Origin of the sequence: Pontibacter virosus, from assembly GCF_003096355.1 — a bacterium.
GTDB classification, from domain to species: Bacteria; Bacteroidota; Bacteroidia; order Cytophagales; family Hymenobacteraceae; genus Pontibacter; species Pontibacter virosus.
This window is the reverse complement of the sequence record NZ_QEKI01000022.1, coordinates 1-57,671: the sequence shown is the minus strand read 5'-3', so window position 1 is coordinate 57,671 and position 57,671 is coordinate 1. Positions and strand designations below refer to the sequence as shown.

The 57,671-nt window shown below is 51.1% G+C and carries 41 protein-coding genes (1 of these 41 running past the window's edge); 26 read left to right on the top strand and 15 right to left on the bottom strand.

What is annotated here, in order from left to right; all coding sequences use genetic code 11:
• The 4 genes from C8E01_RS20595 to C8E01_RS20580 all read right to left on the bottom strand — a co-directional run.
• Positions 1-405: the 5' portion of an OmpA family protein gene (locus tag C8E01_RS20595; RefSeq protein ID WP_116545340.1), read on the bottom strand. It extends 261 nt beyond the left edge of the window; 405 of the gene's 666 nt are visible here — the first part of the coding sequence; the start codon lies at positions 403-405; the stop codon falls past the left edge of the window.
• Between the two features lie 312 nt (positions 406-717).
• Positions 718-1,479, bottom strand: a complete 762-nt coding sequence (locus C8E01_RS20590; protein ID WP_243409739.1) for an OmpA family protein — start codon at positions 1,477-1,479, stop codon at positions 718-720.
• A gap of 257 nt (positions 1,480-1,736) precedes the next feature.
• Positions 1,737-2,636, bottom strand: coding sequence for an acetyl-CoA carboxylase, carboxyltransferase subunit beta (accD, locus tag C8E01_RS20585; RefSeq protein ID WP_165820702.1), 900 nt, complete (start codon positions 2,634-2,636; stop codon positions 1,737-1,739).
• A gap of 172 nt (positions 2,637-2,808) precedes the next feature.
• Complete coding sequence (locus C8E01_RS20580) at positions 2,809-3,867, bottom strand: class I fructose-bisphosphate aldolase (RefSeq protein WP_116545337.1); 1,059 nt, start codon at positions 3,865-3,867, stop codon at positions 2,809-2,811.
• A gap of 277 nt (positions 3,868-4,144) precedes the next feature.
• Between C8E01_RS20580 and C8E01_RS20575 the strand changes: the two genes are divergently transcribed.
• Positions 4,145-4,810 (top strand): hypothetical protein, encoded by a 666-nt coding sequence (locus C8E01_RS20575; RefSeq protein ID WP_116545336.1) that lies wholly within the window; start codon positions 4,145-4,147, stop codon positions 4,808-4,810.
• A 48-nt stretch (positions 4,811-4,858) separates the two neighbouring features.
• On the opposite strand, the gene C8E01_RS20570 is transcribed toward C8E01_RS20575, so the two are convergent.
• The 3 genes from C8E01_RS20570 to C8E01_RS20560 form a co-directional block, all read right to left on the bottom strand.
• Entirely contained in the window at positions 4,859-5,872 is a 1,014-nt protein-coding gene (locus C8E01_RS20570) for a M28 family peptidase (protein WP_243409738.1), read from the bottom strand.
• A complete protein-coding gene (gene cysS, locus C8E01_RS20565) occupies positions 5,862-7,355 on the bottom strand; it encodes a cysteine--tRNA ligase (protein WP_116545351.1) in 1,494 nt (497 codons plus the stop codon). Before cysS ends, C8E01_RS20570 begins: the two co-directional genes overlap by 11 nt.
• Positions 7,356-7,471: 116 nt before the next feature.
• Complete coding sequence (locus C8E01_RS20560; protein WP_116545350.1) at positions 7,472-8,602, bottom strand: endonuclease/exonuclease/phosphatase family protein; 1,131 nt, start codon at positions 8,600-8,602, stop codon at positions 7,472-7,474.
• 213 nt (positions 8,603-8,815) lie between these two features.
• Here C8E01_RS20560 and C8E01_RS20555 point away from each other — a divergent pair, with 213 nt between their 5' ends.
• The 3 genes from C8E01_RS20555 to infB all read left to right on the top strand — a co-directional run bounded on the left by C8E01_RS20555 (position 8,816) and on the right by infB (position 13,739).
• Positions 8,816-9,289, top strand: coding sequence for a ribosome maturation factor RimP (locus tag C8E01_RS20555; protein ID WP_243409737.1), 474 nt, complete (start codon positions 8,816-8,818; stop codon positions 9,287-9,289).
• A 7-nt stretch (positions 9,290-9,296) separates the two neighbouring features.
• Positions 9,297-10,550: a transcription termination factor NusA gene (gene nusA / locus C8E01_RS20550; RefSeq protein WP_116545333.1), complete on the top strand. Its 1,254-nt coding sequence runs from the start codon at positions 9,297-9,299 to the stop codon at positions 10,548-10,550.
• Positions 10,551-10,667: 117 nt separating this feature from the next.
• Positions 10,668-13,739 carry a translation initiation factor IF-2 gene (infB, locus tag C8E01_RS20545; RefSeq protein ID WP_116545332.1) on the top strand — a complete coding sequence of 1,024 codons (3,072 nt, stop codon included), beginning with the start codon at positions 10,668-10,670 and terminating at the stop codon, positions 13,737-13,739.
• 212 nt (positions 13,740-13,951) lie between these two features.
• Here infB and C8E01_RS20540 read toward each other — a convergent pair whose 3' ends face one another.
• Both C8E01_RS20540 and C8E01_RS20535 read right to left on the bottom strand, forming a co-directional pair.
• Positions 13,952-14,296 (bottom strand): hypothetical protein, encoded by a 345-nt coding sequence (locus C8E01_RS20540; protein ID WP_116545331.1) that lies wholly within the window; start codon positions 14,294-14,296, stop codon positions 13,952-13,954.
• A gap of 93 nt (positions 14,297-14,389) precedes the next feature.
• Positions 14,390-15,349 carry a DUF3078 domain-containing protein gene (locus C8E01_RS20535; protein ID WP_116545330.1) on the bottom strand — a complete coding sequence of 320 codons (960 nt, stop codon included), beginning with the start codon at positions 15,347-15,349 and terminating at the stop codon, positions 14,390-14,392.
• A 199-nt stretch (positions 15,350-15,548) separates the two neighbouring features.
• On the opposite strand from C8E01_RS20535, the gene C8E01_RS20530 reads away from it, so the two are divergent.
• From C8E01_RS20530 to C8E01_RS20500, 7 genes are all read left to right on the top strand, one after another.
• Entirely contained in the window at positions 15,549-16,331 is a 783-nt protein-coding gene (locus C8E01_RS20530; protein WP_116545329.1) for an enoyl-CoA hydratase/isomerase family protein, read from the top strand.
• A 103-nt stretch (positions 16,332-16,434) separates the two neighbouring features.
• Positions 16,435-17,934 (top strand): lipopolysaccharide biosynthesis protein, encoded by a 1,500-nt coding sequence (locus tag C8E01_RS20525; protein WP_116545328.1) that lies wholly within the window; start codon positions 16,435-16,437, stop codon positions 17,932-17,934.
• Between the two features lie 16 nt (positions 17,935-17,950).
• Positions 17,951-18,400, top strand: coding sequence for a dUTP diphosphatase (gene dut, locus C8E01_RS20520; RefSeq protein WP_116545327.1), 450 nt, complete (start codon positions 17,951-17,953; stop codon positions 18,398-18,400).
• Between the two features lie 155 nt (positions 18,401-18,555).
• Entirely contained in the window at positions 18,556-19,563 is a 1,008-nt protein-coding gene (locus C8E01_RS20515; protein ID WP_116545326.1) for a sugar phosphate nucleotidyltransferase, read from the top strand.
• Between the two features lie 12 nt (positions 19,564-19,575).
• Positions 19,576-21,348, top strand: a complete 1,773-nt coding sequence (locus C8E01_RS20510; RefSeq protein WP_243409736.1) for a tetratricopeptide repeat protein — start codon at positions 19,576-19,578, stop codon at positions 21,346-21,348.
• Positions 21,341-22,084, top strand: a complete 744-nt coding sequence (locus tag C8E01_RS20505; protein WP_116545325.1) for a DUF4292 domain-containing protein — start codon at positions 21,341-21,343, stop codon at positions 22,082-22,084. The genes C8E01_RS20510 and C8E01_RS20505 overlap by 8 nt, the downstream gene beginning before the upstream one ends.
• Positions 22,085-22,167: 83 nt before the next feature.
• A complete protein-coding gene (locus C8E01_RS20500) occupies positions 22,168-23,403 on the top strand; it encodes a murein hydrolase activator EnvC family protein (protein ID WP_116545324.1) in 1,236 nt (411 codons plus the stop codon).
• A 279-nt stretch (positions 23,404-23,682) separates the two neighbouring features.
• On the opposite strand, the gene C8E01_RS20495 is transcribed toward C8E01_RS20500, so the two are convergent.
• Positions 23,683-23,964 carry a hypothetical protein gene (locus tag C8E01_RS20495; protein ID WP_116545323.1) on the bottom strand — a complete coding sequence of 94 codons (282 nt, stop codon included), beginning with the start codon at positions 23,962-23,964 and terminating at the stop codon, positions 23,683-23,685.
• Positions 23,965-24,141: 177 nt separating this feature from the next.
• Here C8E01_RS20495 and C8E01_RS20490 point away from each other — a divergent pair, with 177 nt between their 5' ends.
• From C8E01_RS20490 to C8E01_RS20445, 10 genes are all read left to right on the top strand, one after another.
• On the top strand, positions 24,142-24,351 hold the full coding sequence (locus C8E01_RS20490) for a Sec-independent protein translocase subunit TatA/TatB (RefSeq protein WP_101446552.1): 210 nt from the start codon (positions 24,142-24,144) through the stop codon (positions 24,349-24,351).
• A gap of 18 nt (positions 24,352-24,369) precedes the next feature.
• A complete protein-coding gene (locus tag C8E01_RS20485) occupies positions 24,370-24,582 on the top strand; it encodes a twin-arginine translocase TatA/TatE family subunit (protein WP_007654420.1) in 213 nt (70 codons plus the stop codon).
• 1 nt (position 24,583) lies between these two features.
• Complete coding sequence (gatA, locus tag C8E01_RS20480) at positions 24,584-26,020, top strand: Asp-tRNA(Asn)/Glu-tRNA(Gln) amidotransferase subunit GatA (RefSeq protein WP_116545322.1); 1,437 nt, start codon at positions 24,584-24,586, stop codon at positions 26,018-26,020.
• A gap of 6 nt (positions 26,021-26,026) precedes the next feature.
• Positions 26,027-27,532: a lytic transglycosylase domain-containing protein gene (locus tag C8E01_RS20475; RefSeq protein WP_116545321.1), complete on the top strand. Its 1,506-nt coding sequence runs from the start codon at positions 26,027-26,029 to the stop codon at positions 27,530-27,532.
• Positions 27,533-27,829: 297 nt separating this feature from the next.
• Positions 27,830-30,103, top strand: a complete 2,274-nt coding sequence (locus tag C8E01_RS20470) for an NADP-dependent malic enzyme (RefSeq protein WP_207774928.1) — start codon at positions 27,830-27,832, stop codon at positions 30,101-30,103.
• A complete protein-coding gene (gene ruvA, locus C8E01_RS20465; protein ID WP_116545320.1) occupies positions 30,104-30,697 on the top strand; it encodes a Holliday junction branch migration protein RuvA in 594 nt (197 codons plus the stop codon).
• Between the two features lie 72 nt (positions 30,698-30,769).
• Entirely contained in the window at positions 30,770-37,900 is a 7,131-nt protein-coding gene (sov, locus tag C8E01_RS20460) for a T9SS outer membrane translocon Sov/SprA (RefSeq protein ID WP_116545347.1), read from the top strand.
• A 59-nt stretch (positions 37,901-37,959) separates the two neighbouring features.
• Positions 37,960-38,340, top strand: coding sequence for a glycine cleavage system protein GcvH (gcvH, locus tag C8E01_RS20455; RefSeq protein WP_116545319.1), 381 nt, complete (start codon positions 37,960-37,962; stop codon positions 38,338-38,340).
• A gap of 22 nt (positions 38,341-38,362) precedes the next feature.
• Positions 38,363-38,737 carry a VanZ family protein gene (locus C8E01_RS20450; RefSeq protein WP_243409735.1) on the top strand — a complete coding sequence of 125 codons (375 nt, stop codon included), beginning with the start codon at positions 38,363-38,365 and terminating at the stop codon, positions 38,735-38,737.
• Between the two features lie 165 nt (positions 38,738-38,902).
• Complete coding sequence (locus C8E01_RS20445; RefSeq protein WP_165820701.1) at positions 38,903-41,545, top strand: S8 family serine peptidase; 2,643 nt, start codon at positions 38,903-38,905, stop codon at positions 41,543-41,545.
• Between the two features lie 183 nt (positions 41,546-41,728).
• Here the strand turns inward: C8E01_RS20445 and C8E01_RS20440 are convergent, their stop codons facing one another.
• The 5 genes from C8E01_RS20440 to C8E01_RS20420 all read right to left on the bottom strand — a co-directional run bounded on the left by C8E01_RS20440 (position 41,729) and on the right by C8E01_RS20420 (position 49,409).
• Positions 41,729-42,532: a M57 family metalloprotease gene (locus C8E01_RS20440; protein WP_116545317.1), complete on the bottom strand. Its 804-nt coding sequence runs from the start codon at positions 42,530-42,532 to the stop codon at positions 41,729-41,731.
• A 372-nt stretch (positions 42,533-42,904) separates the two neighbouring features.
• On the bottom strand, positions 42,905-43,786 hold the full coding sequence (locus tag C8E01_RS20435; RefSeq protein ID WP_116545316.1) for a YicC/YloC family endoribonuclease: 882 nt from the start codon (positions 43,784-43,786) through the stop codon (positions 42,905-42,907).
• A 161-nt stretch (positions 43,787-43,947) separates the two neighbouring features.
• Entirely contained in the window at positions 43,948-45,099 is a 1,152-nt protein-coding gene (locus C8E01_RS20430) for a serine hydrolase domain-containing protein (RefSeq protein ID WP_116545315.1), read from the bottom strand.
• Between the two features lie 7 nt (positions 45,100-45,106).
• A complete protein-coding gene (locus tag C8E01_RS20425; protein WP_116545314.1) occupies positions 45,107-48,313 on the bottom strand; it encodes a TolB-like translocation protein in 3,207 nt (1,068 codons plus the stop codon).
• A 4-nt stretch (positions 48,314-48,317) separates the two neighbouring features.
• Positions 48,318-49,409 (bottom strand): NAD(P)/FAD-dependent oxidoreductase, encoded by a 1,092-nt coding sequence (locus C8E01_RS20420; RefSeq protein WP_116545313.1) that lies wholly within the window; start codon positions 49,407-49,409, stop codon positions 48,318-48,320.
• Between the two features lie 81 nt (positions 49,410-49,490).
• On the opposite strand from C8E01_RS20420, the gene C8E01_RS20415 reads away from it, so the two are divergent.
• The 5 genes from C8E01_RS20415 to C8E01_RS20395 all read left to right on the top strand — a co-directional run bounded on the left by C8E01_RS20415 (position 49,491) and on the right by C8E01_RS20395 (position 57,109).
• The gene (locus C8E01_RS20415) at positions 49,491-50,129 is read left to right on the top strand and encodes an MBL fold metallo-hydrolase (RefSeq protein ID WP_116545312.1); all 639 of its coding nucleotides are present in this window, start codon (positions 49,491-49,493) and stop codon (positions 50,127-50,129) included.
• A gap of 9 nt (positions 50,130-50,138) precedes the next feature.
• Complete coding sequence (gene pssA, locus C8E01_RS20410; protein WP_116545311.1) at positions 50,139-50,861, top strand: CDP-diacylglycerol--serine O-phosphatidyltransferase; 723 nt, start codon at positions 50,139-50,141, stop codon at positions 50,859-50,861.
• Positions 50,862-51,070: 209 nt separating this feature from the next.
• Positions 51,071-54,640 carry a type IX secretion system sortase PorU gene (gene porU, locus C8E01_RS20405; RefSeq protein WP_116545310.1) on the top strand — a complete coding sequence of 1,190 codons (3,570 nt, stop codon included), beginning with the start codon at positions 51,071-51,073 and terminating at the stop codon, positions 54,638-54,640.
• A gap of 88 nt (positions 54,641-54,728) precedes the next feature.
• Positions 54,729-55,814 (top strand): type IX secretion system outer membrane channel protein PorV, encoded by a 1,086-nt coding sequence (porV, locus tag C8E01_RS20400; protein ID WP_243409734.1) that lies wholly within the window; start codon positions 54,729-54,731, stop codon positions 55,812-55,814.
• 14 nt (positions 55,815-55,828) lie between these two features.
• Positions 55,829-57,109, top strand: coding sequence for a M16 family metallopeptidase (locus tag C8E01_RS20395; protein ID WP_116545308.1), 1,281 nt, complete (start codon positions 55,829-55,831; stop codon positions 57,107-57,109).
• Positions 57,110-57,671 lie beyond the last annotated feature (562 nt).

Genomic DNA, 57,671 nt, shown 5'->3' with positions numbered 1-57,671 from the left:
GTTCGTGTCTTCGTACTTCTTCAGCGTAGTGGCCAGTTGCTGGATGTCAGTCTGTGCGTTCGAACGCAGTTGAGCGGAGTTCACATCGAACAGGATGCCCGAGTCGAAAGTAATTTTGATACCCTCTCCTACACGCTCTACTTTAGCGTTTTCGAGGTCACGGCGCAGTTCTTCAGCCTGCTTGTCCATGTGACGACCGATCAGGGCACCAGCTGTACCACCAACAGCGGCACCAATAATGGCACCCGCCGCTGTGTTACCAGCCACTTTACCAATTACACCACCCACTACGGCTCCACCACCGGCACCTATAGCACCACCTTTGGCCGTGCGACTGGCATTACAGGAAGTAAACAATAGACCGAATACGGCCAACACTGCTAAATAAATTCTGATATGTTTCATTGTTTTCGTTTTTTAATTTTCAATTATAGTTGTCAGATTAAGCCCTTAATACTCCTAATGGGTTAAAATGTTGTATTTGCATATAGCACTTATACTGCTTACTACGCACAAGCCACTATTAATCAACACATTAATCGCTCTTGCTGATAACTTACATTAGACAAAGTATATACGTAAACTAACCGGAGAATATTCAAAAGGAGTTTATGGATAGCTTTTTCAGGCCGTAGAGGGGGTTTTCAGCTAAAGTATGATGCACAAAAAGCGCCTGCCAGGTATACCTGACAGGCGCTTCAGTACAGGTGTTATACCTTATTTTATCTCTCCGCTTTCGGCAGCTTTCTTCAGCTCCTCGCTTGCGATGATGATGATCTCTACACGACGGTTCTGCGAACGGCCTTCAGCTGTGGTGTTGTCAGCAATTGGCTGGTCAAACGCGTAACCTTTCGCTTGCATGCGCGATGCATCTACTCCACGTGTGCGGGCATAGTTGGCAACAGCCTGCGCACGACGCTCCGACAGACCCTGGTTTAGCTCGCGGCTACCGGTGTTGTCCGTGTGGCCCTCAATAATGATGTTTGTGCCTTCGTACTTCTGCAGTGTTGTTACCAGGCCATCGATGTCTTTTTTGGCGTTGGCGCTCAGCTCAGCAGAGTTCACGGCAAACAGGATACCTGAGTCGAAGTTGATACGGATAGCCTCGCCTACACGCTCAATCTTGGCATTCTCCATGCTCTTCTCAAGCTCCTCGGCCTGCTTGTCCATACGGCGACCGATCACGGCACCTGTTGCACCACCTACTGCCGCACCAATAATGGCACCTGCCGCTGTGTTACCCATGCGGTTACCGATGATACCACCTACTACAGCGCCGGAGCCTGCTCCGATGATACCGCCTTTGGTAGTTTTATTCATGCCTGGCTTTTCTTCGCCGGTAGTGCTGGTATCGGTTCTGTTACCTGTTGTGGTAGACGTATCGCCAGTACCAGAAGTGGTAGGTGCCGTAGTCTGGCACGAAGTGAACAGCATGGTCACGGCCAGCATAGATGTCAACGATAGTTTTACTAATTTCATAGTCTTGTGATAAATTAAAAATTGGTTTTTGGTTAATAGTAGTATTAGTTAATACAAATTGCGTTGCTTTTGTGCTTTCGCAATACTAATGCCAAAATTAGGCACAATATTGTGCTCTACCCAAACTATTACTTTCACGAGCCAAAAAGGTTCGTTTACCCCCGATCAGGTTAAATTTTGTCATGTTTGAGTACTAGCAGAAGAGCCTGTCAGCAACACTAACAGGCTCTTTACGTCTAAATATTTATACAATCTGCTTATGACGACTTGTCGGCCTTCTGCGTTTTGGCAGTGCCGTTAGTTTCTTCCGTAGCAGGCATGATCATACCCAGCAGGTCAACCAGGCGCTGCTTCAGCTCTTTGCGGTCCACAATAAAGTCCAGGAAGCCGTGCTCCAACACAAACTCTGCGCTTTGGAAGCCTTTTGGCAGGTCTTTCCCGATCGTTTCTTTAATAACACGAGGTCCGGCAAAACCGATCAGAGAACCCGGCTCAGCAATATTGAAATCGCCCAGCATAGCGTATGATGCAGTCACACCTCCGGTGGTCGGGTCGGTGAGCAGAGAGACATAAGGTAGTTTTTCTTCAGAAAGCAGCGCTAGTTTGGCAGAGGTTTTGGCCATCTGCATCAGCGAGAAGCCAGCCTCCATCATGCGGGCACCACCTGATTTGGAGATCATCATGAAAGGCGTGCGCGTCTTGCGGGCATGGTCGATGGCACGGGCAATCTTTTCGCCTACCACAGATCCCATAGAGCCGCCGATGTAGGCAAAGTCCATACAGGCAATGGTGATGTCCCTGCCGCCTGACTTACCATAAGCAGTGCGCACGGCATCTTTCAAACCAGTCTTGCGCTGGGTCTCGGCTGTACGCTGCGGGTATGGCTTGGAGTCGATGAAGTTCAACGGGTCTCCCGAGCTCATGTCCTCATCCATTTCCGTGAACTTGTTATCGTCGAACAGAATGGCGAAATACTCCTTGGAACCAATACGGTCGTGGTAGTTGCACTTCACGCAGGTCTTCAGGTTTTTGCGATGCTCGGTCATGCTCGTCACTGTCTTGCAATCCGGGCACTTATACCACAAACCGTCCGGGGTTTCCTTCTTCTCCTCTGTCGGAGTGATAATTCCTTTTTCTACTCGTTTAAACCAAGGCATCATAATCGTATCGGTCGTGCATGCTGCACATTAAATGGTTGTTCCGCCATACCCCTCTTCTCCGGCTTCGGGCAGATTTGGGCACAAATATAGCCTGCTCCGGAATACTCACAAAAGAGCAATTCCAAAGCAGGCTGTAAAATTAGGTAATAATCAGCAGTTCTGCTACAGATTACGCAAGTGTAATGTCGTTGGCCAGGTATACGTCCTGAATCGCGTTCAGCAACTCCACACCAACTTTCATGTCTTTCTGGAAAGCCTTGCGGCCAGAGATCAAGCCCATACCGCCTGCACGCTTGTTAATAACGGCCGTGCGTACGGCATCCGCCAGATCCGACTCGCCCTTCGACTCACCACCGGAGTTGATCAGACCGGCGCGGCCCATATAGCAGTTGGCCACCTGGTAGCGGGCCAAGTCAATCGGGTTGTCAGAAGAAAGCTCGGAATACATTTTTTCGTGCGTCTTACCGAAGCCGATCGCCTTGAAGCCGCCGTTGTTCTCAGGCAGTTTCTGCTTGATGATGTCGGCCTGAATCGTTACGCCCAAGTGGTTGGCCTGTGCTGTCAGGTCAGCCGCCACGTGGTAGTCCGTGCCGTCTTTCTTGAAGGCGTTGTTGCGGGTATAGCACCACAGGATCGTGGCCATGCCCAGCTGGTGTGCTCTTTCGAAAGCCTCAGCTACCTCAATGATCTGACGGGAAGACTCCTCGGAACCGAAGTAGATAGTAGCGCCTACTGCTGTCGCTCCCAGGTTCCAGGCCTCGTCCACGGAACCGAACATGATTTGGTCATACTTGTTCGGATAGGTCATCAGTTCGTTGTGATTTATCTTCACCACAAACGGAATACGATGCGCATACTTTCTGGACATCATGGCCAGGTTACCGAACGTGGTCGCCACCGCGTTACAGCCACCCTCGATCGCCAGTTTAATGATGTTCTCAGGGTCGAAGTAAATCGGGTTTGGGGCAAAAGAGGCACCCGCTGTGTGCTCTATACCCTGGTCAACGGGCAGGATGGACAGGTAGCCTGTGCCAGCCAGACGCCCCGTGTTGAAAAGCTGTTGCAGGCTGCGCAATACCTGCGGGTTGCGGTTAGACAGTGAGAACACACGGTCCACAAAGTCAGGACCCGGTGCATGGATCAGGTCCTTGGAGATTGTTTTGCTTTCATACTGAAGCAGATTTTCCGCTTCAGAACCAAGTAAGGAAACGATGTTATCGTACGACATTTTTTAAAGTTTTATAAAGGGACGTATTGAATTGCAGAACAAATATATAATGCTTTTTGAATACTCAGAAATTCACATGACTTCTGTTGCCAGCATGGGTGCGCTGCCCCAACATACCGAATACCTCTCTAAAATGTTTCCCTCTACCTGGCACTAAATGTCACTGCCTTATCACCTGCCTATACCAGGCATGGCTGTACCTTGCTCTCTTAAATCTAATTCAACCCCTCACTCGTTATATAAAGTGTTATCTGCAAGCATTTTAAGCATTGAAAACATGGCACATAAACCACTTGTAAATTCCTGGCTGCCGCTCTTGCTACTCCTGACAGGTATAGTTGGCTGTTCCTCATCTACACAGATCTTAGGCTCCTGGAAAAGTCCTGAGATTGAGGCGCAGAACTACCAGCGGGTTGTGGTGGCTGCTCTGACCGACAATGTGCTGGCCCGGCAGGAGGTAGAGAACGACCTGCAGGCTCAATTGAAAATGCGCGGCATACAGGCGACTCGCAGCATTGACTTGTTCCCGCCCTCTGCTACTGCTAAAGCCGGACCTGACGTCAACGTGCTCATCGAGCGCATGAAGGATGGCGGGCATGATGCCATCCTGACGGCCGCGCTGGTAGACGAGCAAACCGAAACCCGTTACGTGCCAGGCAATATGGGGTATCGCCCCATGACGCGGTTTATCTGGTATGGCAGTTTCAGAGGCTACTACAACTTCTGGCACCCCACGCTGTACGATCCCGGCTACTACACCGAAGACAAGGTATACTACCTTGAAACTAACCTCTACGATGTCAATACTGACCAGCTGGTTTGGTCAGCCCAATCCAAGTCGCATAGCCCTCGCAGCCTGCGCAAGGCAGCCAGCCAGTTTGCTGAACTCACCGTGCAAAAAATGACGGAAGACAATGTGCTGCCCTCCGTTGTAAGACAATAAAAAAGGCGCTCCATGGAGCGCCTTTTTTATTGCTGACTAGGTATAGCCCTACTCGTTATACAGCACGTGAAGCACGGTTTGGCCTACTGCCTTCAGAGTGTTCTTGCTGATGATATCCATCGTGTCGGTATGGCGGTGATGGTAGTGTCCAAAGTAGTCGTCCTGGTTCGCCATGTTGTACTCGATGATGTCGATCATGCGGATGCCTGCCACTGTGTTCACGTAATAGTGGTCGTCGGTAATGGCCGGGGCGTTCACATACTTAAAGTAGTCAGAGTAGCCAATGCGGTTACCAGCACGCCATACCTTGTCCACAATGTTGCGAGCATACTGCATAGACGTCCCCTCACGGGCAAACTTGGCATTCTCGGCTCCTACCATGTCGAGCAGGATGCCGTAGTTCGCTTTGTAATTCGACTTGTGCTTGTTCTTGCTCCAGTACTGCGAACCCAGACACCAATCGTCCTGCATGTAGGGATGCTCACTGTTGTCCGGACGGCCGTAGTCTTCCCCATCAAAGAAAATGATGTCGATGCCTATACCTGGTTTCTGCTCAGCAGCCTGTATGGTGCGGGCAATTTCGAGTAGCACGCCCACGCCACTGGCACCGTCGTTAGCGCCGTCGATGGGTTTGTTCTGGTCCTTATCGTCTTTGTCAGCAAAGGGGCGTGTATCCCAATGCGCGGCCAGCAGTACCCGTTTGGTTGCGTTCGGGTTGATGGTGCCGATAATGTTGCGCAGGTTCAGCATGGTGCCATCAAAAGCCTTTGCCTGGAAGGTCTGTACCTGTACTTCGGCACCGTAACCGCGCAGCGTTTCGATCAGCCACTCCCCTGTTTTGTAATGCTCTGCCGTGTTGGGCACGCGGGGCCCGAAAGCCACCTGCCGGTCCACAAAGTGATAAGCCGAGTCGGCATTGAACTCAGGCGCCTGCACCACAGCTTCTTCCACCTCTGTAGTCGCCACACGTTCGTTGCTGCTTCCGTTCTCAGAAGAGTCGCAGCTGTTAAGTCCCATCGCTCCAAACAGCAGCATAGCCAGTAGCTTCATATTATTCTTCATAAGCCCAGTCAATTCCGGTTTTCAGGTCCTTGATCACGATGCCTTGCTTTTTCAGTTCAGCACGGATAGCATCTACCTTGTCATACGCTTTATTCTCCTTTGCTTCTTTGTAAAAGCCGAGTACCAATTCCAGCATATTTTCCATGTCAGCAGTCGGCTCATCTTTCAGTCCCAGCACATTGCTTACCAGTTCGGTATAGGTTGTGCGGATAGTATCGAAAGTGCCGCGCGTTAGCGCCCCAATCTGCAGCTGCCCCAGGTATAGGCTGTTAATCTTCTTGAGCAGGTTGAAAAGCGAAGCGATTGCGCGGGCCGTGTTCAGGTCATCGTTCAAGCCGCGGAAGCAGTCCTCTGTCAGCTTCAGCAGATCATCATTCAGCTTCTCATCCGGCGTATCTACGCCTTCCTCCGGGTAGTTCAACTTCTCAAGTACGCGCATACCGTTCATCAGCTTTCTATACCCTTTTTGAGCAGCCTGCAGCGCCTCGTTGCTAAAGTCGAGGGGGCTGCGGTAATGCGCCTGCAGGATAAAGAAGCGAATGGTCATCGGACTGTAGGCCTGCTCCAACATTTGGTGATTACCACTAAAGAGCTCGCTCAGGTTGATGAAGTTGCCCAGCGACTTGCCCATCTTCTGCCCGTTCACCGTGATCATGTTGTTGTGCACCCAGTAGCGGGCGGCATCACTATGACTGTGGCTCGCTTGGCTCTGCGCGATCTCGCATTCGTGGTGCGGGAACATCAGATCAAGTCCACCACCATGGATGTCGAAGGTTTCGCCCAGGTACTTGCGGCTCATGGCCGAGCACTCGAGGTGCCAGCCCGGGAAGCCGTCGCTCCAAGGAGAAGGCCAGCGCATGATGTGCTGCGGCGAGGCTTTTTTCCAGAGCGCGAAGTCCAGCGGCGAACGCTTTTCGCCCTGCCCCTCTGTGTCACGGGTGTTGCTCAGCAAATCCTCAATAATGCGACCGGACAGCTTGCCGTAGTTGTTATTCTTATGGTAGGTTGGCACATCAAAGTATACCGAACCGTTCACCTCGTAAGCCATGCCATTCTCGAGTATCTCCTGTATCATCTGAATCTGCTCGATGATGTGGCCGGAAGCACGCGGTTCTATGTCAGGTGACTTTGCATTCAGCGTGGCCATGTCCTGCTGGTACACATTGGTATAATGTTGTACCACTTCCATCGGTTCGAGGTGCTCCAGCTTCGCTCTCTTCTGGATCTTGTCCTCGCCTTCATCGGCATCGTTTTCAAGGTGCCCTACGTCGGTGATGTTGCGCACGTAGCGCACCTTGTAGCCCAGGTATTTGAGGTAACGGTACAGCACATCGAAGGTAACGGCACTGCGTGCATGGCCTAGGTGCGGCTCACCGTACACCGTCGGTCCGCAAACGTACATACCCACAAAGGGTGCGTGCAGCGGTTCGAACAGTTCTTTTTTGCGCGTGAGCGTGTTGTACAGGTTCAGTTTGTGTTGCATGGTATCGATAAAGCACAGCATGCGCAAGGAGCATGCCTTCTGTTTATACTTAATTATTCCGGTTAACTCAACTGGCCAACCAATGTTCAAAACTAAAAAATTATACCGGCAGTACCTTACTCCTCCTTCGGTTTGATGACGTAGGTCGCCGAAATGGGGAAGTGGTCGGAGAGCGGCATTTCGTAGTGTGTTTTAAAATCGTGCGCCTCCAGTCCTTCGCTGTAGAACTGGTTATCAATACGCAGGAATGGCAAAGGTCCGTTGTACGTAGCCCCTACACCATTGCCAGCCTTCTCAAAAGAGTTGTTCAACTCGCTTACCAGCTGACTGTAGGTATAGCTAAACGGGATGTCGTTAAAGTCGCCCGTCACGATAACCGGATAAGGTGAAGTTTTCACATGGTCGAGCAACTCCTGCACCTGCATAGCCCGGGCGCGAAAGCCCATGCGCAGACGGCGGGCCAGGTTGCGGCTCTCTTTTTTAAAGCTTGCCTCGTCGCCTATTGCAGTGTAAGTATTCTCGATATCTTCTGCCCTGATGCTCATTGACTGCAGGTGCACGGCGTATACCCTGACCGTATCCCCTTTCACGTTAATGTCAACCCAGGCGGCCCGGTTGGCGCTACGTTTTGTTGTATTTGAGAAGTGCAGTGTATTCCCACTTACGATAGGATATTTTGAGAAAATTACAACGCCAACATCAGAAACAATACGGTCACTCTGGTAAGTAGAGGCGAACACATACCGGTTATACCTTTTCCCGATCCGGTTGAAATTATTAAACTCAGTGGAGTTGACGCGGCTGTAAAACTCCTGCAGGCAGAACACATCGGCAGGATGCGTAGCTACCCAGTCGACCATCTCTTCCGACACACGCGGCACACCTTCCACAATCTTTTCGTAGGCGTTGAAAATATGCACGTTGAAGCTGAGCACCTCCAGCGTTTTGGTTCCTGTTGGCAACTCCTTATCCCATGAAATGGACACCAGCCGACCGTAATGGTTCCAGCCAAGACCGATAACGGCAAGGGGCAGAAACACATACCAGGAGCGCTTCAAAAGCCAGTAAATAAAGAATAGAAAATTGAGGACCAGCGCACCTGGAAGTGAGAAAGCCATGAAGCCGGCAGGCCAGAATTCGTAGGGGGGCACGCGCATGCTTAACACCCCGAGCAGCAGCCAAAGCACCACCAGGATATTGAGGATCAGCCAGATTTTCCGGCGTATTTGTTTGAATGTACCTGCCACGGTGGCAAACTTACAAATTATGCCTGTAGGAATGTCAAACCTAGCTTCAGAATAATTGCCCAAATGCCCCTCGAAATATCCAGAAACCATATAATTACAGCGCACTTCAACACATATTGTTGTTTATATAATGTTTTTATAGTAAATTTGTGACATTATTTCCAAGGAGATGAGGGGACGCGAGGTCCCCTTCTTTATTTTCTTTAATTGACTATGGCAATAACGGCACAAAATATTCGCGTCATGGCTGAGGCCAGTCTACCTGAAAACGACCTTTTCATCGTAGATGTAACGGTGTCTGATTCGGCAGTGCGCCCTAAGATAACTGTGCTGGCTGATGGCGAGCAGGGCATCACAATAGACCAGTGCGCCAGCATTAGCCGCCGCGTCAATGCAAAGATCGTAGAGGAGTATGGCGAGGAAATGTCTTATGTGCTGGAGGTGAGCTCACCGGGTGTGGACTTTCCACTCTCGCAGCCGCAGCAGTACAAGCGAAACATCGGTCGTAGCCTGAAACTGAAAATGCAGGACGGCACCGAGAAAACCGGCAAGCTGGAGGAAGTAACAGAAACAGGTATAAACCTGACACAAGAAATCAAACAAAAAGGCAAAAAGGCAACGTATGAGCCTGTGCAAATACCTTTCGGGGAGATTGTAAAAGCAAATGTTGTAATATCTTTTAAATGATAAAATAATGAACAGTTCAGTCCTGATCGAGTCGTTCGCTGAATTTGCGAAATTCAAGAACATAGACCGCCCGACGATGATGCGCATCCTGGAGGATGTATTCCGTACCATGATCCGCAAAAAGTGGGGTACCGACGAGAACTTTGACATCATCCTGAACGTGGAAAAGGGTGACCTCGAAATCTGGCGCAACCGCGAAATCGTGGACGACAACTCGGAGGACATCTGGGATCATGACAAGATCGCCCTATCGGAGGCGCAGAAGATTGAACCTGACTTTGAGGTGGGTGAAGAGGTATCGGAAGAGATACAGTTGGAAGACTTCGGTCGACGCGCTGTATTGACTGCCCGTCAGACCCTGATCCAGCGCATCAAGGACATGGAGAAAGAGCTCCTCTTCCAGAAGTATAAGGACCTGGTGGGTGAGATCATCTCGGGTGAGGTATACCAGGTATGGAACCGCGAAGTGTTGCTGCTCGACCAGGAAGAAAACGAACTGCTGATCCCGAAAGGCGAGCAGATCCCGAAGGACCGCTATCGCAAAGGCGACGTGGTGCGCGCTGTAGTACAGCGTGTTGAGATCGTGAACGGCAACCCGAAGATCATTCTTTCCCGTACATCCCCAGCATTTTTGGAGCGCCTGTTTGAGAACGAGGTACCAGAGATTTACGACGGCCTGATCGCGATCAAAAAAATTGTGCGTGAGCCCGGCGAGCGTGCCAAAGTAGCCGTAGAATCGTTTGACGACCGTATTGACCCGGTTGGTGCCTGTGTGGGCATGAAGGGTTCCCGTATTCACAGCATCGTGCGCGAGCTGGAGAACGAGAACATCGACGTGATCAATTACACCGACAACCTGGAACTCTACATTCAGCGTGCCCTTAGCCCGGCTAAGATCACCAGCATGAAAATAGACAACGAGAGTGGCCGCGTATCGGTGTTTCTGAAGCCAGACCAGGTTTCCCTGGCCATTGGTAAAGGCGGACAGAACATTAAGCTGGCCAGCAAACTGGTGGACATGGAGATCGATGTGTTCCGCGAGTCCGAGGTGTACGAAGAAGACATCAGCCTGGAGGAATTCACAGACGAAATCGAGGACTGGGTGATTGCAGAACTGCGTCGCATCGGTTTGGACACAGCCAAGAGCGTACTGGCCGTTTCGAAAGAAGACCTGCTTCGCAGAACAGAATTGGAAGAAGAAACGATTGAAAGCGTGCTCTCTATCCTGCGCGAAGAGTTGGAAGAAGAAGACAATCAATAGTTGTGAGTTGCGCTCCGTTACTGTAATTTTGAAAAATATTCAGAACGGGGCTCAGTTCTATACCTTGCAAGGCAGCTATAGTATATTAACAGAATAATAAAGACAGCATATCAGAACATGGCAGAAGACAAAATCAGGAGGCTCAAACAGGTTGCAACTACTTTAAACATTGGTACAGCTACCATTGTGGATTACCTCTCTGCTAAAGGCTTTGACGTGGAAAACAAACCCACCACCAAAATCACGGCAGAGCAGTTCGGTATGCTGGCTAAGGAGTTCGCCTCTTCAATGCAAGACAAGATTGAAGCAGAAGAACTGAATATCGGCAAGAAACCACAAAGCAACCAGATTGTGGAATCGGAGCCTCATCATGAGCCAAAGAAAACATCAGAGCCTGAGCAAGAGATTCTGATCAAGAACGCGCAGCAGCCGAAAAGCGAAGCCGCAGAGGCGAAGCCAAGAGCAGAACCAGCGCCAGCGCCAGTTGAATCAAAACTCCCGGGTATAAAAGTACTCGGCAAAATAGAGCTTGACGCCAAAGGCCGTCCAGTGCCGAAGGCTGCTCCTAAGCCTGAAGAGCCAAAGGCGCCTGCAGCGGAGCAGCCAAAAGCCCCGGAAGCGAAAGCGCCTGAGCAGCCAGTTGCTGCTCCTCAGGAAGAGAAGCCTGTGGAGAAGCCGGCAGCGCCTGTGCAGGAAACACCTGCCGCACCTGCAGCCGAAACACCTAAAGCCGAAACCCCTCAGGTGGAAGCTCCAAAAGCTGAAACGCCACAGCAATCGGCAACGCCTCCTGCCCCTGCTGCGGAACAGAAACCAGCTGACAAACCAGTTGAAAAAGAACAGGCTCCTGCGCAAGCAGCGGCACCACAGGCACCGGAAAAGCCGGCACCTGCCACTCCTGAAGAAAAAGGACCAGAACAAATAGAAACAATTACAGCAAAAGCCGACCAGCTGAAAGGCCTTACGGTGCTAGGCAAGATTGAATTGCCAGACAGCTCCCGTAGAAAAGGAACCAAGCCGGTAGCGTCTTCTGATGACAAGAAGGCCGGTAAGAAGAAAAAGCGCAAGCGCATTATTGTGGCTGGCCCGGAACAGGGTGGCAGCCAGAGCCAGGGACAAAGTGTTTCTAATCCACAGGCTCGGCCTATCCAGCATACGGGTGGCGGAGGCGGAGGCTATCAGGGCAATCGTCCGGGACAACGTCCTGGTGGCGGACCTGGAGGCCCAGGCGGACGTGGACCACGCAATGCCTCGGGACCACGTGTAGAAAAAGCAGAAGTAACGGATAAGGAAATCCAGGAGCAGATCAAAGCGACGCTTGCTAAGCTAAGCGGCGGTAAAGGGGGCGGTGGTAACCGTGCCAAATACCGTCGTGAGAAGCGCTCTGCTATTGCGGATGCAACAGAAGAGCGTCGTTTGATGGAGCAGGCAGAGTCGAAGACCCTGCGTGTAACAGAATTCGTATCAGCTAATGACCTGGCCGCGCTGATGAACGTGAGCGTGAATGATGTCATCAAGGTATGTATGCAGCTGGGTATGTTCGTATCCATCAACCAACGCCTTGATGCCGAAGCCATCACCATCATTGCAGACGAGTTCGGCTATTCCGTTGAGTTCATCACATCAGAAGATGAGCAGGCGCTTGAAGAAGCTCTGGAAGAAAACGAAGAGGATCTGTTGGACCGCGCTCCGATTGTGACCATCATGGGTCACGTTGACCATGGTAAAACTTCCCTCCTCGACTATATACGTAATGCCAACGTAACTGCGGGCGAGGCTGGCGGTATCACGCAGCACATTGGTGCCTACAGCGTGAAAACCGAAGGCGGCCGTACTGTTACCTTCCTCGATACTCCTGGTCACGAAGCCTTTACGGCCATGCGTGCCCGTGGTGCGAAAGTAACAGACGTTGTTATTATTGTGGTAGCGGCCGACGACTCGGTGATGCCACAGACAAAAGAAGCGATCAACCACGCACAGGCTGCTGGCTCGCCGATCATCATTGCTCTGAACAAGATTGACAAGCCAAGCGCTAACCCAGATAAGGTGCGTGAGGAACTTGCCCAGATGAATATTCTGGTTGAAGAGTGGGGTGGTAAATACCAGTCGCAGGAAGTCTCTGCCAAAACTGGTCAGGGTGTAAATGACCTGCTGGAAAAAGTACTGCTTGAAGCGGAACTGCTGGAGCTTAAGGCTAACCCGGACAGAAATGCAGTTGGTACTGTGATTGAAGCATCGCTTGATAAAGGTCGTGGCTATGTAGCTACCGTGCTGGTGCAGACGGGTACGCTGAATATTGGCGATGTGGTGCTGGCAGGCTCTCATTACGGTAGAGTAAAAGCCATGACAGACCACCGCGGTCGCAAAATGAAAGTGGCTGGCCCTTCTACTCCGGTACAGCTTCTTGGCCTTGACGGTGCACCACAGGCTGGTGACAAGTTCCAGGTAATGGAGTCGGAGCGTGAAGCCCGTGAGATTGCAAGCAACCGCGCGCAATTGCAGCGAGAGCAAAGCCTGCGCACACGTAAGCACATCACTTTGGACGAGATCGGCCGTCGATTGGCGATCGGTACGTTCAAGGAGCTGAACGTGATTGTAAAAGGTGACGTGGACGGTTCCGTGGAAGCACTTTCCGATTCCCTGTTGAAGCTTTCGACAGCAGAGGTGCAGGTGAATATCATCAACAAAGGTGTAGGCGCTATCTCTGAGTCTGACGTTTTGCTTGCCTCGGCTTCCGACGCGATCATCATTGGTTTCCAGGTGCGTCCTTCGCAGAATGCCCGCAGACTGGCAGAGCAGGAGCAAATCGACGTTCGTCTGTACTCCATCATCTACGATGCCATTAACGAGGTGAAGGATGCGATGGAAGGTATGCTTGCTCCTACCATGAAAGAGGAGATTACCGGTAACGCTGAAGTTCGCGATGTGTTCCGCATCACCAAGGTTGGTACGATTGCAGGCTGTATGATCACAGACGGCTCTATTCAGCGTAACTCCAGAGTGCGTTTGGTACGTGACGGCATCGTAGTGCACGATGGCGAGATTCTGGCACTGAAGCGTTTCAAAGACGATGTGTCTGAAGTGCGCCAGGGTTACGAGTGTGGTATCAGCCTGAGAGGATACAACGACATCGAGATTGGTGACGTGATCGAAGCTTACGTAGAGAAAGAAGTGAAGCGTACGCTCTAGTTAGCTGCTTCATGAAACATAAAGAAGGCTCCTGCGAATGCGGGAGCCTTTTGTTTTTAGACTTGAGAAAGGTGACGGCAAACGGGCAGCAACCAGCCACCAATCAATGTCAGCAAGCGCTATACCTGCCAAATAATTGGACACACTGGGATAAAACAAAAAAGCCCCGCCTTTATTAAGGGCGGGGCTTCTAATGCTTTTGGCAGAAATTATTACAATGAATGCCGAGCAAGACGGCGCTTATCGCGCTTGTGCTTGCGGTGCATTTCCTTCTCTTTTTTCAGAATGGCTTCCATTCGCTTGCTTCCTTTGATGCGGTCTTTGGTGAAGCGGGTACGGTTGGAGTTTTCATAGGCATTCCAGCGTGAATCCATACCTGCGGCGCGTGCGCCAACGGCATCAGCTGTTGTACCCTTTTCCTGCACCCTGGCAGTACCCCAGTATTCGTCTTTCCCTGAGTTCAGCGAAGTGCTCGAAGAACTGGAATTCTGTGCCATTGCATCAGACACAAACAGGAGGAAAGCTAGAGAGAATAGTAACGATATGATTTTTTTCATAAATCCACTTTTGATAATGTATCTATACAACGTACATTATGCGCTAAAGTATACATTTTTAGTGAATAACAAGAAGTACAAGACAAAAGTTTACTATTCAAATTTGTAGGATAATCCTATTCCCATCGTTTCTTTCAGCTGTAATCGAGGGCCTTTGCCATCCATTGTACCATCCCCGCTACGGTCTATATCGATCAAAATATCATCATCGTAGATCATATGTAAAAACAGACTCGCTGACAGAAACTTATTCACTTTGAAGTTTACCAGGTTCTCCCAGTTCACATCAATGTTCTTGGCATTGCGCAGGTAGTTGGAGAATAGGTCGGCTTTAGATTGCAAGGTCACATTTTTAAAAATCTCATTGCGAAAGCGCACGTTCACAAAGCCACCGAACTCCTCGCGCAGTCGCTCCCCTGTACCAGGTATAAGGTTTCCTTCAAGGTCGCGCTGAGCGGGCTCCACCCCAAAGGCCCCGTAGTCAGCCATGCGCTGGTTTAGCACAGCCGTAAACTTGCCGGTAAAAGGAGAAATGAAGACCGAAAGTTTAGGATTGGGTTTGTAGTCCATCCCAATCGAGGCCAGCATAAAAGCGGGTGCCATAAAGTTAGAGATTACCGAATCACGCTCAGGGGTATAAGTCGGGCTGATCTGGGTGCGGGTGTTGAGCTGCGCCGTATAAAACCATTTACTTGATGCCTGACGACCATACTTGAGGTTAAGCTCCAGCCGGTCATCACTTTTCCGGAGACGCTGCTCCTGCAGTTTCACGGTGCCGTAAGTCAGGTCCAGGGTATTGTTCCAGGTGTTTTTGCCCTTCTTGTAGTTGCTATAGATATTCATTATGCCCAGTGCTGACAACGAATTCTGCCCTCCGGCAGCCCAGTTGCTAAGACTTACCTGACTGAAATTGACCGTGCCGGTACCGCCAAAGTCCCAGATATTTTGCACCGCCGCTGTATCGACTGGGGTGTCTTGAGCTGAAGCGGAGAGTGAGCTAAAATGTGAAAGGAAGAAAAACAGAAAAAGAAAGCGTAATAAAGCCTTAAGCATGAAAATAAGGTATAAAGTGAGCGTACTATGTTTAAAAATTGTGCAAATATAACAAATTGCAACCGGAGGCACGAGGCTGACGTGAAACTTTAGGGAAGGTGCATTAGAACTGAGCCATTGTCAAGTTGCACTTTAGGGATTTAACTAAATCACTACTATATTTGCTGTTGTTATCTAATTACCTATACAGGATTAAACTATGTCTTTATTCGAAAACCTGCTGCTCAACCTCGAGAATGGTGTTTTGGTGATTACCATTAACCGTGCAGATAAGCTCAATGCCCTCAACATCGATACCATCAGGGAGATCAAGGCTGCCATCCAGCAAGTCTATGACGACCCTGCTGTGAGGGGTGCTATCTTTACCGGTGCCGGCGAGAAAGCGTTTGTGGCGGGTGCTGACATTTCAGAGATATCAGAACTGAGCGAGGTGAACGCCCGCGGATTTGCGGAGCGCGGCCAGGAAGTTTTCAGCATGATTGAACGCTGCACCAAGCCCGTGATCGCAGCCGTGAATGGCTTTGCGCTGGGTGGAGGTTGCGAACTGGCCATGGCCTGCCACATGCGCGTTGCCAGCGAAGGCGCCCGTTTTGGTCAGCCGGAAGTGAACCTGGGTCTGATACCGGGCTACGGTGGCACACAGCGCCTGACGCAGCTCATAGGCAAAGGCAAAGCCATGGAACTGATGATGACCGCCGACATGATTGGCGCGAACGAAGCCAAAGCACTCGGCCTGGTAAACCACGTAGTGCCTGCTGTAGAACTGATGCCAAAGTCGACGGAGATCATGAACAAAATTCTGTCGAAAGCACCACTTGCCATTGGCTTGGTGATTGACTGTGTGAACGCTGTTTACGACAAAGATGAGAACGGTTACCAGACAGAGGCCAACTCGTTTGCCCGCTGCTGCTCATCACAAGACTTTATTGAGGGCACCAACGCATTCCTCGAAAAACGCAAGCCTGTATTTAAAGGCGCTTAATTTTATACCTGCAGCAACGCGCTATACCTATCATAAAAGGCAGGTATAGCGCGTTCTGTCTTTTTAAGCTGATACCTATACCCACCCGCCCTAAAACAAACGCATGAGCATCGCCAAAAAACTGGTCGGGCAAACGGCTGCCTACGGACTAAGCAGCATTGTGGGCCGCGCGCTCAACTACCTGCTCGTACCGGTTCATACCTACGTATTCCATCCTGAAGCATTTGGGGTGGTATCCTATCTGTACGCTTTCGTAGCTTTCTTCAACGTCGTGTATACTTACGGCATGGAAACGGCATTTTTCCGTTTCGCCAACAAGCCTGAAAACGACCCCCAAACTGTATACAACCGTGTACTGAGTGCGATACTTCTAAGTAGCGCTGTTTTTACGGGTATCCTGTTGCTGCTTTCTCAGCATATAGCGGATTATATGGGATTCCCAGAACATCGGGAGTATATTGTGTGGCTAGCTCTGGTATTGGCTATCGATGCTATTGTGGCTATACCTTTTGCTTGGTTACGGCACCAGAACAAGGCTATCAAATTCGCTAGCATTAAGCTGGTCAACATTTTGATAACGGTGAGTGGCAACCTGTTTTTCCTGCTGCTGTTGCGCCAGATTTATGAAGGCACCTACCTACAGAACCTTCAGCCGCTAGCTGTCAGCTTGTATAATCCTGGTTTTGGAGTGGGCTATATTTTTCTCATCAATTTAGTAGCAAACGCCCTGCTGCTGCCTATGCTGTGGAAAGAGTTGCGCATCTTCCGCTTCAAGCTAGATATGGAGCAGCTAAAGCCTATGCTAATCTACGCATGGCCGCTTCTGTTCATGGGCCTAGCAGGAATGGTAAACGAGGTGATAGACCGTATCCTATTGGAGCTTTACCTGCCTGAGGGCTTTTACCCGAACAGAAGCAACTTTGCTGCGGTGGGTATCTACAGCGCCTGCTACAAACTGTCGATTTTCATGACATTGGCTATCCAAGCTTTTCGCTATGCCGCTGAGCCATTCTTTTTCTCACAGGCGCAAGAGAAAGACTCACCACAGGCCTTCGCCCTCGTCATGAAGTGGTTTGTTATTGCCTGTGCTTTCATTTTCCTTTTCGTTTCCGTCAACGCTGGTTTTTTTGCTGATCTGTTTCTACGCAGACCCGAATACCACGAAGGCCTGTTGGTGGTACCTGTATTGTTGCTTGCCAACCTGTTTCTGGGCATCTACTACAATCTCACTGTTTGGTTCAAGCTGACAGACAAAACGCACTTTGGCACCTACATTAGCTTTGGAGGCGCCGCTGTTACCATCGCTTTTAACCTGCTGCTCATACCTGTATTGGGTTACATGGGCTCTGCTATTGCCACGCTTATCTGTTACGCAGGTATGGCACTGGCGACTTACCTGTTGGGCAACGTGCATTACCCGATCCCCTACCCTGTCAAAACTATATTGGGCTACATCGCGCTTGCCACGGTGCTGGTGGCGGTGGCTTATTTTATACCTGTCGAGAACTTCTGGTTGCGCCACGCATACCACTTGTCGCTTTCAGGCATTTTCCTGGCGGTAGTCTGGTTCAGGGAGCGGGCCTACTTTCTAACTAAAAAATAATCTTTATCTTTAATAGATGAACACGACGAACTTACCGGTTAAAGTCATTAACCAATCCAAGCACGCACTCCCTTCTTACCAAACGGAGCACTCGGCAGGTATGGACCTGCGCGCCAACTTAGAAGCGCCTGTTACGCTTAAACCGCTACAGCGCGCCCTTATACCTACCGGCCTTTTCATTGAGCTGCCTGAAGGGCACGAGGCGCAGATCAGGCCCCGCAGCGGACTGGCCTACAAGCACGGTATTTCTATCGTGAACAGCCCAGGCACGATCGATGCCGACTACCGTGGCGAGATAAAAGTATTACTCGTTAACCTGAGTGATCAAGACTTTGTGGTAGAGGATGGTGAGCGGGTGGCCCAGATGGTGGTGGCACGCTACGAGCGTGTACAGTGGGCTGAAGCCGAAGTGCTGACAGATACCGAGCGCGGCGCTGGCGGCTACGGCAGCACGGGCACCAAGTAGTTCAACAGCGTCACTATCAACACAAGGTATAGCCAGCCCTTTTCCTTCTTTTTGGCAAGGGCTTAAACCAAACATTCAAAATACAGTATTAATCAAAACCAATAGTCGCCGGGCAGCACGTCCGGCTACATTTTTCAATCCATAAACTAATCGCTATGAGGATTATTGTACCTATGGCAGGTATGGGCAAGCGCATGCGCCCGCACACACTTACAGTTCCCAAACCACTTATACCTATCGCAGGCAAGCCGATCGTGCAGCGCCTGGTAGAAGACATTGCAAAGGTATGCCACGAGCCGATTGAGGAGGTGGCCTTCATTATCGGTCACTTCGGCGAGGCCGTGGAGCGCGACCTGAAGGCTATCGCCGAGTCAGTAGGCGCCAAGGGCAGCATTTTTTACCAGGAGGAAGCCCTGGGAACAGCGCACGCCATCATGTGCGCGCAGGATTCGCTGGAAGGCAAGGTAGTGGTCGCTTTTGCCGACACCCTGTTCAAAGCCGACTTCCAACTCGACACCAACGCCGATGGCACCATCTGGGTGCAGCGCGTAGAGGATCCGCGTCCGTTTGGCGTGGTTAAGCTTAACGACAACGGTGAGATTACCGACTTTGTGGAGAAGCCGCAGGAGTTCGTATCGGACATGGCCATTATCGGTATTTACTACTTTAAGGACGGTGCCTACCTGCGCAATGAGTTGCAGTACCTGCTCGACAACGACATCAAAGACAAGGGCGAATACCAGCTGACCAACGCGCTGGAAAACATGAAAAATAAAGGCACGAAATTTATTCCTGCCGTTATCTCAGAATGGCTCGATTGTGGCAACAAAGATGCAACTGTTTACACAAATCAACGCTATTTAGAATATATAAAGGATGAGAAAGACCTGGTAGCCGCGTCGGCTGATATCCAGAACTCGGTTATCATCCCACCCGTGTATATCGGAGAGAATGCCGTGATTCACAATTCAGTGGTAGGCCCGCACGTTTCTATTGGAGACAACACCAGCGTATTGGCTTCTATTCTGAGCAATTCCATCGTTCAGAAAGAGTCGACCATCAAAAACGGGAACATAGCAAACTCAATGGTAGGTAATTTTGTTTCCTATGAAGGACGCCAGTCGGACCTGAGCCTTGGCGACTACAATACGCTCAAAGATTAGCATACCCATTTTATGACCCGATTCAGAAACATTGCGCTCGCCATTTGCTGCCTTGCACTGGTCGCGACCGGCGAAAGCCAGGCCCAGTCTAAGAAGAAAAAAAAGAAGGGCAAGGAGAAGAGCGAGACCGAACAGGTAGCCATACCTGTGCCGCAGCCCGAACCCAGCGAGCAGGAAAAGCTGCTGAGCGAGGCATTGTTTCTGGAGGGCATGAAATACTTTATGCTGGAGGACTACAAGCAGGCGCTTAGTCAGTTTCAGAAAGCATACGCCGTCACCCCAACCAATGCGGCGCTTAACTACAAATTGGCCGAGACCTACATGCTGATGGAAAACCCAAAAGCGGGTGTTTCCTTTGCACAGGCTGCCATTGCCAACGACACAAAAAATCCATATTACTATCTGCTACTGGCGCAACTGCATACCGAACAGAAGCAGTACACAGAGGCGGCCCAGGCCTACAATGACCTGATGCGCAACGTGCCTGACCAGGAGCAGTACCTGTTCAATCTGGCGGAGCTATACCTGGCGCAGTCCAAGTATGACGATGCACTGAAAACCTATGACCGCATCGAGAAAAAATACGGGCCGCTGGAGCAGCTTTCCATGAACCGGCAGCAGATCTACCTGCGCCAGAAAAACATAGGGAAAGCCCTTGCAGAAGGCGAAAAGCTGATTGCGGCCAATCCTACGGAGATTCGCTACCTGCTGGCCCAGGCTGAGCTCTACAATGCCAGCCAAAAGCCGGACATCGCCATCGAAACGATCAACCGTGCCCTGCGCATCGAGCCCAATAACCCCTTCGCGCACCTGATGCTCTCGGACCTGCACCGGCAGAAAGGCAACCTGCAGGAATCTGAAAACCAGGTAAAGATCGCATTCGCCAGCACCGACCTCGATATTGATACCAAAGTGCGTATCTTGGTAGACTTCATTCGGCAGCTGCCTAACCCTGCCATAGAAGGTATAGCCCTCGAACTGGCGGACCTCACCATAGCATCTCACCCCGAGGAAGCGAAAGCCTATGCGGTGGCCGGGGACCTGCAAACCATCACTGGCAAAAAAGAAGCTGCCCGGGGAAACTACATCAAAGCTGTCAAACTGGATGATTCGCACTTTAAGATCTGGCAGCAGATCGTGCTGCTTGACGCCGAACTGGGCGAATCGGGTGATTTGGTGAAACACTCAGAGCAGGCGCTGGAGTTATTCCCGAATCAGGCCGTGTTCTGGTTTTACAACGGCACAGGCCATCTCATTGAAAAGAACTTTGACCGGGCTGCCAAGTCGTTGGAGCATGGCAAGCGCCTATCGGCAAGCGAACCCGAATTGGTGGCGCAGTTCAATGCACAGTTGGGGGATGCCTATAACTCCATCAAAGAGTATAAAAAATCAGACGAGGCATATGAGGCCGTGCTTTCGCAGGACCCTGACAATGAGCACGTACTCAATAACTACAGTTACTTTTTGTCGCTACGAGGCGAGCAACTACCCAAAGCCAAAGCCATGGCCGGCCGATTGGTAGAGCAACATCCTGCCAACCCAACTTACCTGGATACCTATGCCTGGGTGCTATACAAGATGGAAGATTATGAAGGCGCACTGAAGTATTTAGAGCAAGCCATTGCTGTTTCAGAGGATGCGACCATTGTAGAGCACTACGGCGACGTGCTGTTCAAACTGGGCAAGCGCGACGAGGCAGTTAGGCAGTGGGAAAAGGCCAAGCTTAAAGGAGAGGCATCTGCCTTCCTTGACAGAAAGATAAAAGAAAAGAAACTCTATGAATAAACAGCTCCTGCTATGCCTGCTGGGCATGCTCCTGTTTTCCGCCTGCAAAAAAGAAACGATCCCTTCTGCCGCTTCCGCCGCCACCGAAACCGTTGGCAACGTTACTGTCCAAAATCTGGAATTCACCTACCTGAATGCCCGCGGCCAACTCAAGTTTGATGACAAAGGCCAGAGCACGTCGTCGGGCTATGCATTGCGCATGCAGAAAGATAGTGTGATCTGGATCTCGGTGCTGCCGGGTCTAGGTATAGAGGCTGCCCGCATCAAGCTCACTCCTGACTCCGTGTACATGATGAACCGCATCCAGCGCGAGTACGCCGCCACCGACTACGCTTTTCTGAGTAAGCGATTCAACGTAGCGCTCGACTTTCAGGTGGTACAGGCCATTTTGTTGGGCAATTATCAGGCCAACGGTTCCGAAAAAGCCACTAACCAAGGGCAGATGCAGCACGTGCAGCAGCTGCGCCAGAACCTGCTGTTTGACTATTTCATCAGCTCTGAAAACCTGAAACTGCAACAGCTCAACGTGAAAGACCAGCTATCAGGCAATAGCATTGTGGTGCAGTATGAGAGTTTCCAACCTCTGGGCGATGTTCCGTTTGCCTACAACATGTTGGCTCAAATCCTGCAGTCGGGCCAGATCTCTGATTTCAATCTAAACCACACCAAAGTCACCGTTTCCGAGGACGTACTGGAGTTTCCTTTCAGTGTTCCTTCTGGTTACAAGCGACTTTAGCCGAATAAAATCCTACGGGTTCTGGTGCGGGCCATTTAGTTTTGCCATATTTGTAGGCTAAGTGTAGTATACCCCTATTTCTGATGAAGGCCCTTTACAAATCAGCCTTTTTCCTGATTATCCTGCTGTTGCCTTTGGTTACCCAAGCCCAAAAACAAAAATCGAAGGCGCAGCTCGAGAAAGAGAAAAAGGAAAACCTAAACCGTATTAAAGAAGCAAATCGCATTCTGCAGCAGACCAAGGTTCAGAAGGAGGCTTCTATTGGCCAGCTCAATGCCATTCAGGAAAAAATTGCGGTACAAAAGGGCGTTATCAGCACCATCTCCCGGGAAATACAGTTGCTGGAGTCGGGCATGAAGGAGACAGAAGGCATTGTGGGTGAACTGCAGGCCGACCTGGAGAGTCTGAAAGCCGAGTATGCCACCATGGTATACGCAGCCTCCAAAACCGCCAACAGCTACAACAAGCTCATGTTCGTGTTTGCCGCCGAGTCTTTCAACCAGATGGTACGCCGTTTTCGCTACCTGCAGCAGTACTCTGAAGCCCGCAAGAAACAAGTAGAGCAGATTAACAAAGTACAGGTGGCGCTTACAGGTCAACTACGTACCCTGGAATCGCAGCGGGAAGAGAAACGCGGTCTGCTTAATAAGCAGGTGGTGGAGAACAAGAACCTGCTTTCGCTCCGCACCCAGCAGGATAGCATGATCCAGAAGCTCAGCAAACAGGAAGAACAGCTCAAAAAGGAAGTGGCACAGCGCCAGCAGGCCGTCAGAAAGCTGGATAACCTCATCGCTGATATTGTGAAAGAGGAGATCGCCCGCGCTGCCCGTGCCGCCCGCGAAGAAGGTCGTGCCACCAGCGGAAGCTCGAACAAGATCACCCTCACCCCGGAAGCCGCGCTTATTTCCTCTTCATTTGCGGGCAACCGCGGACGCCTGGCCTGGCCCGTAGACCGAGGCTTTATTTCCCAGAAGTTCGGCCGTCATAACCACCCGGTACTGAAAGGTGTGGTTATAGAGAACAGAGGGATTGACATCCAGACCAGTCAGGGAGAGCCGGCGCGTGCCATATTTGAAGGCAAGGTGCTAACAGTAGCCAGCGTACCGGGCATGAATAATATTGTGATGGTGCAGCACGGTGAATACTTCGCAGTATACGCGAAACTACGCACTGTCAATGTGAAGGAGGGGCAGGTTGTGAAGCACAAAGATGTGATCGGAACCGTGTACACCGACGCAAACGGCACGACTGAACTGCAGTTCCAGCTTTGGAAAAACAACACCAACTTAAACCCGGAAAGCTGGATCAGGCCAAAGTAAACCTCTTGTTATACCTGTTATAAAAAAAGGCGCAGCCGGGCATCTTGATAAATGCCCGGCTGCGCCTTTTTATCTTCATTCCATCAGGAGCTTGGTTCCTATACCCCTATAAAAGAAAAAACACCCTACAAAGCAGGGTGCCTTTCCAAGCTATGAAAACAAACTTAAAATTATATTTAGACACTTTCTCCTATACGGGAAGGCTGTGTTAAATTTCTATGGATTAATTTACAACCTTTAAATTACACTTGCAAACAGAAGATTAAAAAAACTTAATATTTATTTTTCTCCTAACTTGCCACTTTGATTTCCACCTCTGCCAGGTGCTTTCGTGCAATTCTGTTGTACATGGCATATTACAAGTAGCTTGCCAAAAACGCCAAAAGTAGCAACCAACTGATTATCAGCAATAAATTTTACACCTGGAGTTTCTATTTTCCCTATATCGGAAAGTTTTTTTTCATTTTGGGAAAATGTCGTGCGCGTTCCGGCTCGAAAATATTTTGCCAGCAGCAGAGCAGCCTCTAAATTTATTTGCCCTCTATACGCCTCTTGTTGCATGAGGTTGCAACTTACTTGCAACGTATCTTAAAATGATATTTCTGTAGCGCGCCTTACCGATTCTCTTAAGCGATCAGCCAAGATAATAGCATCCCACTAAACTAATGTTTCCAAATGTGGGTTTAATTAAAATATAAGCTTTATTTTTGTAGCGATTCATCTTAAAATTTTAAGAACATGGTACTTACCAACACACTAGCATTTATCCAGAACATTGGGGGTGGCTCACTAATCCTGATCCTTGTGGTGATTCTGCTTCTTTTTGGAGCAAAGCGCATTCCAGAGCTTGCAAGAGGTCTGGGCCGTGGTATTCGCGAATTCAAAGATGCCACCAATGAAATCAAAGACGATCTGGAAAAGTCAACGAAGGATACTCCTGTAAAGTAATTCCCGGCATAACGCTTTATGATACTTAGTGCAATTCTCCTCTTCCTGGCAGACCTGGGAGGAGGAGAAATTCTTGTTGTACTAACCGCAGTACTCCTGCTTTTTGGCGCCGATAAACTCCCAGGCATGGCACGTTCTGCCGGTCGCGGTCTTCGCAGCTTTAACGATGCCAAAAATGAAATCCAGAACGAGCTCGAACGCTCCATCAAGGACATAAAAAAGCCTGAATAGTTTGAAACCATACCACTCACTTCGTGACATTCGCAGCGACATTGCCAACGGGCAAGTTTCGTGCAGACAGTTAGTAGCGCACTACCTTCAGAATATAAAGCAGAAGCCTGAGCTAAACGCTTTCCTTGAAATTTTCGAGGAGGAAGCATTTGCCCAGGCTGATGCCGTAGACAAGAAACTCGCTTCAGGTCATGCCGGCAAGCTGGCAGGTATGGTGATCGGCCTTAAAGACGTGCTGGCTTACGAAGGCCACGCCCTGCAAGCCTCCAGCCAGATACTGAACGGCTTCAAGTCGCTCTATACCGCTACGGCTGTGCAGCGCCTGCTTGCTGAAGACGCTATTATCATCGGTCGCCAGAACTGTGACGAATTTGCCATGGGGGCTTCTAACGAGAACTCTTCCTTCGGACCCGTGCTCAATGCCGATGATACGTCCCGTGTACCGGGTGGCTCGTCTGGTGGTTCAGCTGTAGCCGTGCAGGCTGACCTGTGCCTGGCTTCGATCGGTTCCGACACGGGTGGCTCTGTTCGTCAGCCTGCCTCTTTCTGTGGCGTGGTTGGCCTTAAGCCTACCTATTCACGCATCTCCCGCTATGGTTTGATCGCCTATGCCTCTTCTTTCGATCAGATCGGTATTATCTCAAAAAGCGTAGAAGACGCGGCCCTGCTGCTGGAAGTAATGGCGGGCAGCGACGAGTATGACAGCACGGTAAGCCACCGCCCGGTGCCTGCTTACAGCCAAATGCTGCAGACAGACAAAAAATATAAAATTGGTTATATCCGGGACTGCTTCGAGAGCGAAGGTCTGGACACCCAGGTGAAAGAAACCCTCCTGGGCGTGAAAGATATGCTGCAGGAAGCAGGTCATCAGCTGGAGGCTGTGGAGTTTCCATACCTGGACTTCATGGTGCCAACTTACTACATCCTCACCACTGCAGAGGCTAGCTCTAACCTGGGCCGCTTCGATGGGGTGAAGTATGGCTACCGCAGCGAGAATGCCACTGATCTTACATCTCTTTACAAAAAAACACGTGCCGAGGGCTTTGGTCCGGAGGTACAGCGCCGTATCATGCTGGGCACTTTTGTGCTGAGCGCCGACTACTACGATGCCTACTACACCAAAGCACAGCGCGTGCGACGTCTTATAAAAGAAAAGACGGACGAGTTGCTGCAAAATTATGATTTTCTTATATTGCCTACCGCTCCGACTACGGCCTTCAGGCTAGAGGAGAATACGGCGAATCCGTTGGCCATGTATCTGGCCGACATCTTTACGGTTCAGGCCTCGCTTGCTGGTGTTCCTGCCATTTCTATTCCGGCAGGACGCGATGCGAATGGCCTTTCCATCGGGTTGCAACTAATGACCCGCTCATTTGAAGAGCCGCAACTGCTGGCTTTCTCAAATTACATACTGGACAAGCTAACCGTTGAAGCATAAATTATAATGACGCAGTTTAGACTCTTTACAGTACTTGCAGCACTGGTTGGAAGTATATGGGCTTCTCATGCCCACGCTTCTGACTACACGATCAGGTTCGAAAGGCACACAGCAGAGGATTCTTTAAAGAAACCACAGGCAGATACCACTTTCCTTTCAGAAGAGGAATTAGCGCTGCTTGTGGAGTATATCCCTTATGAGCCCGACGAGGTGATACAGGACAGGCTGAGTTGTATAGAGTCTGACATCCCCCTGGTGTTCAACAAATCCGTGCGCAACCACATCGATTACTTCACTGTTCGTAACAGAAAGTATACGCGCACGATGATCTCCCGCGAAAATGTGTATTTCCCGATCTACGAGAAGTATCTCAAGAAATACAACATGCCGCAGGACATCAAGTACCTCTCCATTGTAGAGTCTGGCCTGAACCCGAAAGCCGCCTCATGGGCTGGCGCGGTTGGCCCCTGGCAGTTCATCAAGTCGACTGGCAAAGAGTACGGCTTGAACCAGGACCAGTACATTGACGAGCGCATGGACATAGAGAAATCTACGGATGCGGCGATGCGCTTTTTGAGCAGGCTGTACCGCACATTTGGCGACTGGGAACTGGCTATGGCTGCCTACAACTGCGGACAGGGCAACGTGAACAAAGCGATCCGCAGAGCTGGTGGCGGCAAAAAGACGTTCTGGGAAATTTACCCCTACCTGCCAAGAGAAACCCGCAACTATATACCATCTATGACGGCGGTGATCTATGCGATGAAGTATGCGCCGGAGCATAACATTTTCTCTGACTCTGTCCTTTACGCGGCTGATTATACCCATCTGAATGTGAATCAGGCGCTGGATCTGGAAAAGCTGGCCGCTGAATTACACATTGATACGCTGGCTTTACTGGCTTTGAACCCAGAGATCAAACAAACGAAGCTACCTGCCACCATTCGCAACTATAAATTGCGCGTTCCGGCTCAGGCTGCCGAACTGCTGGCTGCAGAACAGAGCTGTATTTTACTCGCCGCCGCCCCTACGCCTCCTCCTGCTAAACAGACCACACCAACTGAAGCGCCCGTTATGCTGGCTTCTGCCACACAGGAGACAGCAAAAGACAGCCTGGTGCAAAAAGCCTATACCGTGCAACGCGGTGACAACCTGTTTGGCATTGCCCGCAAGTTCGGGGTGAGTATTAACGAAATAAAGGAGTGGAACAACCTGACAGGCTCCGATATCAGGGTACAAGACAAACTTCTTGTTTGGCAGCCTGCACCGGAAGCGGCCCCTGTGCTGTTGGCATCGGCAGGAAACAGCACGAAAAAGATAGCCAACACGCCGGCTAAAGCCAAGCCAACGCAAAGCAAGGCCCAGCCAGAGCGCGTATACCATGTGCAACCAGGCGATACGCTCTGGACTATCTCCCAGCGTCACGAAGGGGTGACAGTGGAGAAGATAAAGAAGCTGAACAAACTCAAAAACAGCGCGATCAAACCGGGACAGCAGCTCATTCTTAGCTAAGCTAACAGGTATAGATCTAACGAAACACTCTTCTAACGGAAGGGTGTTTCGTCGTTTATACCCTTCCTGTATTATCAGCTTATTACAGCATCAAACCGTACCTAATCCCAGAATCTTAACTCCCTGATAAAAAACTCAATATTCTGATAGATGAAGATTGTTCAGGGCGTATCTTTGTCGATTACGGCTTTGATAAACCATAAAATCTTAACAACTTGGCTTTATGCTTCTGCCCGGCGCAGGAGCTGCAAAGCGCAAGGGAACAACTAACACGAGACAACACCAATAACGCATACCATGATCAAAGTAAACAAAGAGGACGCACTTAACTACCACATGCAGGGACAGCCCGGCAAAATAGAAGTAGTGCCGACTAAAATGCTGAGCACCCAGCATGACCTGGCCCTGGCTTACTCTCCTGGAGTAGCCGAGCCCTGCAAAGAAATAGCCGCTGACAAAGAGAATGTTTATAAATATACCGCCAAGGGAAACCTGGTAGGGGTAATATCTAACGGAACCGCCGTACTCGGCCTTGGCAACATTGGTCCGGATGCATCAAAACCAGTAATGGAGGGCAAAGGCGTCCTTTTTAAGAAGTTCGCAGGTATAGACGTGTTCGATATTGAAATCGACTGCACTGACCCGGAAGAGTTCATCCGCATCGTGAAGTCGTTGGAGCCTACTTTCGGCGGCATTAACCTGGAAGACATCAAAGCACCGGAGAGTTTCAAGATAGAGAATGCCCTGAAGGAGCAGATGAATATTCCGCTCATGCACGACGACCAGCACGGTACGGCCATCATCTCTTCAGCGGCCCTGCTCAACGCGCTGGAATTGGCGGGCAAAAGAATAGACGAAATTCAGATCGTGATAAACGGCGCCGGCGCCGCTGCCATTGCCTGCACCAAGCTGTACGTGGCCCTGGGTGCCAAGCTCGATAACATCGTGATGTTCGATAAAGATGGTATCATCCGGCCTGAGCGCAACGACCTGGATATTTACAGAGCGCAGTTCGTAACCTTGCGCAAGATAACTACGCTGGAAGAAGCCATGAAAGGGGCCGACGTGTTCATCGGGCTCTCGGCTGCCAACGTACTGCCACCAGAGTTTGTCAAACTAATGGCAAACGACCCCATTATTTTCGCACTGGCCAACCCGGATCCTGAGATTCCTTATGCCGTAGCCATGGAAACCCGAGAGGACCTGATCATGGCAACCGGCCGCTCCGACCATCCGAACCAAGTGAACAACGTGTTGGGTTTTCCATACATTTTTAGAGGAGCCTTGGATGTGCGTGCTACTGAGATCAACGAGGCAATGAAACTGGCCGCCGTGCGCGCCCTGGCTGACCTGGCAAAGGAACCCGTTCCGGAAATGGTACACAAAGCCTATGGAGACAACACGATCTCATTCGGCCGTACCTACCTGATACCAAAGCCGCTCGATCCACGCCTGATCACCACGGTATCTCCGGCAGTGGCCAGGGCTGCCATGGAGAGCGGTGTGGCCAAGTACCCCATCACCAATTGGGAGGCTTACGAAACGGAACTGCAGGAACGCATCGGTATCGACCAGAAGCTGATGACACGGATTACGAACCAGGCGAAGAAAGATCCGAAGACGGTGGTGTTTGCGGAAGCGGACCACTACAAGATTCTGAAAGCGGCCCAGATCGTAAAAGAGCAACGCATTGCCAACCCGATTCTGCTGGGCAACAAAGCCAGAATCGCTGCTATCATAGAGGAAACCAACCTCGACCTGCACGACTGTGTGATCATCGACCCATACGAGGAAGAGCAAAAGCGCGAAGAGTTTGCCCAGCTTCTTTACAAAAAGCGCCAGCGCAAAGGCCTTACCTTGTTCGACAGCCGCCGCCAGATGCGCGACCGCAATTACTTCGGGGCCATGATGCTTGAAACAGGCGAAGCAGATGCGCTTATCTCAGGCCTCACCCGCGACTACTCCAAAACCATTCTCCCGTCTTTACAGATAATAGGGGTTGAGGAAGGTATAAACAAAGTGGCAGGTATGTACATCATCCTGAGCAAAAAAGAGCCTTACTTCTTTGCCGATACAACCGTAAACGTAAATCCGACTGCCGACGAGTTGGTGGACATCATTGGCCTGACTGCCCGTGCCGTTCGTTTCTTCGATACGGAGCCGCGTATGGCTGTGCTGTCGTACTCGAACTTTGGCTCCGTGCAGGGCGATATACCGAACAAGGGCGCTGAGGCTGTGCGCAAGGCGAAGCAGCGCTACCCGGACCTGCTCATAGACGGTGAGATGCAGGCGAACACGGCCATGAACAAGAACCTGCTGCGTGAGCACTATCCTTTCAGCGAATTGGCTGAAAAAGGAGCGAACACACTTATTTTCCCGACGCTTACATCAGGTAACATCGCCTATAAACTGCTACAGGAAATAGGTGGTGCTGAGGCAATTGGGCCGGTACTGATGGGTATGCGCAAGCCAGTGCACATTCTGCAGTTGGGCAGTTCTATCCGTGAAATCGTTAACATGGTGTCCATTGCTGTCGTAGATGCCCAAAACTATAATAATAAACATATATAGATGATCGCATACATTGACGGTAAGCTCGCTCTGAAAGATCCAACCTATGTCATTGTCGATGTCAATGGCATAGGTTATCAGATCAAAATCTCCCTGAACACGTACTCGTCACTGCCTGAGGGGGAGCGCTGCAAGCTGCATACCTACCTGCACATCAAAGAGGATGCCCATACCTTGTACGGGTTTACAACAGCCGCTGAGAAGGAGACTTTCCTGCTCCTGATCTCGATTTCAGGCGTCGGCCCTAACACGGGCCTGATGATTTTGTCGTCGCTATCGGTGGATGAAGTACAGCAGGCCATTGTGCGGGAAGACGTACGTACCATACAGCATGTGAAGGGAATTGGGGCTAAAACCGCGCAACGTATTATATTGGAATTAAAAGATAAAATAAAGAAAGATACCATGCTGGCTGGTAGCACAGCAGTTCCCGTTTCTGCACACAATACGTCACGCGCAGAAGCGTTATCAGCATTAGTTACACTAGGCTTTGCTAAGAACGTGGCAGAGAAAACGCTTGATGCCATCATCAAGCGGGAGGACAGAAGCCTGAGCGTAGAGGAACTTATAAAATTTGCCTTAAAGTCTTCTTAATCGGTAGAGCCCAACTTGATCTGGAAAAGTAAAAAAAACAGCCTGCTGTTTGCAACGGTTGCTGCTATCACTATGCTGGCATGGTGGTCGCAGGCCGGGGCATTGCGCTCACACAACAGGTATAGCACCCTTATTTTTTCAGATTTTTTCGTCCAGGATACCATTCCGCAGGACTCCGCCCGCCTGCAGCCCTACATCCCGAGCCGCCGCCCGACCTTTACGCCGAGCGACCGCCTCGGAAGTCCCCTTGGCACCCGCCCCAGTTCTTCTCCCCTGCTGCTTGGTCAGCCATCGAACATTGAGCTCGAAATACAGCTCGACGACAGTTTGCGGCAGTACAACATAAACGAGCGCATGGGCGAGTTGGACTACCGCCTGCCCTCTACCATGTCGTGGGAGGAATACTCACGCTATCAGCGCCAACAGGCCATCCGCGACTACTGGCGCAGCAAGTCAGCCGGTCTGGACGGCGAGAGCGTGGTGAGTGGCCGTCGCCTGGTGCCGAAGATCTACATCAGCCCGGTGTTTGACCGCGTGTTCGGGGGCAATTTTGTAGACATCCAGCCGAACGGTAACGTTAACCTGAAGTTCGGAGCCCGCTTTAACCGCAACGAAAACCCGTCTATACCGCTCCGTCAGCAGCGCACCGGCGACTTTGATTTTGACCAGAACATCTCGCTCAACCTGGTGGGTAAGATCGGCGAGAAAATGCGCCTTAACTTCAACTGGGACAACAACGCCAACTTCGAGTTTGAGAACAACATGAAGCTGGACTATACCGGCTTCGAGGAGGAAATCATCCGCAAGATAGAGGCTGGTAACGTGAGCTTGCCGCTAAATAACTCGTTGATCACAGGCGCACAGAATCTGTTCGGTATAAAAACACAGCTGCAGTTCGGTCGCCTGGGCGTTACTACGATTGCAGCCAACGTGCGTGGGCGCAACGACGAGGTGGTCATTCAGAACGGGGCCCAGAACAAGCCTTTTGAGATCCGGGCCGATAGCTATGACCGCGACCGCCACTTCTTCCTGTCGCAGTTCTTCCGGGGGCGCTACGACAAAACGCTGCAGAACCTGCCACTGGTGAACTCCGGCATCGTGATCCGCCGCCTGGAGCTGTACGTGACCAACAACAACCGCAGCACCGAAAACCTGCGCAACATGGTCGCTTACATGGACTTGGGTGAGGCCGATCCTTTTAGAAACCAGTTTGAGCGCAACCCACTGGCTCCGGCTGCCAATAATGCCAACGCACTGTATGGCCTGATCGCCAACAATCCGAGCGCCCGCAACAACGACCAGGTGGACTCATACCTGAACAGCCTGGGCCTGCAGAAAGCAATTGACTTTGAGCACGTGCGCGCACGCCGCCTCGACCCGCGCGAGTATAAGTTCAACCCGCAGCTGGGTTACATCTCCCTCACCACCGCGCTTCTGCCCGACCAGGTGCTGGGCGTGGCCTTCGAGTATACCTACAACGGCCAGACCTACAAGGTAGGTGAGTTGATGGAGGACTACCAGAACCTGCGCGACGACCAGGTAATCCACATGAAGTTGCTGAAGGCGACGAACCCGGCCTTGGAATACCCGACCTGGGACCTGATGATGAAGAACGTCTACAGCCTGGATGCCACGCAGGTGAACCGCCAGAACTTCCAGTTGCAGATCGTTTACAAAGATGATGAAACGGGCGTTGACATCACGAGCTTGAAAGAGTCGAGCCCGATCCAGAACATCCCGCTGATCGAGGTGCTCAACCTCGACAATGTTAACACGAACAACGACAAACCACGCGACGGCAACTTTGACTTCCTGGAAGGTATAACCATTGACCCCGAAACAGGGCGCATCATCTTTCCGGTGGTGGAACCCTTTGGCTCATACCTGGCCAGTCAATTCGAAGGGCGGCAGGACCTGATTGAACGCTATGTGTTCCAGGAACTCTACGAACAAACACAAACGGACGCGCAACAGAACACACTAAAAGCGAAATTCTATCTCAAAGGCCGTTTCCAGGCCAGTTCCACCGACGAAATCATGCTGCCGGGCTTCCGCATTGCCGAGGGCTCTGTAGCGGTATACTCCGGCGGCACACGCCTCGAGGAAGGCACCGACTACCAGGTGTTCTATGACCTCGGCCGCATCAAAATTTTGAACCCGAGCTACATTGCGTCGGCCAGCGACCTGCGCGTGACGTACGAAAAGGCCGAACTACTCAACATACAGCCCCGCACCCTGCTAGGCGCCCGCTTCGACTATCGCGTGAACAACGACCTGAATCTAGGTGGTACGGTGTTGCACCTGAACGAAAGGCCTTACATCAACCGCGTGAGCATCGGCGACGAGCCTACGAACAACACAATCTACGGCCTGGACGTGAACTTCAACCGCGAGTCACGCTTCCTGACGAAGATGACGGACATGATTCCGTTCATTCAAACCAAAGTGCCATCGAGCGTAACGTTCAGCGGGGAGTTTGCGCACCTGGTTCCTTCTGCCTCTGAGTCTCCGGTGAATGAAGACGGCACATCATACCTCGATGACTTCGAAGGTGCTGAAACACCCTTCAGCCTGGGCGGCTTTAACAACACCACCTGGCGATTGGCCGCCACTCCTGCCCCATTGGCGCAGGGACAAGGCTTAGAATATGCCTACAACCGTGCCCGCGTGGCTTGGTATACCATCGACCAGATCTTCTACCGCGACAGCGAAGGCCTGCGCCCGAGCAACATAAACGACGAGGAACTCAGCAACCATTACGTTCGTCCTGTACCAAGGTATGAAGTATTCCCGGGCCGTGATCGTGAGATTGCCAACGCCTACGAGTATACCTTCGACATGGCCTATTACCCACGTGAGCGCGGGCAGTACAACTACAACCCGAACCTGGACGCACAGGGCAGGTTGCAGAACGACCCGCGCAAAAACTGGGGCGGTATCAGCCGTGAGATTACGTTCGACACAGACTTCGACAATGCCAACGTGGAGTATGTGGAGTTTTGGCTGATGGATCCTTTCATGACAGGACCTAGGGGGCGAAAAGACGAAAACGGCAACCCAATAGCGAATAACGAGGGCGGTGAACTGGTAATCAACCTGGGTAACGTATCGGAGGATATCCTCAAAGACAACCGCTACTCGTTTGAGAACGGCTTACCAACCTCCGCTACCGATAACCAGAACTTACAGAATACGGAATGGGGCCGCGTGACCACGCAGCAGTTCCTGACCGATGCTTTTTCGGCTGTGCCAGGTGCCCGTGGTTTTCAGGATATTGGTCTGGATGGATTAGGTGACAACGCAGAGCGTGAATTCTTCCAGAACACTTTCCTGGGCCGTATACCTGGTGGAGCACCGCAGACCGTCCTTTCTGACCCTTCGGCCGACAACTTCCTGCACCACCTTGATGAGTCTTATGACCAGCAGAATGCCGGCATCCTGGAGCGTTACAAGCGCTTTAATGGTATGGAGGGCAACTCGCCGGAGCAGAGCCGCTTCTCTAACTATGCTTTCCCGGACAAGGAAGACCTGAACCGCGACAACGTGATCAGTGACCTGGAGCAGTACTACGAATACAAGATCAAACTGCAGCCGGGCGGTATGAGCGTGGGCGAGAACTATATCGTGGACAAGATTGTGGACACCAAGACCGGTGACAATGTAACCTGGTACCAGTTCCGGGTACCGGTGCGCCAGCCAACGGGTAATGTAGGGAACATCAATGGTTTCAAGTCGATCCGCTTCATGCGTATGTACATGACCGAGTTTGCCGATCCGGTGGTGCTCCGCTTTGTGCAGTTCCAGTTTGTGGCCAACCAGTGGCGTACCTTCCTGCAACCGATCACTGACGGCAACCCGTGCCTGAACTGCACCGACGATGCCCGTTCGTTTACAGTATCTACCGTGAACGTGGAGGAGAACGGCGAAACAGCACAAGACGAAACGATCATCCCTTATGTGATGCCGCCAGGTATAGAGCGCCTGCGCGATTATGCCGCCACCAACAATCGCCGTCAGAATGAGCAGGCGATGCAACTGTGCGTAGAGGACCTGAAAGACTCCTTCTCCAAGGCGGTTTATAAGAACCTGTCTATCGACATGCTGATCTACAAGCGCCTCAAGTTGTTTTTGCACGCTCAAACGCGCGACCCGAACACCCGCGACGATGATGTACAAGCCTTTGTGCGCATCGGCACGGACTACACCCAAAACTACTACGAGTACGTGGTGCCACTTAAAATCACCCCTCCCGGCACCACCAGCCGCGAAGGCATCTGGCTTGCTGAAAACGAGATTGACGTTGCCCTGGAGGATTTTGTAAATGCCAAAGTAGAGCGCAACAGAACCACTGGTGGCTGGGACAACCGCCGTCCTTTTGAGGTTATGCTCGAAGGTGGCAAAATGATTCGAGTGGTGGGTAACCCGGATTTCAGTGAGGTGCAAAGCGTGATGATCGGCTTGCGTAACCCGACCGTACCTGGCGAAGATGCCCGGCCGCAATCGGTTTGCGTGTGGGTGAACGAATTGCGCGTAACAGACTTTAGAAATAACTCAGGCTGGGCAGCCAACGCCCGCCTTAACACCAAACTGGCCGATTTCGCCAACGTCACGGCAACAGGCAGCTATACCACCATTGGTTTTGGATCGCTTCAGCAGAAAATTGCCCAGCGTGCCCGCGAGAATACAGCCGTATTTGACGTGAGCGCCAACATTGTGGCCGATAAGTTCCTGCCCGAAAAACTAGGTATAAAAGTGCCGGTATCGGTGCAGTACGGCACCATGAACAGTGCCCCGCAGTTTGACCCACTCGATAAGGACGTGCCGTTGGAGCAGTCGTTGACAAGGTATGAGACCAACGAAGCGCAAAGGGAGTACAGGCAAGAAGTGAGTACCCGGGAGACCCGAAAGAGCGTGAGTTTGCTGAATGTGCGGAAAGAACGGACGAATCCGGAGGCCAAGGTGCGCCCGTACGATGTGGAAAACCTGTCGTTCTCGTATTCCTATGCCGAGCGCCTGTTCACCAACATCGAAACGGACCGTGACTTCACAAGAACCTATACCGGGGCGGTGGCCTACACCTATACCAACACGCCACGCAATTACGAGTTCTTCGCCAAAAGCGAGCGCCTCAAGTCGCCGTACATGCGCCTGATCAAAGACCTGAATTTCACGCCGCTGCCAAGCCGATTCGCATTCCGCGCAGACCTCGACCGCAGGTATAACGAGACCTTCCTGCAGCGCCGCGACCCGGGTTCGGGTCTGATCACCTCCAGAGGTATAGAGCCTACCTTCCAGAAGTACTTCTTCTTCAACCGCATCTACGACCTCAAGTGGGACATCAGCAAGAGCCTCTCGCTGGACTACACCGCCACCAACCGTGCTGTAGTAGACGAGCCGGACTACCGCATCAACCGCGATGTGGACTCGCTGCGCTACAAAAACAAAGTGATCTGGGACAACCTGCGCAATTTTGGCCGTAACACAAACTACAACCAGTTGGTGGCTGCTAACTACAAGGTTCCGTTTGATAAATTCCCGCTTACGGACTGGCTAGGCGCAGAAACACGCTATGCCGTTACCTACATCTGGACGGCAGGCTCCACGGCCCTGAACCAGGATGCGTCTTTCCGTTTGGGTAATACCGCCGAGAACAACACCGAGTTCAGCGCAAATGGCCGTTTTGACATGGTGAAGCTTTACAACAAAGTGAAGTTCCTGAAAGAGGTGAACAGTCCGACGCAGCCGCAAGCCGGACCGCCGGTGCCTGCACCAGGCGACACGGTTGTGCAGAAGCGCTCTGAAATGAAGCTTGCCAAAGGACTGGCCCGCTTCCTGATGATGACCCGCTCAGTAAACTTCACCTACCTGCAGAATCAGGGCACCATGATGCCGGGCTACCTGCCGCGCACCCACATGCTTGGCTTTGACGATGGTTTCGATGCGCCTGGACTTCCGTTTATCCTTGGTCGTCAGTATGACCTGGATGAGCTTTATAACCGCGCCTTCACGAACGGTTGGTATACCGACAGCAGCCAGTACCTGAACACGCCGTTCAGCGGCATCAAAACTGAGACTTTCACGGCCAGGGCCAACATGGAGCCTTTCCGCAACTTTAACCTGCAGCTCGATGCCCGCCGTAACATATCGGAGATCGAGGAGGTGTTCTACCGCAAGCAGTTTGATGACTTCGGCAACATCGGGACAGTCAATGAGCGCCAGAATCCGATCAACACCGGTTCGTTCAGCACATCCTTCTTTGCGCTGGGCACCATTTTCGAGCCTACTGCTGACGGAACCTCGGCTGCATTCGACAACTTTATCCGTAACCGCTACGAGATACGCGAGCGCCTCACCAACGCCAATGCCGCGGCCGGCGACTCAGGCTATACCCTGAACTCGCAGGATGTGCTCCTGCAATCGTTCGTGTACGCTTACCAGGGGCGCGACGCCAGCGGTTTCCAGGCCAAAGGCGGCAACCCTGTTAAACGTCTGCCTATACCTAACTGGCGCATCGACTACAACGGCCTGTCGCAGCTGGAGTTCTTTAAACGTTGGTTCAGCCAGGTAAACCTGACGCACTCCTACAACTCGACCTATAACGTGACGAGCTTTACAACCTCGCTGGCTTACGAAAACAACCCGGGCGACTACCCGACCCGCACCAACGAGTTTGGGCAGCTGATTCCGTACTATATCTTAAACCAGCTCACAGTGCAGGAGCGACTGGAACTGCTGGGCGTGAACTTCAGAACCAACACAAACCTAACCGGACGCCTCGGGTATAGAATAGAGCGCAACTTGTCACTCAACTTGACAAATGCACAGGTAACCGAAACCAACGTGAAAGACTATACCTTCGGATTTGGGTATAGCACCACCAATTTCCGTATACCTCTCCGGATAGGCGGGGAGCGGCGCACGCTGGAGAACGAGCTGACCATGCGCATGGACATGTCGGTGCGAGACAACCAAACCGTGCAGCGGGCCATTGCGCAGGACGAGCAGGGCAACGAGATAAGCCAGAACCAGATCACCAACGGCACCCGCCAGCTGCAACTGCGCCCAACCGTGGATTATGTGTTGAGCCAGCGTGTGAACATACAGTTTTACCTGCTGCGCACCGTGTCTGACCCTAAAATATCTACTTCATTCCGTAACAGTGTGTCGGAAGGTGGGGTACAGCTACGTGTTAGTCTGCAATAATTTTTAGCATTGCGAAAAAGACTGTATTTTTGGACATCATTTAACCCAAAGCAATAGATATGAATTTACCTGACAACCTAAAGTATACCAAAGACCATGAGTGGGTGCGCATAGAAGGAGACGTAGCCTACATCGGCATTACAGACTTCGCACAAAGCGAACTGGGCGACATCGTGTATGTTGACATCGACACCGTGGACAAAGAAGTTAGCCAGAACGATGTATTTGGTACAGTAGAGGCAGTGAAGACTGTGTCTGATCTGTTCAGCCCACTAAGCGGCACCGTGCAGGAGTTCAACGAGAAGCTGGATGGCAGCCCTGAGCTGGTAAACTCTGATCCTTACGGCGACGGATGGATTATCAAAATGTCTATTAGCGACGCGAGCGAAGTAGAAGGCCTGTTGACGGCTGAAGGTTACCGTGAAGTAATCGGTCAGTAATTTTGCAAGTATAGAAGCAGGTTTGATTCTACGGTATAATTTCTTTACCATCATTTGGGCAGCAGTGATCATGGTTTTGACGCTGCTGCCCTCCTCTTCTATGCCCTCCCTTTCTATCTGGGAGATCTTCTCTTTTGATTCGTTTGCGCACGCTTTCATGTTTGCCGTGCTCACGTACCTGATGGTGGTGGGCCTGAAAAAGCAGCATACCTTTATGCGTGTGCAACTCTATGCCATGCGCACGGCTTTTTTTGTGAGCTCCATGTTCGGCATCGCGATCGAGCTGTTGCAGCACTTTTTCATACCCGGCCGCCAGGGCGACATGGTAGATGTAATGAGTAACACCATTGGCTGTATACTGGGCATCCTGCTCTTTAAGTGGATCTACAAGATGTAGTGCCCCAGAGAAAAACCCTCCAACAAATCTTCTTGTTTAGACATAGGTATAGTTCTGATTTTCAGCAGATCGTGCCTTATTAGCTATTGCCTATATGGTGGCTATTGATTAGCTTTAATGCTATTCTGTGCAATAGAAACTGAGCTTTACACGTACGTCCGCTCTATGCCACCACGCTACAAACTTAAACAGACATTTTGGATACCTGTGCTTTGCCTGCTGACCCTGCTCCCGCTCCAATCGCAGGCACAACAAGCCCCACTTCCACAACAGGTAATCCGCAAGCTGGCGCCTCACCTCCAGCAATTCCGCCAGACCACTCCTCCTGCATCGTACCGCATACAGGTATCCAGCAAAAAAGCATTCTATACCTGGTTGCAACAGCAACAACTAAATGCCACCGTGAGGGAGTCTGACCAACACTCCAATACGCTACTGATAACCGGCATCAAGCCAGCGCAACTGCTGCAATTGGCTGCTTCGCCGGAAGTGTTGTATGTAGACAAGCCCAACCGCCGTGCCGTGGAGGAACTGGAGCTGAAAGACACTGATTATGTAGTGAACAATATCTATGCTGCACAAGCGGCCTTTCGGGATATTGCCGGACAAGGTATGGCGGTGTCAGTAAAAGAGTCTGCCTTCGACCCTGCCGATATTGACCTGCAGGGCCGTGTCATCAACCCGCAATCTGTGACGGGCAACCGCAGTCCGCATGCCACGACCATGGCCACCCTGATCGCCGGTGCCGGCAATACGGGACCGAATGGCATCGGTGTGACGCAGCATGCCCTTGTTGCCCACTCCAGCTTCGAAGAATTGTTCCCTGATAACAGCGAAGCCCTGTTGAGCCAAGGTATAAGCGTGCAGAACCACTCCTATGGCGTAGGCGTTGAGAATTACTACGGACTGGAAGCCCAGGCTTATGATCAACAAAGCTACCAGCATCCTGGGTTGCTTCATGTGTTTTCATCTGGCAACAGCGGTGACAAAGCCGAGACAAGCGGCACCTATGCCAATCTGCCAGGTATAGCCAACCTCACCGGACAGTTCAAGATTTCTAAAAACACGCTGAGCGTAGGGGCGCTGGACCCGGATGGGCAGGTAGGCGTACGCAGTTCCAGAGGTCCGGCTTACGACGGCCGCATTAAACCGGAGCTGGTGGCGCATGGGGCTGCAGGCACTTCAGAATCGGCGGCGATGGTTTCAGGTATAGCCCTGCTGGTGCAACAGCTTTACAAAGCACAACACGGCGCTCTTCCGCCGGCCTCGCTGGTAAAAGCAGCCTTGATCAACAGTGCAGAAGATACAGGCAAACCCGGTCCTGATTTCTCGTCTGGTTATGGCAATGCTGACGCTCTTGGTGCACTTCGAAGTATACAAGCGCAGCGCTTTAAACTGGATGCAGTGGCAGCAGGTCAATCAAGCACTTTTCAAGTGATCGTGCCCGCAGGCATACAGCGCCTGAAAGCCACTTTGGTTTGGCATGACCCTGAAGCGGAGCCCAACGCCGAGCAGGCGCTCGTCAATGATCTGGATCTGGTATTGCGCCATACATCTTCTGGTAAGAGTTGGCAACCCTGGGTCCTGAGCACTTTCCCTCACCCCGACTCCCTGCAACAGCCCGCCCGCCGCAGGCCGGACCGCCTGAACAACGTAGAGCAGATCACGATTGAAGCGCCGGCAGCCGGCACCTATACCTTGCAGGTATCGGGTTTCCGTGTGCCAAAGGGAGTGCAGGAGTTCAGTCTGGTGTATGAATTGGAGCAAGGCATGGAATGGCTATACCCTGTGGCTACCTCTACGTTGGTACCCGGGCAGGCTAATCGACTTGCCTGGCACGCTGGCACAAGTGCGGGGGCGGCCACGCTGCAGTACCGTCTGCATGGTTCCGATACCTGGCACACCATAGCCGAAGGTATAGACCTGAGCCAGGGTAGCTATACCTGGCAAACACCAGACACCGTGGCTCGGGCACAACTACGCCTGCTTCGTGAAGGTATAGCCTTGCAAACAGAAGCGTTCATTCTGGCTAGACCTGCGGATGTGCGGATCGGTTTTAACTGCGAGGAACAGGTAATGCTGCATTGGGCTAAGCAACCTAATGCGCAGGAGTATCAGTTATTCCAGTTAGGTGCCACGCATCTGGAGCCCCTCCTCCAAACGGCTGATACCCTTGCTATGATAAACCGAAGCGCACTACAGGGCACCTACCTGGCAGTGGCACCTGTCATTCAAGGATCTCAAGCCTCCTATGGTCGCAGTATATCTGTTCAGGCTGAAACATCGCCCTGCTACATCAGCAGTTTTCAGCCACAACAGTTGGTGACACCCGACATGGCCCGTTTCTCTTTGAGCCTCAGCACCACGTACCAGTTGGCAAACGTACGCCTGGAACGGCTGGACAATGGCAATTTTAAGACAGTACACACCGGCACTCCTTCATCCAGCCTGCAGTATCAGCTCATCGACAAAGCCCCTATACCTGGCCGGAATGTGTACCGCGCGAGCTTGACCACTGGGGATGGCAAGACAATCTACAGCCAGGAGGAAACGGTGATCTATACCCCGCAAAACTTTGTGCAGGCATACCCTAACCCGGTAGCGACTGGCGAAACTGTATTTGTAGCCGTAGAAAGCGAGACGGTGCAGGTGCAGGTCATAGACCGTCTGGGCAGGCCGGTGCGGGAATCGCAGGAAACAGGCATGCTGAAGGAACTACAGACCAAAGGCCTCCTGCCCGGGCTCTACATTCTCCGGCTGACCACAGAGAAGGGAGCTGTACTTTCAAGCAAAATGGTAGTTCAGTAAAGCCCTATACCCTCCATTGTCAGGTATAGGCCGGCCTTGGTATTACTACGCCTCTTCATTTCGAGCCGCCTATACCTATACCTATACCTATACCTATACCTATCCTGAACTGCATCATCAGGAACAAAAAAAGGCACAGCCCCTCTGGAGGGACTGTGCCTTTTTGTAGCATGAAGAACCGAACTACTGGTATAGGTACCTTAGGGCTGTTCTGTCGTTAGAGTTGAAGTAACGGTTCACGCCAGAGCCGATGCAGGCCAGCATCCAGGAGTTCGGGTCGGCGCCGGTTGGCGTGCCTGGGATGTGCACCGCACCTACCGTAGAGGCACCTTCGTTGTAGTACGAACCACCGCAGCTATACGCTCTGTTCATGTAGTCGGTGTGGCGGAAGCCGATGGTGTGACCGATCTCGTGCGCCAGGATCGTGGCCAGGTAGTTGGTGCCCGGGTTAGTGCCCAGGTAGTCTGAGTTCACCTTTACGGAGTTATAAGGGTTTCCACCGGACGGGAAGCCGGCAGAGGCCAGATAAGAAGAACCGCTTGGCGCCTTCGACACCAAGATGTTGTAGCCGGAAGACACGCGGCGGAACTTGAGGCGCAGGTTCTCGGCGTTGAAACGGCGGATGGCCTCGTCCAGTGCTGTTACATAGGAAGAAGGAAGGCTGGTGGTGATGGCCACATTAATGGTGCGGCTGGTGCCCACGCTCACCAGGTTGTTGGTGCGGTACTGCTCCTCCTCACCCACGCGCAGGGCCGTGGTTTCCGGAGAGCTTTGCAAATCGCTCTCAGAGAAGAAGATATCACCTTCCACAATGTAGCCACCCTCGGTGCGTTGCACATTGTCTGTGTTGAAACCCATCTCCGAGATTTTAGCCATCGCAAGGGGTGAGATCTCGTTGGCTGTTACATCGGCCTCTTCTTTCTGGCAAGAGGAGAAACTGAATACGGCCGCAAGGGCCAGGAGCGAAAGTAAACGTGTTGTTTTCATTAAAATATATTTTTATAGTTAAACATGAACGAAATATATAAGAAAGAAACACACTAAACAACCCTCAGAAATTACTGAAAATCAGCGTTTTAACAGCATACCTGGGTCTAAAAAAAGGTTTCGAACATAATAAATATAAAATATAACTTATATAAGAATTTAAGAATACTTATGAAACTGGGTTGCAATAACACAGAGTACCTGCAGCTGAAAAAAAAATTGAAAAAAGTGAAAAAATTTTAAGCACGATTCTCTTTTCTCATACATGTTAAAACATCGGTCCCTGAAAAAGCGACGTCCCAACGTATGGTCACAAAAAAAGCAGCTACCCGGGAGGGCAGCTGCTTTAGGTAAACCTAGTAGCAGGCGCTACTACAGAATGTTATTGATCTGTTCTTTGATCTTCTCCAGTTCTTCTTTCATCTCCACCACATGGTGCTGTATGGCCGCATCGTTGGCTTTGGAACCGATCGTGTTAATCTCCCGGCCGATCTCCTGCGAGATGAAACCCAGCTTTTTGCCAGTTGGCTCCGGCAGGTATACCGTTTCGGTGAAGTAGTGCAGGTGGTTGATCAGTCGAACTTTTTCCTCCGCAATATCAAGCTTCTCCATATAGTAGATCATCTCCTGTTCGTAGCGGTTCTGGTCGTAGTGATCGGAGGTTGATATTTCGGTGATGTGATTTTTGATGCGGTTACGGATATGATCCATGCGCACCGGGTCCTGCTTCTCCACTTCGGCCAGCAGTATCCGGATACGATCGATGTAAGACATGATCTCAGCAGTAAGCGCCTTTCCTTCGTCGGCCCGGAATGAGTTGATGCTCTCGATTGCCTGCTGTACCAATGGTTGCACGGCTTCCCAGTCAGCTTCTCCCTCTTCGTCATCACCCTGCTCCTGCTGCAGCACATCGGGCATGTGCAGTGCCAACCGGAAGAGGTCAGTCTTGGAACCCCCTACCATGTCGGCGGCGGCATTTAACTCTTCGTAGTAGGCTTTCAGCAATTCCTTGTTGATGTTGCTCTTGGCTTTCTGGGCTTTGTTCTTTGAATAGTCAACACAGATGCTCACTTTGCCTCGCACAAGCGCTTTTGTCAGCATGGTACGGATTTCGTACTCACGCTCCGACAAAAAGCGGGGCAGACGCACAGTCAGGTCCATGCTTTTGGAGTTAAGCGATCTGATTTCGACGTTAATGGAATACTGGTCAGTATCGAGGCGGGCACTGCCATAGCCTGTCATGGACTGCAACATAGGCACTATAATGTATGATGTTTTGGCAAATTAGCTATAATTCCTCACTTATACGCAGCCGTGAGGCCAAAAGCTAGAAACCAGACCGCGAGTAGCTCCACGGTATGACAGCGCGGATGAAGGTATATACCCTCTATTTTATTTTGGCAGCATCTTTATACCTAAGGCACCATTCGGTTAAGGGCATCAATCATCGCCATAACCTCCGCAGGATGGCTGTCGATGCGCTCGCCCCGCTTTTTGCCGAGCCGCACGATCACAAGTTCTTTCTCAGGTATGACAATAATGTACTGGCCCAGTATACCGCGCGCGTAGAAAACGGATTGGCCTTTGTAGTCCGGCAATAGCCACCATTGGTAGCCATAGTGCGTGGTGGGTTTGCCTGTGTTCGCATCGGTCAGGCCGCTTGGGTTAATTGAAGCCTGCACGTACTCCGGCGCCAACAGTGTGTCTCCCTGCCAAACACCCTTTTGCAGGTATAGCTGCCCGATACGGGCAAAGTCACGGGCATTGGAGAAGAAGCAGCAGTAGGCCTTCTCATTACCAAGTGGATGGTCGATGCTCCACTCAGCCTTCTGCTCGGCTCCGAGCGGACGCCACAGTTTCTCTTCGGCATAATCAGCCAGGTTCTGTCCGGTGGCCGCTTCCAGCACGAAAGCCAGTATCTGGGTATCGCCGCTTTTGTACGAAAAGGCCTGCCCCGGCTCCTCCACGGCCTCCAGCTTTCGGATCACCTTTTTCAGGTCAGACCCATAGTAGGCTTCTGTCGTGACAGAAAGTGGATTGGCATACGATTCATCCCAGTTCAGACCGGAACTCATCCAGAGCAAGTGCCGGAGTGTGATCTTTGCTTTATCACCCTCTTTGAAGGCGGGCAAGAAATCTCCTACCGGCTGGTCTATGCTTTGGATTGCCCCTTCCTGCACGGCTATACCTACCAGGATACTGACAATGCTTTTGGCTACCGAAAACGAATTGCTTAGCGACTCTTCTGAATAGCCATCCCAGTACTGCTCATGCAGCAGCGAGTCGCGGTGTACGACCACGAAGGCGACTGACTCCAATTGTTCGTGGAGTTCCTGCAACTCCTGCGGCAGGGAAAGTTGGTTGTACTTGGTGGCAAGTGGCCAGGGTTGTGGCTCGTCGGCCGCCTCTATCTTGCGCTGGTGAAAGATCAGGTTGTCGTCAATATCAGCGAAGTTATGGTACAGGGCTTTGTACACATAGTTTTTATCGGCCATGTGCAGCCAGGCGGCAGCCAGCCCGATCACCAGAATAAAGCCAATACCAAAGCGTTTGGTTTTCCGGTTCATGCTTCTGCTAGAAGTCGTAGCCTAAAGTGATGTAGAATTTAGGTCCTCTACGCGAATCGTCTTCCTCACTCCAGGCCATGTCGACCTTGCCATAAACGCCGAACAAGGTGGTGCGCGCGCCTACCCCATAGCCCAAAAGGAATGGGTTACGGTAGTTGATCACCGTGATCTCGAACGGACTTGTGTTGGTCTGGTCAATACGGCCGCCAATCACGCGTGTGTTGATGGAGTTGTTACCCGTGAATGGGTTGGTACCATTGTAGGCTGATCCTGCGTCGCCGAAGGCCGTGAACTGCAGGTTGCGGAAGAAGCCTGAAGGTATGGGTCCGTCATAGAGATACTGCACGATAGGCACCCGCAACTCCAGATTGGCTAGCAAGACCTTGGACCCGCGACGGGCGTTGAAGTTGAAGCCACGGAGCGGCGTTGTGTAATCGAGGTAAAAGAGGTCGGCAGGTGTGCTTACTACCACGTCATCACGAGTCGATGTACCGTCGTCCTCCGATGCGAAAAGCCAATTGTCCATACCCCCGATCAGGAAGTTTTTGGGGGCGTTGCCGAAGAACGTGCCGTAGTTGATGCGCCCAGCCAGTATAATCTGGCGGTGTATTTTCTGGTAATGGCGCACATCCAGGTAAAACTTGCTGAAGCTCTCGGAGCTGTGCTCAAAGTTTCTCAGACTAAGGATGCCTGCTTTCATGCGGGTGCCTTCCAGCATGTTCACGCCTCGCACCACGGAGTTATCGTACACCAACTCCACGCTACCGCCGCCGAGGTAATCGTTCCTATCTGGCGTTACGAAGCTGTTGATATAGGTGAAGCGGGTATTTACAAAGCGGGGCTGCATGCGAATGCTCGTGCTGTAGCTAAGCGGGTATACTAAAGTAGGAGAGAACTCATGTTTGCCGAAACGCACAACAGAGCCCGGAAACTCCGGTGCCTGGCCTACAATCACATCGCGTCGGTACTGCAACCCAATGTCGAAGCGGTTTTTCAGGTTCATGTACTCTGCAAACATGCGGCTGGTCTCCAGGTCGGTGCGAACAAAGGCGCTGCCCCGAATATGATGATTCTCGAACAAATCACTCATATTCACACCAGCCACAATGCCAAAGCCCAATTGCGGATCAGCATATACAGAGGTGATCACCTCCTGCACACTAAAGCGAAGGTCATAGTCGACTGGGCCTGCAATGGGCACACCGCCCTCGGTGGTGCGGGCGCGCTGCGGCGCTGCGGCCTGTGTTTTTGCCTGCGTTTCGGCCTGTTGCTCCTCCTTGGCGTCACTTTCAAACTGGTAGTTCTCAATATCTACTTCCCCCTGTCGCTGCGTTCTCTTGCGCGTGGTAGTACCTTCCACAATCTTCCGGGCGGTGGCTGTGGTTGCAGCCGAGCTTCGGGCACGGGTCTCCAGTATGATCTGACGGGAAGTTTTTGGAAGCGCTTCCTGAGTGGTAGGGCTGAATGTTGGGAAAGCGTATACAAAGCTGCGGGCATTGTCAGTTGCGGTCAATACCAGGGCGTTTGCATCGCCCCCTAAATCGTAGCTTTCAATGTCTTGCAGGAAGTTGGTTATAGGGCGGCGAGTGCCTGCAGCCACATTGTACTGATACAGACTTCGCACCCCGGTTTCTTCGCTCAGGTATACCAGGTTGCCGTCGGCTGTAGCACGCGGCCGCAATTCGCTTGCAATAGAGAAAGTGATTTGCTGGGCACTGCCACCGTCGCGTGGCATCAGGAAAATGTCGTAGTTGTTCACCACACCCGAGAAAGTGCCGGTAGCTGTCTGACCAGTGGTGTCTATAAAGCGGTTGGAACTGAAAGCGATGTTGTTATTACCCCCTTTCAGGAAAACCGGTTGGATGTCGTCGTAGATGTCATTGGTGAGTTGCTGCTGCATACGCCCGCCACTGGATAGCAGGTATAGGTCCGTCTGCCCTTCGCGCACGGCGCTTATCAGCAGGGTATTGCCATCCTCAGAGTAACTTATGTCGCGTACCTGCGAGAATTGGCTCAGCGTAACGGCCGGGGTACGAATGTCGTCAAAGATTGGAATGCGGGAGCGGCGGCGGGTAGAATTGATCTGCCGCAGCACCATCTGTCCACGCCTTGCCTCTACAAAACCCAACTGGGTATTAGTACGCCAGGCCAGTACCGGCAGCTTGTAATCGATGCGCTGGTCAACGGTTTTGTAGCCGCTCTTCCATACCACGCGGCTGCGGTTGCTGCCCACCTCTTTTACAATAATCTGGTAGCTTCCGTTCTCGTTTTCAGCATACGCCATTAGCGTACCGGCCGGGTTCAGCACAGGCTGGGTATAGTGTATGTCTTTTTTGTTTTTCTGGAAAACCTTGTTCCCCGTAGGCAAACTTACCAGCGGATTCTCGCCGCGGGTGTTGATCTGCATGTAGTAGTTGTGGCAGTCCTGTAGAAAACGCTTGTATGGAATGTTGAGGCTGCTCGTTATGCCCACCTCCGTGTCGCGGGTGATGCGGGTCAGGTTCAGGATGTTCTGAATGGAGGTATAGCCGTATCGCTCGGCGATGTAGTTCCAGATAGCCTGACCGCCCAGTTGCTGATCCCGGGCCAGCACGTCTTCCATGCGGGCCTTGCTGTTGACCATCAGCATATCGCGGACGTAGTTATCCATGCGCAGGCTCCAGCCCTCGGCAGTATAGGCTGCCACCCCACTGATAAACCAGTCAGGCAGGCGCAGCAGGTAGCTGCTCTGCAGGGCTTCTTTCAGGCTGCCGCCATACATCATGTCGTTGAGCAAAAGCTCGGTAAGTTGGTAGCTCAGGTCGCGTTTGAAGTCAGTCTGGGTGCCGTCGTAGGCCAGCTCCAGCTTGTTTTTGAGGAAGAGCGTTTCGCCACCGGTCTGGAACTGGTCGCGCTGCATGCCGATGTTGCTTTGCTTCAGGTCCGTCATCGAGTTGTAGACGATGAGCGTGATTTTGGAGTAAGGGTAGTAGCCAATGAAACTGGTGATGCGCTTAAGCTCGCGCTCGGCATACTCGGCAGCGTTGCGGGCCGACTGGTCACCGCCCTCATAGAAGTATATGTTAAAGTTTTGGGTGCTGTAGAGCTTCCAATCGAAGTTCTTATACTGGATGCGGCTCCGGCCAAAAGTCTGCACATTGGGCTGGGCCATAGCCACCTCGCCTACCGCAGTACAGCACAGGAACAGTAACAATAACCTTATGGGAAAACGCATGCGCTTAGAGTTCTTGGTTATGGTGTTTTATGTAGTCGTAATATAACGAATAATATCTCGAAATGTGTACGTCCGGCAGTATTTCTCCCCCTCCAATCAACGCTTTGGCAAACACATCAGCCAGGTAAGGCGCCATCAGCACACCCTTAGAACCCATACCGTTGAACACGCTCAGCTGCGCATGTTTAGGGTGTCGGCCCATAAGCGGACGGCGGTCGCGCACTGCTGGCCTTATACCGGCCCAGTGCCTGCTCACCTGGTAAGTTTGTGTGGTAATCTGCTCAAAGCGCTCGCTCAACTCTTCCCTGCCTTCGGGGGTTGGAAGCTCGTCGGGTTGCCGCCAGTTGTAGGTGGCCCCTATCTTAAAGTGTCCCTCTCCTACCGGAACAACGTAAACGGCTTTATTATAGATGCATTCCGGGTTAAAATCCTGTGTTTGCACCTCCAGTACCTCCCCTTTGGTGGGCTGCAAAGGCAACCAACTGAAGTATGGGTTCTGCACCGCCTGCCAGCCTTCACAGAAAACCAGGTGACGTGCTGTTATGTTTTTGTAAGCTATACCTTCTTCTGTCAGCTGCAGTTGGTTTATCTCAAAACGCTCCGGCAATAGCGCATTGGCCTGCTGCAGGTCTTGCAGCAACAGGTCGAGTGTTTCGGCTATGCGCAGGTAGCCGCCCTTCCTGATCATGATGCCGCCGTACTCATCCTGTATAGAAGGGTCCTGATCGGTGCTTTGGGTATAGGTGGCACCAATGTACTCGCTCCAGTTTCCTTCGGCGCTTTTGGCCATCCAGTTGTTCTGCTCCTCTATGGTGGAGAATACTTTATAGATGGGCTTATGAACGAAGAGCTGCTGCTTGTATCGATCCTCCAGTTCATCGTAAAAGCTGTCGGCATAGGGCAGCAGCGTGTCGACGAGCCAGGACTTGGCGAAGCGCTTGCCCGCCACCGGATTTACGAGACCGGCTGCGACGCGGGAGGCGGAGTTGTTTTTAGGTTCGTCGATCACCAGCACCTGCTGGCCTTGTTTGCGTAAGGTATAGGCCAGTGTGGCGCCGGCAATGCCATGCCCCACGACTATGTAGTCATAATTCATACAGGCAATTTACGACTTACGCCTGAAGTTCGTAACTTAGAAGCCGAATTTGTGGGCCCATGCCCTGTGAAAGAGAATAACATGAACGTCACCTGTCTTACATTTAATCCCTTCCAGGAAAACACCTATCTGCTGCACGACGACACCAAAGAGTGCGTGGTAGTAGACCCTGGTTGCTATGAGCTAGCCGAACAGCAGGAACTCAAGCGCTACATCGAATCGAATGACCTGAAAGTGGTACGCCTGCTTAACACCCATTGCCACATCGACCATGTGCTGGGCAACAAGTTTGTGGCTGACACCTACGGTGTGGAGTTGGAGATACACGAAGAGGACTTGCAAACACTGCGCTCGGTACCGATATACGCTCCGAACTACGGTTTTCAACTATACAGCGGCATAGAAGCTTCGACGAAGTATCTGAAAGAAGGCGACACGATTAAGTTTGGAAACACTGAACTGCAGATCCTTTTTGCTCCCGGACACGCTCCAGGCCATGTGGTGTTCTACAGCGAGCCCGACAAGGTATGCATTGGCGGCGACGTGCTCTTTAAAGGCAGCATTGGCCGTACCGACCTGCCCGGCGGTGACTTCGATACACTTATCAACAGCATCAGAACCAAGCTATTCACGCTGCCGGACGATACGGTGGTATACCCAGGCCACGGACCGGAGACCACCATCGCGTACGAAAAGAAGTATAACCCATTCCTGCGCTAAGCCCTCCGGATGAAAAAACACATACCTAATGGCATTACCTGCCTCAACCTGTTTTGCGGCTGCCTGGCGCTGTATTTTGCCTTTAACTTTCGGCTGGAATACGCAGCCTACCTGATCGGTATAGCCGCTATCTTCGACTTTCTGGACGGGATGCTGGCCCGTGTGCTGAAGGCTTATTCAGAAATAGGCAAGCAACTGGACTCGCTGGCTGACATGGTTTCGTTTGGGGCTGTCCCGGGTGCTATTATGTTTGCGCTCCTTTGGGAGGCCGAAGCATCGGTATTAGGTATACCGGCTAATATACTGCCTTTCTTTGGCTTCCTGATCACAATCTTCTCAGCACTGCGCTTGGCCAAATTTAACATTGATACCAGACAGGCGGAGTCCTTTATCGGCGTGCCGACCCCTGCCTGCTCCATGTTCATTGGTTCGCTGCCACTGATCCTGGCCACTTCCGGCAACCTGTACGACAACATCATCCTGAACCCGTACTTTCTGCTGGCGGTTACGGTCATCTTCTCATACCTGTTAGTGGCAGAGCTCCCCTTGTTTGCGCTCAAATTCAAGAACCTGACTTGGAAAGACAATGCCACCCGCTTCGTTTTCCTGGGTATCTCCGTTATCTTACTGGCCTTAATTAAGTTCGCAGCCATACCGCTTATCATCGTGCTCTACGTCGTTTTGTCGATCTTCAGAAAAGCGCCTGCCTCCTCAAATTCTCCACTGGAGTAGAGACGTGCTGCGTTCTTAGCCAGGATCACTTCAACGCAGAGGAAAGGTATAGCGAGACCATAGGTATAAGTGTCACGAATTTGAGCGGCTGGCTATTGCTCCAGATCAGTCTGTTACATCTCCGCAATTATCTCCGATTTATTTAGCTGAAAGGATAATCTTCTGTAAATTTATACAGCGTATTATTCTTTCATTTACCTGCGCCTGCCATGCGGATTTTCTTGCTGCTGTATACCTGTCTGCTGTTTGGCTCTCACCTGCTATCAACCCATGCAAGGGCACAGGAAGGTATGACTGGCATCACGCGACAGGAATCACCTCAAAAATCATCATCCCAAAACGCTACCCATAACACAAACGATACCCAAGGCCAATTTGCCACTTCATCGGTTCTGAGTACAGGCAACTGGTATAAGATCGGTGTAACCGAGTCAGGTATACACCGCATCGACAGGGCGCTGCTACAGTCGCTCGGCATCAACACCCAGCAACTCGACCCGCGAACACTACAGCTTTTCGGAAATGGAGGCGGTATGCTCCCACAAGCCAACAGCGCACCACGTCCTGATGATTTGGTGGAGAACGCCATTTGGGTAGCAGGTGAAAATGATGGCCGTTTCGATGAAGCGGATTATGCAGTTTTTTACGCACAAGGCCCCCATACTTGGCAGCCTACTGGCAACGAACCAGCCTTTCGCCACAACCATAACATCTACTCAGACACCGCCTATTACTTTATTAGGGTCGGAGCAGGGAAAGGCCTCCGTGTAAGCCAGCGTGAGCAATCGAGCGGATCAGGACCAACCATTACCAGTTACAACGAGCGCCTTTACCACGAACGTGACCTGAAGAACATGGTGTACTCCGGCCGGGAATGGTATGGCGAGGATTTCAGTGCATTTACCACTGGTCGCGAGTTTAGCCTTCCCGTGTCGGACCTGGTGCCGGGTTCTGAGGTGCGACTCACCGCTTTTCTAATGGCTAATTCTTCGGCAGAGAGCTCCTATACCTTGCGCCTCAACGGGCATCCCTTAGGCACTCAGTCAATCAGCGGACGTGGCACTTTCCCTTACCATCCGGAAGGCATCAACAGCATCAAAACCTATACCTTAAATCAGCAGGTGCTCGGACAACCAGCTGAGCTAAAGGTAGCCATCAACTTTAGTACAGGCAGTAACTCCACCGCGCTTGGTTTCCTGAACTACCTGGCACTCAACTATGAGCGACAGCTCATGCTTTACGGCGACCAGACCAGTTTTCGCTCCATCGCCAGTATGGCCAGCCCGGTGAGCACTTTCCATCTGACAGGCACGCCTGCTGCCACACAGGTATGGGACGTGACAGATCCGCTGCGGCCTGCCCTGCAGCAGACAAGCATAGCTGGCTCTGACCTGACATTTAGTGTTTCGACTGATGTGCTTAGGGAGTTTGTGGCATTTAAGAACAACACCGGCCTCAAACCAAAAGCCTTTGGCAGGGTGGCTAACCAGGATCTGCACAGCCATAACCTCGACGGTCGCCTCGATCTGGTTATCCTGACCCATCCCCGTTTTCTGCAGGAAGCCAACCGCCTGGCAGCGCACCGTCGGCAGCATAGCCACATGGAGGTAGCAGTTGTCACAACAGCGCAGGTATACAACGAGTTCTCTTCCGGATCCCAAGATGTGACCGCCATACGTGACTATATGCGCATGCTCTATACCCGCAGTAGCAAGCAGGGCGACGATGTGATCTACCTGCTCCTTTTTGGTGATGCGTCTTACGATTACAAAAACCGACTGCCCAATAACACGAATTTCGTACCTGTGTACCAGTCCCGGCAATCGCTGCATCCCATCAGCAGCTACTCTTCCGAAGACTACTACGGTTTTCTGGATGAGGAGGAAGGCGAATGGGCCGAGAACAGTGCAGGCGACCACCTGCTCGACATCGGTATAGGCCGATTGCCTGTCAAGACATCAGCAGAGGCAGCAGCGGTGGTTGACAAGATCATGGCTTACGACAGCCCGGGGCACTACGGGAAGTGGCGCAGCCGGGTAACGTTTGTGGCGGACGATGGTGACTATAATGAGCACGTGAACGACGCTGAGTTTCTGAGCAGCTACTTGGAGCGTGAACACATCAACTACAACTCCAACAAGGTATACCTGGACCTATACCCGCAGCAAGCCGTAGCCAATGGGCAGCGTGCCCCTGAAGCTGTGGATGCCATCGACAAAGCCGTGGAGCAAGGCTCGCTTATCGTAAACTACACTGGCCACGGTAACGAAGTCAGTTGGGCTTGGGAGCAGATTCTGAGCATACCCCAAATCAACAACTGGCGCAACAAAGACCGGCTGACCTTCCTACTGACCGCAACCTGCGAGTTTGGTCGTTACGACGATCCAAGACGTTCTTCTGGTGCTGAGCTTGCTTTGCTAAGCGATCAAGGCGGCGCCATTGGTTTGCTAACGACAACACGTCCTGTTTTTTCGAGTGACAACCGCGTACTTAACCGCAACTTCTTCAAAGCAGCTTTCAACCCAATTGATGGCCGTATGCCTCGACTGGGTGATGTCGTTCGGCTCACCAAAAACATCAGCCTGACAGAGACGGGCGGTTCCAAGGGCGTGAACAACCGGAACTTCACGTTACTGGCAGATCCTTCTCAGCAACTAGCCTACCCGCATTTGCAGGCCCGCATCACACAGATTAATGGTCAACCAACTCTCTCCGATACCCTTGGAGCACTGGGTAAAGTAAACATGAAAGGCGTGGTGGAGACCGCAGACGGAAGCATCGCCACTAATTTTAATGGAACCCTGCACATCACCGTTTTCGAGAAATCTACTACCCACCGCACCCTCGGTGATAACACACCGGAGCGCACAGGAGATCCGACTATACCTGGTGGCAAACAACCTATACCTGTGCAATTGCGTGAAAACGTGGTGTATGACGGACAGGCCGCTGTTAAATCCGGTGCTTTTGAGCTGAACTTTGTCGTTCCCCAAGACATTGACTACCGCTATGGTAGTGGCAAGATCAGCCTCTATGCCAGCAGTGCTGCACACGACGCAATAGGGGCTGACACCGCCGTGGTTATAGGAGGTACTGCCGCAGGTATAGCGCCGGACAATACGCCTCCTACAATCAAGCTGTTTATGGATGACGAGTCTTTTGTATCTGGTGGCACTACGGGTCAGAACCCGGTTCTGTTGGCAAAGCTATTCGACGAAAATGGGCTGAACACGGCAGGTATAGGATACGGGCATGAGATGGTCGCTGTACTGGATGAAGGCACTGACCAGGCCATTGTGCTGAACGACTACTATTCTTCCGACCGCGATAGTTATCAGTCCGGCACAATCCGTTATCCATTTAAGGATCTAAAGGAGGGCCCGCATACCTTGTCGTTGAAAGCCTGGGACACGCACAACAATTCAGCTGAAGAGCGGCTGGCATTCCTTGTGTCCAACAACGAAAAGCTAACCATCACGCAACTGCTGAATTACCCAAATCCGTTTTCCACAAACACCACGTTTCACTTCGACCATAACAGGGCAGGCGAAAATTTAGATATCCATATACACATATTTACCGTATCAGGAAAACTGGTAAAGACGCTGAAAGGCACCAGTTATACCAGCAAGTCGCATTTTTCCGAAATCAATTGGGACGGGAAGGGTGAATATAACGACACATTAGCGCGCGGCGTATACGTTTACCGAATCATTGTACGTTCTCAGTATGATGGAGCAACAGCCACCAGTTTTGAGAAACTTGTGCTCTTGAATTAGTAAAATCCTATAATATTTCTATATTTGATTTTGCATCAACACCCTCTATATGTATAAGAAAAATTTACTTGTAAAAGCCACTGCATTTGTGGCTGCATTCTTTTCAGTGCACTATGCATCAGCACAAACATCTACTATCGGTCAGGATTCACGCACAGTAACCACAGCCGTTCCGATTCTGACAGTAGCACCTGATGCACGCTCTGCTGGTTTGGGCGATGCAGGTGTTGCCCTTAGCCCAGATGCGAACGCACCACACTGGAATCCAGCCAAATTAGGCTTCGTGCAAAATGATATGAGTGTGAGCTTTTCTTATTCTCCCTGGTTGCGCAACATTGTGGACGATATGTCGCTCAGCTACCTCTCAGGCTACAAAAAACTTTCTGAAACATCTGCCATCTCTGCCTCGCTTCTATACTTTGACTTAGGTGACATTCAGTTTATCGATGCCAATGGCAATGACATTACAGAGTTCTCCCCAAAAGAGTATGCGCTATCGGTTGCTTATGGACAAGCTTTGAGTGAGCACTTTAGCTTAGGTATAGGAGCCCGCTTTATCCGCTCTAACCTAGCCGGCAACGTGACAATAGGCGGCGGTGCTTCTCCTTTCGAGTCGAAGCCAGGTAACACAGCTGCTGTGGATGTGGGTGTTTACTATAACCGTGATATCTCTCAGAGCCTGAACCTTGGTTTTGGTGCCAATATTTCTAACATCGGAGGTAAGATTGCCTATACCAACGGGGACCAAAAGGATTTTCTGCCTACCAACCTAAAACTTGGTACTGCAATTACGTATAACCTTGACCAGTACAACTCACTGACCTTTGTACTGGATGCCAACAAACTACTGGTTCCATCGCCAGGTGCTGACAGTACACAGACTGTGATAAGCGGTATCTTCACATCGTTCGGTGATGCGCCGGGGGGCTTTAGTGAAGAGTTACAGGAGATAAATTTCTCTGGAGGTGTAGAGTACTGGTACAACAATCTGTTCGCTGCGCGCCTTGGTTATTTTTATGAAAACCCAGAGAAGGGCAACAGAAAATATATCTCAACGGGTGTAGGATTGCGCTACCAAAAATTCGGCATAGACGCAGCCTACCTGATTCCAAGCGAAAGAGGCAATCCTCTTGCTGAAACCATTCGTTTCAGTTTATCGCTAAACTTAGATTAAAAACTAATTACAGAATGCTTGATAGAACAAAAGCACCAGAAATACATGAAATAGAAGCAGTCACGTTACAAATAGCTGAAGTAAGTCACTTAAGCAACGGAGCCAGACTGCATTATATAAAAAGCGAAACCCAGCCTGTCATCAGGCTGGATTTTGTTTTTAAGGCGGGTAAGTGGTATGAAGAGCATGCCGGAGTAGCTGACCTGACAGGCAAGATGCTCTTTGAGGGTAGCATGAACTATACCGCTAAGCAAATCGCTGAAAAAGTAGCTTATTACGGCGCCTCTTTTGATAATAACCATGGCTATGATCGGTCCGAGTTTACGCTCTACTGCCTCAGTAAATACGTACCGGAGCTGTTACCTTTGGTACTTGATGTATTGCAGAACCCAGTATTCCCAACCGAAGAGTTTGAGCTTCTACGCAAACGCAATAAGCAAAACCTAAAGGTACAACGCCAAAAGAATAATTATTTGGCTACGCACAGTTTCACTAAGCTCGTTTACGGCAACACACATCCTTATGTATTCGGTCTGGATGAAAATGCGCTCGATCACATTGCCAAGGATGCGCTGGAAAGCTTTTATAAGAACAGGTACAGCACGGATCAACTAGAAGTTTTTGCCTGTGGTGCGATTGATGAAGAGTTGGAAAAACTACTGGAGAAAGAAATTGCTACAATGCAATTAACAGGAGCGCCTAAAGAGCCCCTGGTTACTAAAGTAGAAATTGCTAAGCAAGAAGATTTTGTCTTGATGCCAGAAAGCCTTCAATCATCCATACGCCTGGGGAAACAGTTCCCATTAATTGGACACGAAGACTATCACAAGCTGGTTGTATTAAATGAAATACTGGGAGGTTATTTCGGTTCCAGGCTAATGCGCAATATCCGGGAAGACAAAGGCTATACCTACGGCATCTATTCAGCTATCTCTCCAAAGGAACAGGATAGCTTGTTTTTTATTGGAACAGATGTTAATTACCAAGTTACATACAAAACAATAGAAGAGATCCGGAAAGAGATCAAGCTACTGCAGGATGAAATGGTGCCTGAAGATGAATTGCAGACTGTAAAGAGCTACATGCTTGGCAAGTTCTTAAACGATATAGCCACTATCTTTGAGCAGTGCGACAGGTATAAGCGCATTGTATTGCACAAGCTGCCTTACGAGCACTACAATAACTATATCAACATTATCAGGGGGATTACAGCGGAAGAGCTACAAGAACTGGCAAATAAATACCTTGATCTAGAAGGATTGAAAATTGCCATAGCAGGCAAAAGACCAGACTGATCCTGAATTAAACTCACATAATCTGCTTATCATAACAAAGAAGGCTACCTACAATAGGTAGCCTTCTTTGTTATAGAGACGTGCCATAGGAGTTCAAATATGGGAAGAGGAAAATAGGCATAGGGCAGGAAAGCCTGGTGTTGTGCGCATTTACTAAATGTAGCGAAGAGGGGATTGGGCCGATACCCGAAACGACCAAATTACTTGAGGCGATGTATCTTCAAAAAAGAGGAAGGGAAGCAGGAGCAGTATACGGAGGGAATAGAATACTAAGTAATAGTTTAGATATTGGCTAAAGAAATTTTAAAGTTCAGTCAGTCCTAATTGCTAAGTATTTCTGTAGCTTCACTTAGATGTAGCATGGTTTTAGAGCCAAACGCATTTCATTCTTAAGCTTAATACAATGCCTTAGATTCTAGCTTACACAATGTTTTACAAAATTGGTATTCAGAATCAAATACTCCCTTCCTTCCCTATATCTCTAAACGCGCGCAGCCCCCGGCTCTTTGGGGGGGCCGGGGGCTGTGCTGTTTGTTGGGGTTGGCGGCCACCTACTCTCCCG

Bases quoted from the DNA above. Each gene is read 5' to 3' on its own strand.
- C8E01_RS20590 (WP_243409739.1), bottom strand. From the start codon at position 1,479: ATGAAATTAGTAAAACTATCGTTGACATCTATGCTGGCCGTGACCATG.
- accD (WP_165820702.1), bottom strand. From the start codon at position 2,636: ATGCCTTGGTTTAAACGAGTAGAAAAAGGAATTATCACTCCGACAGAG.
- C8E01_RS20580 (WP_116545337.1), bottom strand. From the start codon at position 3,867: ATGTCGTACGATAACATCGTTTCCTTACTTGGTTCTGAAGCGGAAAAT.
- C8E01_RS20575 (WP_116545336.1), top strand. From the start codon at position 4,145: ATGGCACATAAACCACTTGTAAATTCCTGGCTGCCGCTCTTGCTACTC.
- C8E01_RS20570 (WP_243409738.1), bottom strand. From the start codon at position 5,872: ATGAAGAATAATATGAAGCTACTGGCTATGCTGCTGTTTGGAGCGATG.
- cysS (WP_116545351.1), bottom strand. From the start codon at position 7,355: ATGCAACACAAACTGAACCTGTACAACACGCTCACGCGCAAAAAAGAA.
- C8E01_RS20555 (WP_243409737.1), top strand. From the start codon at position 8,816: ATGGCAATAACGGCACAAAATATTCGCGTCATGGCTGAGGCCAGTCTA.
- nusA (WP_116545333.1), top strand. From the start codon at position 9,297: ATGAACAGTTCAGTCCTGATCGAGTCGTTCGCTGAATTTGCGAAATTC.
- infB (WP_116545332.1), top strand. From the start codon at position 10,668: ATGGCAGAAGACAAAATCAGGAGGCTCAAACAGGTTGCAACTACTTTA.
- C8E01_RS20540 (WP_116545331.1), bottom strand. From the start codon at position 14,296: ATGAAAAAAATCATATCGTTACTATTCTCTCTAGCTTTCCTCCTGTTT.
- C8E01_RS20535 (WP_116545330.1), bottom strand. From the start codon at position 15,349: ATGCTTAAGGCTTTATTACGCTTTCTTTTTCTGTTTTTCTTCCTTTCA.
- C8E01_RS20530 (WP_116545329.1), top strand. From the start codon at position 15,549: ATGTCTTTATTCGAAAACCTGCTGCTCAACCTCGAGAATGGTGTTTTG.
- C8E01_RS20525 (WP_116545328.1), top strand. From the start codon at position 16,435: ATGAGCATCGCCAAAAAACTGGTCGGGCAAACGGCTGCCTACGGACTA.
- dut (WP_116545327.1), top strand. From the start codon at position 17,951: ATGAACACGACGAACTTACCGGTTAAAGTCATTAACCAATCCAAGCAC.
- C8E01_RS20515 (WP_116545326.1), top strand. From the start codon at position 18,556: ATGAGGATTATTGTACCTATGGCAGGTATGGGCAAGCGCATGCGCCCG.
- C8E01_RS20510 (WP_243409736.1), top strand. From the start codon at position 19,576: ATGACCCGATTCAGAAACATTGCGCTCGCCATTTGCTGCCTTGCACTG.
- C8E01_RS20505 (WP_116545325.1), top strand. From the start codon at position 21,341: ATGAATAAACAGCTCCTGCTATGCCTGCTGGGCATGCTCCTGTTTTCC.
- C8E01_RS20500 (WP_116545324.1), top strand. From the start codon at position 22,168: ATGAAGGCCCTTTACAAATCAGCCTTTTTCCTGATTATCCTGCTGTTG.
- C8E01_RS20495 (WP_116545323.1), bottom strand. From the start codon at position 23,964: ATGCAACAAGAGGCGTATAGAGGGCAAATAAATTTAGAGGCTGCTCTG.
- C8E01_RS20490 (WP_101446552.1), top strand. From the start codon at position 24,142: ATGGTACTTACCAACACACTAGCATTTATCCAGAACATTGGGGGTGGC.
- C8E01_RS20485 (WP_007654420.1), top strand. From the start codon at position 24,370: ATGATACTTAGTGCAATTCTCCTCTTCCTGGCAGACCTGGGAGGAGGA.
- C8E01_RS20475 (WP_116545321.1), top strand. From the start codon at position 26,027: ATGACGCAGTTTAGACTCTTTACAGTACTTGCAGCACTGGTTGGAAGT.
- C8E01_RS20470 (WP_207774928.1), top strand. From the start codon at position 27,830: ATGATCAAAGTAAACAAAGAGGACGCACTTAACTACCACATGCAGGGA.
- ruvA (WP_116545320.1), top strand. From the start codon at position 30,104: ATGATCGCATACATTGACGGTAAGCTCGCTCTGAAAGATCCAACCTAT.
- sov (WP_116545347.1), top strand. From the start codon at position 30,770: ATGCTGGCATGGTGGTCGCAGGCCGGGGCATTGCGCTCACACAACAGG.
- gcvH (WP_116545319.1), top strand. From the start codon at position 37,960: ATGAATTTACCTGACAACCTAAAGTATACCAAAGACCATGAGTGGGTG.
- C8E01_RS20445 (WP_165820701.1), top strand. From the start codon at position 38,903: ATGCCACCACGCTACAAACTTAAACAGACATTTTGGATACCTGTGCTT.
- C8E01_RS20440 (WP_116545317.1), bottom strand. From the start codon at position 42,532: ATGAAAACAACACGTTTACTTTCGCTCCTGGCCCTTGCGGCCGTATTC.
- C8E01_RS20435 (WP_116545316.1), bottom strand. From the start codon at position 43,786: ATGTTGCAGTCCATGACAGGCTATGGCAGTGCCCGCCTCGATACTGAC.
- C8E01_RS20430 (WP_116545315.1), bottom strand. From the start codon at position 45,099: ATGAACCGGAAAACCAAACGCTTTGGTATTGGCTTTATTCTGGTGATC.
- C8E01_RS20425 (WP_116545314.1), bottom strand. From the start codon at position 48,313: ATGCGTTTTCCCATAAGGTTATTGTTACTGTTCCTGTGCTGTACTGCG.
- C8E01_RS20420 (WP_116545313.1), bottom strand. From the start codon at position 49,409: ATGAATTATGACTACATAGTCGTGGGGCATGGCATTGCCGGCGCCACA.
- C8E01_RS20415 (WP_116545312.1), top strand. From the start codon at position 49,491: ATGAACGTCACCTGTCTTACATTTAATCCCTTCCAGGAAAACACCTAT.
- pssA (WP_116545311.1), top strand. From the start codon at position 50,139: ATGAAAAAACACATACCTAATGGCATTACCTGCCTCAACCTGTTTTGC.
- porU (WP_116545310.1), top strand. From the start codon at position 51,071: ATGCGGATTTTCTTGCTGCTGTATACCTGTCTGCTGTTTGGCTCTCAC.
- C8E01_RS20395 (WP_116545308.1), top strand. From the start codon at position 55,829: ATGCTTGATAGAACAAAAGCACCAGAAATACATGAAATAGAAGCAGTC.